The following is a 54,281-nucleotide window of genomic DNA, read 5'->3' on the forward strand; positions in this document are numbered from 1 at the left end:
GCCGGTCCGCGCCCACCCGGACCCCCTCCACCCGGTCCGCGCCCACCCGGCTCCCGTCCGCCCAGGCCCCCTCCGCCCGGTCCGCGTCCGTCCGGTCCGTTCGGTTCTCGTCCATCCCGCCCCCCTGCGCGTCTCGTCCCCCACCCGTGTCCGTACCGCTCGCGAACCCGCCGACCTGCCCATACGCTCCGAAATGTGACGTCCTCGCCGATCCGGGGCAGACCCCGGCGCGCCACCGCGCACATACGGGTGCGCCTGACACACGCCATGCTGGGCGTCCTGGCGGGAGCCGGGTGGCTGGTGTTGCCGGTGATGACGGCCGAGGCCCGTGATCCGGTTCCCGCGGCCCCCTTCGGCCCGACGGCGAGCGCGGCCGCCCCGCGGCAGGACGGCACGTCGGCCACCGACCTCGCCCTGCCGCTCGCCGCCGGGGCCGCGGCCCTCGCCCTCGCCGGATACGGCTGTGTGCGGCGCACCCGGCGGACCCACAGCCGGACGACTCCGGGATCCGGCCCGGCCCCGCGGCCCGCGACCGGCCCGGCCGACGCCGAACGGCAGGCGCGGGCGGCACTGCGGCTGGCCGACGACTGCGTACGGACCAGCCGGGAGGAACTCTCCTTCGTGTGGGACCGGTTCGGCGAGCTGCGCACCGAGCCGTTCGGCCGCGCCCTGCGGACCGCCGAGACCGAGCTGGCGGCGGCGTTCGCGCTCTGGCGACGGTACGAGGACGGCGTACCCGGGGAGGCGGACGCCCTGCTCCGGGCGCCCGCCGGGGTGACCGGCCGGTGCGCGGAGGCGGGGCGGCGGCTGGACGCGGAGGCGGCGGCGCTGGACCGGCTGCGGGGGTTCGCCGCGGACGGACCGGAGACGGACGGGGACCGGGGCGGGGACGGGGACGGGGACGGGAGCGCGTCGGCCGAGGGGGGCGTCGGCGCGGCCCTGGAGGTGGCTGAACGGCGGTTCCGGGATCTGACGGCACGGGCCGGGACCGCGCGGTCTACCCTGGCGGCCCTCCGGCGGAGCTATCCGCCCTCGGCCACCGCGTACGTCACCGGGTACGCCGAACAGGCCACGGACCGGCTGGTGTTCGCCACGGCCCGGCTCAACGCGGCCCGCCGGGCCGCCGACACGGGCGACTCACGTGAGGCCGTACGGCAGTTGCGCGCCGGAGAGGGCGCGGTGGCCCAGGCCGGGGTGCTGGTGGCCGGGGTGGAACGGCTCGCCGCGCGGCTGGCGGAGGCGGCCGGGCTGCTGCCGGCCGCGCTGGCCGGCGCGGAGGCGGAACGGGCGGCGGCTGAACGAGACCCCGGGCGGCACACTTCGCCCGGTGCCGAGCGGACGCTGGCGGCGGTGCGCGCGGAGCTGGACGGCGGCGCGTACGACCCGCTGGACGTGCTGCGCCGGATCACCCGGGCCTCCGGGCGGGACGCGGGGACGGGTGCCGGGGTGCTGGACACGGCGGCCCTGCTCGTGGCGCGGGCTTCCGTGGCCGCGGCGGAGGAGTTCGTCGCGGTGCACCGGGGGGCGGTGGGGGCACCGGCCCGGGCCCGGCTGGCACAGGCGGTACGGGAGCTGGACGCGGGGCACGCCGGCCGGGCCGACACCGCGGCCGGGGAGGCGCGGGAGCTGGCCGGGCGGGACGTACGGGCGCACGGCACGGCGTACGCCGACGGGGACCCGGCGGGGACGGCCGGCGCCGTGCTCGCCGGCATCCTGCTGGCCGAGTCCGCCGACGACGGTGTCCCGCCCGCGTACGGCGGCCCGCGCACGAGGTCCCGCCACCACCCCTGAAGGCCGTCAGAACAGGCTCAGCAGGGCCTCCGCCGGGTCCGTGAGGGCACCCTCCCCGCCGGGCAGCGGCAGCTCGAACCAGACCGTCTTGCCGTGGGGCGTCCGCCGGGAGCCCCACGCCGCGCTGAGTAGCCCCACCAGCTGGAGCCCCCGTCCGCCCTCGTCGGTGTCGCGGGCGCGCCGGCGCCGGGGCTGGACCAGGCCGGAGTCCCACACCTCGCAGACCAGCGTGCGGTCCAGCAGCAGCCGCAGCCGGATCTCCCCCTCGCCGTACCGCAGCGCGTTCGTCACCAGCTCGCTGACCAGCAGCTCCGCCGTGTCGACCAACGGCTCCAGGTCCCAGGACAGCAACTGGCCGCGGGCGTACTCACGGGCCCGGCCCACGCTGCGCGGCTCGCGCGGCAGGGTCCAGTCGCCCACCGAGTCGGCGGGCAGCCCCTGCACACGGGCCATCAGCAGCGCGATGTCGTCCTCGCCGTGGTGGGTGTCGAGGGTGTTGAGGACGTGGTCGCAGACGTCCTCCAGGGGGAGGGTGGCGTCCGTCAGCGCGCCCACGAACGCCTTCAGGCCCTCGTCCAGGGGGTGGTCACGGGATTCGACCAGGCCGTCCGTGTAGAGGGCGAGCAGCGCGCCCTCGGGGAGTTCGACCTCGACCTCCTCGAACGGCTCGCCGCCCACGCCGAGCGGCATGCCCGGCGGCACGTCCAGCATCAGCGCCGGCTCACCGGGCTCGACCAGGACCGGCGGCAGATGGCCGGCGTTGGCGAACGTACATCGCCGGGTGACGGAGTCGTAGACGGCGTACACGCACGTCGCCAGGTACACCTCGGAGAGGTCGGCGTCCCGGGGCTGGCGGGCCGTGCGCGTGGCCTGATGCACGCCGCCGGGCGTGCCGAGTCCGCGCGCGATCTCGTCCAGTGCCGACAGCACCTCGGCCGGTTCGAGGTCGAGCAGCGCCAGCGTGCGGACGGCCGTGCGGAGTTCGCCCATGGCGACGGCCGCGCGCAGTCCCCGGCCCATCACGTCACCGACGACCAGCGCCGTGCGGTGGCCGGGGAGTTCTATGACGTCGAACCAGTCGCCGCCCACCTCCGTCGCCGCGTTGCCGGGCAGGTAGCGGCAGGCGATGTCCAGCCCGGACGCCTCGGGGTCGCCGGGCGGCAGCAGGGACCGTTGCAGTATCAGCGCCCGTTCGTGCTCCCGGCGGTACAGGCGGGCGTTGTCGATGGAGACGGCGGCGCGTGCGGCCAGTTCGACCGCGAGGTCGCGGTCCCGGTCGCCGAACGGCTCGCTGCCCTTCGTACGGGCGAACTGCGCGAGTCCCACGACCGTGTCGTGGGCGACCATCGGCACGGCCAGCGTGGACTGCACGAGACCGCCCTCCTCGGCGGGCACGCGCTGGGTGCGGGCGGTGCGCAGGGCCTCCGCGCCGGGCGAGTTGAACGGGAAGTGGTGGACCGCGCCGACCTTGACGGGCTTTCCGGTGCCGCTGAAGGGGGCTCCGGCGACGGCGCTGGCGACGGCGACGCGGCGCAGTTCGGCGCTGCCGTCGGCGAGGCCGGGCGGGGTCTCGTCGCCGGTCAGCAGGCCCTGGTAGAGGTCGACGGTGGCGAGGTCGCAGAAGCCGGGGACGACCACGTCGAGCAGTTCGCGGGCGGTGGTCTCCAGCTCCAGCGAGTTGCCTATGCGGGCGCCGGCCTCGTTGAGCAGCGCCAGGTTGCGGCGGGCGGCGGCGGCCTCGCGGGCGGCGGCCCGGCGGGCGGTGATGTCGGTGCCGAGCCAGGCGACGCCGATGGGCCGGCCGCTGCCGCTGTGCACGCGGTAGAGGTTGACGGACCAGTGCCGGCGCACCTCGGAGCCCGGGACGAATCCGGTGACATGCATGTCGGTGACGGACTCGCCGGTCTTCAGCACCCGCCGCAGGGTGGCCGAGAGCCGCTCGGCCTCGGGGCGCGGCAGATAGTCGTGGACCTGCTTGCCCCGGTGGTCGTCCGGGGTGCCGCCGAAGATGGAGGCGAACCGCGAGTTGGCCCGGCGGACCCGCAAGTCGGTGTCGAGCAGCAGAAATCCAAAGGGAGATTGTCCGAAAATCGCCTGCGACGCGGCGAGATCGGTCTCGATGCTGCGCAGGGTGCGCACGTCCACGACGATGCAGACGGCGGCCCTCTCGCCCTCGGCGGTGCGCGTCGGCATGACGTACACCTCGGCCAGGCCCTCCGCGCCGCGCGTGCCGTCCGGCCGGTCCGGCATCCGGAACGGCACCACTCCGGTCCACTCGCGCCCGTCGAGTATTTCGGCCATCTTCCGCTGGCCGCGCTCGCGCAGGTCGGGATCGACGAAAGCCTCTATGGGGTCCGTGCCGACGGCGCGGGCGGCGGGTATGCCGAAGAGCTGTTCGGCGCGCAGGCTCCACTGGTCGACGAGCCCGCCGGGGCCGATGGAGAAGGATGCGACCCGGATGTAGTCGTAGATCGAACCGGGCGGACTGCTCTGCCACATGGCGTCACCAGGCACCGCGGCAGCCTCCGCGGTCCGACTCCTCGCGCCGTCCGACGGGTCCTCGGACTCCGTGGCCTTCGCTGGTATCTCGCTCACGCGAACCGTCCCCTCCAGCTCACCGCGTCCGGCACCGGTCACCGGGGGCGGCTGCCCGCAGTATCCAGCACTACGGCGCCGCACGACACGGTGTTCACGATCACAGCTCGGTCCAGGTGCTTTTCGGACCGGCCCGTGACAACACTCCCACTCTTCTAACCAGGGAACACACCACCGAACCACCCGCCGCCGAACCGCGTGCGCCCCCGGCGCGCAGGCCGGTGGCACGCTGACGACCGTACCCCCCGTGCACCCGTGGATGCCCCTGCCTCACCCGGGCACCGCCAGCTCGAACCAGACGGTCTTTCCGCTCCTGCCGGGGCGGGTGCCCCAGCGGCGCGAGGAGCCGGCCACCAGTTGGAGGCCGCGCCCGCTCTCGTCCTCGGGGTGCGCGACGCGTTCGCGCGGAGGGTCGGGGAGCGGGTCGGAGACCTCGACCCGCAGGGTGTCGTCGAGCCCGGCGGGGCGCACCAGCCGGACACCGATGGGACCGGTGGCGTGCCGCAGCGAGTTGGTGACCAGCTCGCTGACCAGCAGCGCGGCGAGATCGGCGAGGCAGTCGAGGCCCCAGCCGCGCAACTGGCCGCGGACCGCCGCACGGGCGGTGCGCACGGCCCCCGGCTCCGCGGGGAACGTCCACTCGGCGCAGTCGCCATCGGTGTCGATCACGCCGATCACTTCCCAGGCCAGGGACCCCACCCATGTCTGATTTCATGGGGTTAATGGGCACATACCCGATATCGGGCGCGCAGTACCGCACGAGAGGGCGCACTGTGGCACGAACGGCGTACGCGGTACTCCCGAGACGGGAGTCATGAACGCCGGGACCCGCCCACGGCGCTCGCGGCGCCCATGTCCCCTACGGTGCCCACCGCGGCGCGAGCGGCGGCAGCGCGGTCAGTTCCCGCACCGCCGGGACGTCCTGGTCGAGCCACGGCACGTCCCAGAGATCGGCGGGGGCGAGCCAGCGCAGCGCGTCATGGTCCTGGAGCGGCCGGGGTGCGGGGGAGCCGGGGCGCAGCCGGGCGGTCCACACCTTCAGCACGTACGGCGCACGCAGCGGCCACTCCCCCGGCACGCGCAGCACCGGCTCGGCGTCGACGCCCAGTTCCTCGCGCAGTTCGCGCACCAGGGCGTCCTCGGGCCGCTCGCCCGGCTCGACCTTGCCGCCGGGCAGCTCCCAGCGCCCGGCCAGATCGGTGGGTGCGCTACGGCGTGCCGCGAGCAGCCGGCCGCCGTCGAACAGGGCGGCTCCCACCACCACGACCGGTTCCGCCCGGGGCGTCGTGCGCGTCATGGAGGGGAGCCTACGGGAGCCCGCGGCAGGTCAGTTCCGCGCGCCGTCCCCGTGCTGGCCGATCTGCTCGACCCAGTAGAGCTGCTTGTGCCCCCGGTCGTCGAGGCTGTCGGCGATCTTCTGCGCCTCCGCGCGGGTCGCGTACCGGCCGACGCGGTAGCGATTGCCGTTGTCGTCCTGCCGTATCACGATCCAGGGCAGGGAGACCGTGCCCTCACTCATGGGCCTCACCGCCCGTGTCCCTTCTCGCACCGCCCCACCCGCTTCCCCCACCTAAGGAAACCGCACTCCGCATATGCCCGAGCGTACGCCCAACCTTTACGCTGCGAATACGGCTTTTCACAAAGAGGTACGCAACGAGCCAGAACGCCGGGGGCGCACGGGACCGAACGCGCCGTCCGCGAGCCCATCACCCCGGGTCGGAGGCGTGCCGGGAGCACCCCGGGCCACCTGGGGAAACGACCGGATCGCTACGGGCCGCGCGGAAGCGGCGGGGACCTGGGGGCGGCGCGGGACGCCCCGTCGGCGCACCAGGGTGTGCGCTAGCTCACGCGAAGAGGAGCACACCACTCCGCTACCCGGCACGCCCGCCGGCCGGACGGGGTCATTTCACGGGCAGGTGGTAGGAGACCCGGTAGCGGTCGGCCGGGATGACCACGTCGGCGGTCTCGACCGGACGCCCGGAGGCGAAGTACGTGCGCTGGACGACCAGCACCACATGGCCGGGGACCCCGCCGAGCAGGTGCAGTTCCTCCGCGAGGCCGGGGCGGGCGCCGACCTCCTCGGTGACGTTGTCCACGATGACGTCGATGGCCCGCATGCGCTCGACCACGCCCATACCGCCGAGCGGTCCCTCCTCGGGCAGCATCACCGGGGTGCGGCCGGTGACCGTGAGGGGCTCCCAGGAGGTGGAGAGCATCATCGGCTCGCCGCCCTCGCGGTAGAGGTACTTGGTGCGCATGACCCGGTCGCCGGCCTGGATCGCGAGCCGGTCGGCGATGACCGAGCCCGCCGCGGCCTGCTCGCTGCTGGACTCCCAGGTGCCGCGCACCGAGGCGTCGGCCTGCTCCTGCCTGAAGGGGGTGGCGCCACCGGCCGGGCGGTACCCGGAACGGGCCACCCGCCGGGGCACCGGCCGCTCGCGCACGTACGTCCCGGAGCCGGAGCGGCCCTCGACCAGCCCCTCGGCCATCAGCACCTTGCGGGCCTCCAGCGCGACCGTGTCCGAGACGCCGTACTCCTCGCGGATGCGGGCCTGCGAGGGAAGCCGGGTGTGGGGCGGCAGTGAACCGTCGACGATCTTCTTGCGGAGATCACCCGCGACACGCAAGTACGCCGGCTGCTCACCGAAAGTCACTGGCCACTCCCATCAGGTTGTACAGACAGCAACAGCCTGGCAACCGTGGGTTCTGCCGTGCAAGCAAAGGCCAGAGAATCACTCGATGTGATGACATACGGCCGGGGAGGGCTTTACGCAGGCACTTTCCCTCCCGTATAGGTGCCCTCGCCGCTCACGGGCTCACACCTGCATGCCGGTGTCGCTTCCCTCCTCGCTCCGCGCGGCGGGCGGAGTGGTGGCCAGTCCCAGGGCCTTGCGCACGGTGACCGCCCGGCTCGGGTCGATCAGGTCGAAGGCCGCCTCGTAGGACGCGTAGAAGGCGTCCGCGTCCCCGGCCCGGGCCGCCTTCGCCCACTGCGCGCGGGCCTCGTCCAGGTCGGCGGCGAGCGCGCCGGCCGGTCCCCGGGAAGCGGCCGGCCAGTCGTGCGCGCGCAGCATCCGGGCCTGCTCGCCCAGCGCGGCCGCCACCCGGCCCGCCCACGCCTTGTGCCCCGCGAGGTCGTCCTCCACGTACTCCTCCTCGGGGGCGGTGTCCAGCGCCGCGTTCAGCACGTGAGCGGCCTTCAGATAGGCGACCTGGTCGGCGTCGAGGACGGTCTCGTCGTTGCGCAGCGACCCGGTCAGCTCCCCGTCCTCGTCGGCGGCGCCGAACGCGCAGACGACCTCGCGGTCCCCGGAGGCCCAGCCGTCCCCGGTGGGCGTCAGGTAGTACACGTCGACGTCCGGCGGCAGCGCCCAGCCGTCCATCGCGTAGCCGTCCCCGAGGCCCCGGCAGCGCTCGTCGGCGGTGCCGGAGACCGAGTCGTCCCCGGGGTAGGCGCCGCCCGGCAGCCGGAAGGAGGCGAACACCTCGCCGTCGTGCGCACCGGCGCAGGGCACCTCGTCCACGTCGTAGGCATCGCCCCCGAGCACACCGCCCGGCGCGTCGAAGCACTCGCCCTTCGCGAGCGAGCGGGCCGTACCGTGACGCGCGCCCTCCTTGACGTCGTGCCACACCTGTCCGGCGGCACCCGTGGCGAGCAGCAGCACCCACAGCGCGAGCCCGGCACCGGACAGCACGGAGCCGCCGACGGCCAGCCCCGTGCCGCGCTCGCCGCGCCGCCGGATCTGCCGGATCGCGACCAGGCCGAGCACCAGCCCCACACCGGGCAGGCAGCAGAGCACACCGAGCACCAGGGAGGCGATGGCGAGTCCGTTCACCGGCGCCGGCCGGTTGTAGGGCCGGTAGCCCTGCGTCCACGGCTGGTACGACGGCAACTGCCGCGCTCCGCCCGGCTGTTGCGGGTACGGCGGCGGTCCGTACGGTCCCGGCGGGGACGACGGGGGTGACGGGAACGGCCCTTGTGGCTGGTGGGGGCCGGGAGGCGGAGGTATGGACACCGGTACCGTGCTCCTGGGTCGGGCACCGACGGCCTGGCCGACGGCCGGACTGACGTACGACTGGCCGCATGGTAAGCGGGGTGGCGAACGGGGACGGAACCCGGGTGGGATCCGGGGGGACACCGGAGCCGGCGGCGGAAACGACGACAGGGAATGAACGGGGACCGGCCGGGCGCGCGCGGGGCCGGCCGGGAGGGGGACGAGTGAGCAAGGTGACCGAGGAGACGGTCCGGCAGGTGAACGGGCTGACGGCCCGCTGGGCGCAGACGCTGCCGGAGGGCACGGTGTTCTCGGCGGCGGGCGTCTGGCCCCTGCTGGCCTTCCTGGCCGACGGCGCGGCGGGCCCGGCCCGCGCGGAGCTGGCCGGCGCGCTGGGTGTCCCGGCCGACCGGGCGGCCGGTGCCGCACGGGAGTTGCTGGCGGCACTGGCGTCGGTGTCCGGGCTGGACGCGGCGCTCGGGCTGTGGACGCACCACGGGCTGGCGCTGCGCGAGGAGTGGCGGGCCGGGCTGCCCGCCGGCACCCACGGGAGCTTCGGGGACGACCTCGTCACCGCGCGGGAACGGCTGGACGCCTGGGCCGTCGAGCGGACCGGCGGGCTGGTCGAGCGCATGCCGGTGACGCTGAGCCGGGAGGCCCGGATGGTGCTGGCCTGCGCCCTCGCGCTGCGCACCGGGTGGCGCCAGCCCTTCACGGAGCTGCCGCTGCGACCGGACGCCGGTCCCTGGCAGGGCCGTACCCTGCGCGGTCTGTACCGGCGCAGCGTGCGCCCGGACCGGGTGGGCGTGACCGGCACCCCGGACGGCTTCGTCACCGCGCTGACGGTCCCCGGGGACAACGGCGTCGATGTCCACCTGGTGCTCGGCGAGGAGCGGATGGCGCCGGGCCGGGTGCTGGCGGCCGGGGTGGGGATCGTGGAGCGCGGCCTGCCGCTGACCGCGGGCGGCGCGCTGCCCCACGGGCACGTCGGCCCCGGGCTGCACGTGGAGCAGCAGCCGGCCGCCACGCCGGAGCCGAGGACGCTGGACGTGCGGACGGTGGCCTACGAGGTGCGGGCCGACCACGATCTGCTCGCGTCGGCCGGGCTCTTCGGGCTCACCGCGGCGACCGACACCCGGGCCGGTCACTTCCCGGGGCTGAGCGCCTACCCGCTGGCCGTCGGCCAGGCCCGGCAGTCGGCGGTGGCCCAGTTCGGCGCGCTCGGCTTCCGGGCGGCCGCGGTGAGCGCGGTCATGCCGGTCGCGGCCGGCGCGCCGCCGCAGCACCGCTACGAGACCACGGTCGTCCGTGTCGCCTTCGACCGCCCCTTCGGCTTCCTCGCCACCGACCGCGACTCGCGCCTGGTCCTGGCGGCGGGCTGGGTGACGGAACCGGCACCGTACCCGGTCACGGGCCTGGGCCCGGCGGTCGCACCACTGCGCTGAGGGTCCGGGGCGGGGTACGGAACGGCGGACCGCCGGCCGTCCGACCCCGCCGGCCGCAAGGGCGATGTCGCCGGTTCCGCGGCCCGCGCGCCGAACGCGGCGTCCCAGTTCACCGGCCTGGCGGCGGCCACAAGCCGCGCCATCGCCAGCGTCGGCGCATGGGCGTCCGGGCTGGCTGTGCTGCCGACGACCCTCGAAGTCAACAGAAGAGGCAACGGGCAACCCCGCCGAACCCCGATTGCCGAGGCGCACCTCGTGCCAGACTCACTAGCGGATGCGAAGCGAAACGGTTCCGTCACGAAGGGTCACCATCGATCCGGGTGACGGCCGGTGAACGTCGACCGAAAGCTCTGCGTGAGGGCGCACGGCTCTCACGGTCGCTCTTCAAAGGTGAGGACAACGATGAGCACGACTTTATGTTTCGGCCCTGAACTACGCCGTTTACGGCAGGAAGCCGGGCTGAGTCTGACCGAGTTCTCCGTGGCGCTCAACTATGACAAAGGGCACCTCAGCAAGGTCGAGCGCGGGGAGCGGTCCGCGTCCCCCGAACTGGCCCGGCGGTGCGACGCCTTCCTCGGTGCGAACGGCGAGCTGCAACGCTTGGTCGTCCGCACCGAGACCGATCCGGGCACCACCGAAACCTCCGCCACCCCGGGCCTCTGGCTCGCCGGGCGCAGGACGGTCCTCACGGCGGGAACGGGGGCGCTGATCGACCTCGGCCTGAAACTCGGCGGACAGGCTTCCTCTGTCGCCGGCCCCCTCCTCCCCTTCTTCCGCGCGCAGTTCGACCAGCTGCGAAAGCTTGGCCAGTCCGCCGCGCCGAAGGCCCTGCTTCCCCTGCTGGAGACACAGACACGCACAGTCGCCGGGCTGGCCGCCGGCACCCCGTCCGCAACTCGGGCCTCCGCCCTCCTGCTCGCGTCGCGGTTCGCGGAGTTCACCGGCTGGATGGCCCAGGAGGCCGGTGACAGTGGCGCGGCGCTCGGTTGGACCGGTGAGGCCGCCGAACTGGCACGTGCCGGGGGTGATCCGTACCTCGGCTCCTACGCACTCGTGCGTCGTGCCCTGGTCACGCTCTACGGCGGGGACGCCGCGGGCACCGTCGCCCTGGCCCGCCGGGCACAGAGCAGTGAACTCCCGCCGCGCATCCGCGGACTCGCAGCCCAGCGGGAGGCCCAGGGGCACGCGCTGGTCGGCGACGAACGCGACTGCTTTCGCAGCCTCGACAGGGCGCGGAAGCTGCTCGACAGCGACGATGCCCGCAGCGGTGCCGAGCCCGTGATCGGCACCACGCACGTGAGCGATCCGGCGGCGATGACGACCGGCTGGTGCCTGCACGACCTCGGTCGTCCGAAGGCCGCCGCCGAGGTTCTCGACCGGGAGTGCCGCCGCCTCCCTCCGTACGCGCTGCGCACCCGCGCCCGTTACGGCTTCCGCAGGGCCTTGGCCCACGCCGCCTCCGGAGAGGTCGAGCACGCGTGCACGATCGCCGGTGAGTTCCTGGGCGTGATGCCGGCCGTGCCCTCGGCGACTGTGGACAGCGATATCCGGAGGCTCGCGCGGGAACTCTCCCGGTTCCGGAGCAGCCGGGCCGTACGCGATCTGCAACCGGCGCTCGCTCGGGTACTCGCCCCCACGCAGGGCTGAGACCGCCTCCACGACCGGCATCAGAACCTCGAGCCGCCCGGCTCGCCGGTCTGCCCGGTCTGCCCGCTGGATCCACGATCCCGACGGACCCGCCGACCCCCACCCGACGTGTCGCGCCGAGCCCCCGGCTTCTTCGGGCTGCCCCCGCGATCAATGACGCGCCGGGCGACGCGCCTCCATCCGTAGCCCTCCCGGGGACGCGCCGTGCCGTCACGCGGTCGGGGCTTCCCGGCCCGGGCCGACCGGGGCCTCGAAGCCCCGGCTCCCAGAGGTGCCCCGCCCTTACCCGTTCACCCGTCTTCCCCTCACGAAAGGACCTTTCATGCCCGAGGTCTTCGTCAACTACCGCACAGGCGACGAGGAATCCGCCGCGACCATGATCGCGCGTGAGCTGTCCCGCCGGTTCGGATCCGAGCGGATCTTCTTCGCCAGCGACTCGATCGAAGCCGGACGCCGTTTCCCGGTCGAACTGGTCAGGGCGGTGGAGGGGTGCGAGGCGCTCCTCGCCGTGATCGGACCGCGCTGGGCGGAGGTACGGGGGGCCGACGGCCGCCCCGCCCTCGAAACCGAGCAGGACTGGACCCGTCGTGAGATCCAGACCGCGCTCGACCGCGGGATCCTGGTGATCCCCGTGCTCGTCGGAAAGGCCACGCGGATCGATCGTGCCGTCCTCCCGGACGACCTGCGGGAACTGGCGGACTGCCAGTACAGGAGGTTCGACCACCGCAACGCCGAGTCGGACCTGACGGCGCTCGGCGACACCCTCGCCCGGCTACTGCCCGGGCTGGGCGACAAAGACCACGACGCCCGTGCGGCACGGGAGCGGACGAAGGCGGATTACCGCAAGAAGTCAACCCGGGACGCCGGGCACACCAGGATGCGGACGCGGGACGTCAAGCAGCGCGTGCGCGGCGGCATCGGGAACCTCAACGGAGACCTGGGAACCTTCGTCAACGAGCCCCAGGGACCCGTGAACACCGGTCGCGGCCACCAGTACAACGCGCCTCATTTCGAGGGTGACAACACCGGGGTCCAGTTCACGGCGGGCGACAACAGCGGTACGGTCCACCAGCGCTTCGAGCGTGAGCGCCGGCACTCGGACGACGGGCGATGACCGAGCGGGACCGCGTCACCGTCAACGGTCCGCGTGGCCCGGTGAACAACGGCGAGGGGCATCAGTACGTCTTCTACGGCGTCGGCGCGGACTGGATGATCCGCAAAGGGGTCGAGTCCCTCCGCATCACCTTCGAGGACCGGATGCGCCTGGCCGACCGGTTCGTACCGCCGGTGGGCTACCGCCTCGCCGCCGACCGTCTGGAAGAGCCCGGGTCGGTCGTCCTGCTGGAGGCTCTGCCCGGTAGCGGCCGACGCGCCGCGGCGATCATGCTGTTGCACGGGGTCGGTGAGGACGGGAAAGCCGACGACGAGGGAATCCGGTTCGAGGAACTTCCCGGCACGGTGGACACGGACGACATCCCTCTCGCTCCCGGCAAGGGGGACCGCTTCCTCCTCGACCTCTCCGGGATCACCGACGAGGAAAAGTACGCCAAGGCCCAGCGCCGCCTGGCCGTGCACCGATCACAGGTCCAGGAGGCGGGGGCCCACATGGTCGCCGTCCTGCCGTCGGACATGGAACACGCCCTCGCGCCTGACCTCGAACCGCACACGGTCGCGCTGGAACGCCCCCGAGGTCTCGCCGTCGTCACCCGGTACCTCCGCATGGACCGGATGCCCTTCCGCTCCACCGATCTGGGGAGCGCCGACCTTCAGCATCTGTGCGACCGCGCTCCCATGTGGGAACTGGCGCGGCTCGCGGTGCTGGTGAGGGCTGCTCGCGACAGCGGCCGGTTCGGCGCCGACTTCGCGGGCTGGCTCGACCAGGCGATACACGCGTTGACCGACCGCGCCGGTGAGGTGGGCCGGCAAGTGGGCGAGGTCCGCACCGCGCCCGATCGGGCTCTGCTGCTCGCGGCGGCGGTGTTCGAGGAGAGCCGCGCCGACACCGTCTACGAGGCGTGGCACGGCCTGATGAGGACGGTGGGGCACGAGGAGGAGGCGACTACCGAGCTCGCGCGGACGGATTTCGGGTCGCGGTTGGCGACGCTCGGCATCGAACGGGACCCGGACGGAAGGCTGCGCTTCGGGCGGCTGGCCTACGCCGACGCGGTACGGACGTACTTCTGGGCGAACTTCCCCGGAGTACGCGACGATCTCAAGGACTGGATCGGTCATGCCGCCGGTCTGCGCGGCCTGACCATCGACGACCAAGTGAACGTCGTCGTCCGCTTCGGCGAGCGGGCTCTGGCCGTCGAGCGTCCCGACCACCTCTTCGACCTCGTGATGCACTGGGCGGACCGCGCGACCGGGGCGTCCTGCGACCCACGAGCCGTGGCGGCCCTCGAACTCGGACTCAGCCACGAGCGGTTCGGGGGATGGTTCCGCAAGCGGATCTACGACTGCGCGACATCAGGCACCTTGTCAAACGGTCTCGCGCGCGTCCTGACCGCCGCCTGCGTCCAGAACCTCGGCGCGACGCACCCGGATCAGGCGGTGGTACGGCTCCACTACCTCGCCGTACGGAAGGGAGAGGCGGCACGCGAGGCCGGAGAGGCACTTCTGGACCTCGCCGGCCGCGACCGTCGGCTCTACCGACTGCTGATCGACCGCCTGCGGCACTGGACCCGTCGGGATCCGCGGGGGGCGGAGCCGCATCTACGGCTGCTCACCGAGCTGCTGAGGAGCGATCGGGCACCGGAACCGCCGCCGTGGCCGGACCTGTTCCTGGGCTGGGAGACGGTGTTCTCACAGCCGCCGGCGGAGTCCTGGAGCCCGCTGGTGAGCAGTTGGCTGAACGCCGTGGCAGGCGACAGTACCCGGCAGATGGCACTGGACGTGCTGGCCGGGGCGACGCGCGGCCGCACGGCCGCTCTACACCGTCTCTACATCATCGCCTACGACTGGGCGCGGCCCGCGCGCCATCCGTCCCGGGCGGCCGTCGCCGCCCTCTTCTGGCAGCACATCGACCACGCGCAGTACGCCCGCACGGAGAGTACGGAGCGTGCGGGCGCCGGACCACGGACCACGGATGAGGCACGATGAAGCACCGTTTTCCCAGCCTGCTGTTCGTCGCTCTCTGCGGCCTCGCACCGGCTGCGCTCGGAAACCTCGCGCACTGGTCGGCGTGGCTGTGGGGCTTCATGTCCATGGTCACGGCCTCGGGGTCGCTGCTGCTCGTGATGACGGTCCTCAGCGGTGGCCGCGCATTGGCCGACCCGTACGAGCCCGGGGATCCGGAGCCGCCCGCGGCACCGGCGAAGCCGCCGTACCAGGAGACGCGGGTCGTCGACGCGGTGCTGCCCAGCGCGGCGGACGGCTACGACTTCCTCTTCTCCGCCACTGTGTGGTGGTGGCCGGTCCCCGACCACGCCGGCCCGTCCGACACTGCCTCCCCGGCCCTCGCCGTGTCCTCGGTCGTCAGCCGGGCCCTGGAAGTCGTCCGCCACGAGGAGCCCGGCCGGGCGAGCTTCGCGCGGTACCTCTTGGAGGGGGAACTGGGCGTCCCGCTTCCGGACCGAAGCGGACGGGTGAAGGCCCTGGCGGCCGATGTGACGCTGTCCCTCGCGCCCGCCGACCGTGAGCGCCTGCGGAAGCTGAACGACCTTCGCAAGGACGAGGAGATCTGGGAGTACGAGCGTCAGCACGAGCGCAACAAGCGGCGCTACCTCGGTGACGACGTGCTCAAGAGCGCGGGCAGCGCGGTGGTGTGGTGGCTGACCCGCCACGAGAACGAGATCGAGAAGGCGGTCGACATGATCGGCCCGCTCGCCCAGATCTCGGCGGCGGCCAACGACGAGGAGGTGCCCGAGCTCTTCCGCCACCTGCTCGTCCCACCCGTGGACGGGCGGAGTGAAGCGACCGTCGGGGATCCGCTGTGGGGCGGCGGCCAGGGAGGAGGGGTGTTCGACCGTGAGGAGGAAGTAGGGGTCTCGGATCGGCTGGCCCTGTTGCTGGCGGCGGTGGGGCTGAAGCCGGACATGGACGGCTACACGGTGCTCGTGCACCGCGTGGTAAGGAGCCTGGAAGAGGAAGGGCTGAGCGAGGCCGCCGAGGAGGTCAGGCGGACCTTCCTCTCGGAGCCCGAGGGCGGAACCGAGGGGCCGGAGGGTGAGCCTTCGGATGAAGGGGACCCCACAGGGCCCTGGTCGCCGCGCTTCTCAGGCCCCGCGGGCTCCCCGTTCACCGATACGGCCGCGGACCCGGATACCGACGCGGACACGTCCACGCCTGGGGCGGCGGAGAGCGACGCGAACGAACGGAACCGGGGCCGGTGGGAGACGAGCGAGGACGACATGGCGTCTCCGCACTTCTGGGACACCTCTCACAGCCAGCACCGGCCTGCCACACCACGCGCAGAAAACGAGGACGACGAGGACGAAAGCTGATCCGGTAGGCGACCGCTCTCCGGGGTTCCCCTTGATCGCGCTTCGCGGCAGGGGAGCCCTTCCTTTCCGATGCATTGGTGTACACATGGCACACTCGGTACACTTGAGTACATGACGCAGCCGCTGCCCATAGAGTCCATCCGCGACGTACGTGCGCACCTGGCCGAGGTCGTGGAGCGCGCCGATCGTGACGATGTGCCCACCGTCATCACCCGACGAGGCAAGCAGGTGGCCGCCGTCGTCTCCATCGAGGTGCTGCGCAAGTACCAGGAGTGGGAAGAACGCGAGATCAACCGGATCATCGACGAGCGCATGGCCAACCCTGCCCCCGGTATCCCGATCGAGGACATCATGAGGGAGACGCTGGCGCGCGGTGAGTGAGTACCGAACCGTCTTCCGCCCCGAGGCGCAGGCCGAGCTGCGGAAGATCCCGCGCGACATGGCGCTGCGCATCCTGGCCAAGCTGACCGAGCTGGAGAGCGACCCTCTCGGCTTCAACACCACCGCGCTCGTGTCCCAGCCAGAACGCCGTCGGCTCCGCGTCGGCGACTACCGGGTCGTCTACACGATCGACAACGGAGAACTCGTGGTGTGGGTCGTTCACGTCGGACATCGCTCCGTTGTTTACGACACCTGATCCGGACAGTCGGGCAGTACGGGACTGAAAGACGATGACTGAGCGTCAGGACATCCGGCGCCGGTCGAGTACGGAACACCGAAGGGGCCGGACTCCGGCGGAGTCGGCCCCTTCCGGCTGGTGGGTTCGCCACGTCAGCGACGTGGTGTCGTTCCATCCGCTCAGACGTTGAAGCGGAACTCCACCACGTCCCCGTCCTGCATCACATAGTCCTTGCCCTCCATGCGGGCCTTGCCCTTGGCGCGGGCGTCGGTGACCGAGCCGGCCTCGAGCAGGTCGGCGAAGGAGATGACCTCGGCCTTGATGAAGCCCTTCTGGAAGTCGGTGTGGATGACACCGGCCGCCTCGGGGGCCGTGGCGCCCTTCTTGATCGTCCAGGCGCGGGACTCCTTGGGGCCTGCCGTCAGGTAGGTCTGGAGGCCGAGGGTGTCGAAGCCGACGCGGGCGAGGGTGGCGAGGCCGGGCTCGTTCTGGCCGACGGACTGGAGCAGTTCCAGGGCCTCCTCCTCGTCCAGCTCGGCGAGGTCCGCCTCCAGCTTGGCGTTGAGGAAGATCGCCTCGGCGGGGGCGACCAGGGCGCGCTGCTCGTTCTTGAACTCGTCGTCGGTCAGCTCGTCCTCGTCGACGTTGAAGACGTAGAGGAACGGCTTGGTGGTGAGCAGGTGCAGGTCGTGCAGGAGTTCGGCGCGCTCGCTGCCCTGGACGATGCCGTGGGCGAAGAGGGTGTCGCCCTTCTCCAGGATCTCCTTGGCCTCCTCGACGGCCTTGACCTTGGGCGCGACGTCCTTCTTGATCCGCGACTCCTTCTGGAGGCGCGGCAGGACCTTCTCGATGGTCTGGAGGTCGGCGAGGATCAGCTCGGTGTTGATCGTCTCGATGTCGTCCTTCGGCGAGACCTTGCCGTCGACGTGGACGACGTTCTCGTCCTTGAAGGCGCGGATGACCTGGCAGATCGCGTCGGACTCGCGGATGTTCGCGAGGAACTTGTTGCCCAGGCCCTCGCCCTCGGAGGCGCCCCGGACGATGCCGGCGATGTCCACGAAGTCGACCGTGGCCGGGAGGATGCGCTCCGACTTGAAGATCGCGGCCAGCTGGGCGAGACGGCCGTCGGGCACGCCGACGACGCCCACGTTGGGCTCGATCGTGGCGAACGGGTAGTTGGCCGCCAGCACGTCGTTCTTGGTCAGGGCGTTGAACAGGGTCGACTTGCCGACATTGGGCAGGCCGACGATTCCGATCGTGAGCGACACGTTGCGACTTCCCGTTGATGAGTGGGCCAGGGGCTGCCAGGGGCCAGAGACCGACACTGGCCGATCCACCAGTTTACGGCGTCCCGCGCACCCGCCTCGCGGGAGCGCCGTCCGTCCGGTCCGCCACCCTCCCCCGGCGTGTCTGACGGCCGATTCGGCACATAAACAGACCTAGGTTGGTCCCTGTGGAGCAACGCAGGGAGCGACCCCCGAACGACGGACGGCGACGCGGCAGGCCGCGGCAGGCCCCGCTGCCGCCGCAGGCCCGGCGCCGGGCGGGCGGGGACGGACGTGGGTACGGGTACGGGGGCGGGCGGCTCGCCGGGCAGTCGGCGGGCGCCGCACAGGCCGGGGAGGCGCGGCCCGGCACGGCGGGCGGGCGGCTGCCGAACCCCCGGCTGACCGGGCTCGGCAGCGGTCTGTTCTGCGCCGTGGCGATGTTCCTGCTCGGCTGTCTGGACCAGGTGCTGTTCGGGGCGTCCCCGGCCGTCTACGGCGTGCTGTTCCTGCCGGTGTGCGCGCTGACCGCGCTCTGGGTGCGCGACGGGGACGTGCTGAGCGCGCCGGTGGTCCTGCCGATCGCCTTCGCGGTGGGGCTGCTGCCGGTCGCCGAGGGCGGCGGACTGCTCGGCCGTCTGATGGGACTGGTCACCGGGCTCGCCACCCAGGCCGGGTGGCTGTACGGGGGGACGCTCGCCGCCGGGGTGATCGTGCTCGCCCGCCGGGTGCGGTGGGTACGGCGGCGCCGGCGGCGCGGCTGACGGCCGCCGGCCCGCGTACCTCGGTCCATGAGGGGCGTCGGACGGCTCAGCCCTGCTGGGCCGCCCTCATCGCCGCCCCCACGATCCCCGCGTTGTTCTGGAGCTGCGCCGGGACGATCCCGGCCTTGATGCCCTCTATGTGGGGCAGGAACTTGTCCGCCTTGCGGCTGACCCCGCCGCCGATGATGAACAGCTCCGGCGAGAACAGCATCTCCACGTGCGCCAGGTACCGCTGGACACGCTCCGCCCACCGCTCCCAGCTGAGGTCGTGGTCCTCCTTGACCTTGCTGGAGGCGCGCTTCTCGGCGTCGTGGCCGTTCAGCTCCAGGTGGCCCAGTTCCGTGTTGGGGACCAGGACGCCGTCCACGAAGACGGCACTGCCGATGCCCGTGCCGAAGGTGAGCAGGATGACCGTGCCCCGGCGGCCCCGCCCGGCACCGAACTCCATCTCGGCGACGCCGGCCGCGTCCGCGTCGTTGACGACCGTCACCGGCAGGCCGCCGAGCCTGCCGCTGAACAACGCGCGCGCGTCCGTGTCGATCCAGCTCTTGTCCACGTTCGCGGCGGTACGGACCGTGGCGCCGCCGGTGACCACCCCGGGGAAGGTCAGGCCGACCGGCCCGGTCCAGCCGAAGTGGTCCACCACCTGCTTGACCCCGTCGGCGACGCCCTCGGGCGTCGCCGGGTGCGGGGTGAGCACCTTGCAGCGCTCCTGGGCCAGGTCGCCCCGCTCTAGATCGACAGGGGCGCCCTTGATACCGGAACCGCCGATGTCCACACCGAAGATCTGCATGGCTCCACGTTACGACGGACCACCGACGGTCACGTCTCGGAGGTGCCGCTACCGCCGCGCTGGGCCACCAGGGCCGCCGCCTCCTCGCGCAGATCGCGGCGGAGCTCCTTCGGCAGCGAGAAGGTGATGGACTCCTCGGCCGTCCTGACCAGCTCCACGTCGGCGTAGCCGCGCTCGGCGAGCCACTGAAGGACCTGCTCGACCAGGACTTCGGGTACGGAGGCGCCGGAGGTCACGCCGACGGTGGTCACGCCCTCCAGCCAGGTCTCGTCGATCTCGCTGGCGAAGTCCACCAGGTAGGCCTCGCGGGCGCCGGCGAGCTTGGCGACCTCGACCAGCCGCTTGGAGTTGGAGGAGTTGCGCGAGCCGACGACGATGACCAGGTCCGCCGCGGCGCCCATCTGCTTCACGGCGAGCTGGCGGTTCTGGGTGGCGTAGCAGATGTCGTCGCTGGGCGGGGAGACGAGCCCGGGGAACTTCGTCTTCAGGGCGTCGACGGTCTCCATGGTCTCGTCCACGGAGAGGGTGGTCTGGGAGAGCCAGACGACCTTCGACGGGTCGCGGACCTCGACCTTGTCGACGTCACCGGGGCCGTCGACCAGCTGGATGTGCTCGGGGGCCTCGCCGGAGGTGCCGATGACCTCCTCGTGGCCCTCGTGGCCGATCAGGAGGATGTCGTAGTCCTCGCCCGCGTAGCGGACGGCTTCCTTGTGGACCTTGGTGACCAGGGGGCAGGTGGCGTCGATGGTGGCGAGCCGGCCCTGCCGGGCCTCCTCGTGCACGACGGGGGCGACGCCGTGCGCCGAGAACATGACGATGTTGCCCGGCGGCACCTCCTCCGTACGCTCGACGAAGACGGCGCCCTTCTTCTCCAGGGTCTGCACGACGTACTTGTTGTGGACGATTTCGTGCCGGACGTAGATCGGGGCCCCGTACTGCTCCAGGGCTTTCTCGACGGCGATCACGGCGCGGTCCACGCCGGCGCAGTAGCCCCGGGGGGCGGCGAGCAGGACACGGCGGCCAGACGAAGCGGTCATGCGTCCCATCGTAAGGGTGCGTGCGGGGGCCGGAGATCGCCTGCCGCCGGGCCCGCGAGGAGAAGTCGTGTGCGTCCCGGGGACCGGAACGATGGCTTCCGCGGAGGCCACGGCCGGTCCCGGCCGCGGGCACGTCGGTGAGCGGACGCGAGAGCCTCGATGGGCGGACGCGAGAGCCTCGGTGGGCGGGCGCGGGCGCGTCGCCGGGTGGTCGTCGGCGCGTCCGTAGGCGGGCGCGGGCGCGTCGCCGGGTGGTCGTCGGCGCGTCCGCAGGCGGGCGCGGGCGCGTCGGCGGGGGCCGCGTTGTCGGTACCGGCCGTTAGGCTCGCCGCATGGCTGCGAACACGTCCCCCGAGACCCCCCTGCCCGTGGGCGAGGTGTCACGGCTCATCGGGGGCTGGATCGACCGGCTCGGTGCCGTGTGGGTGGAGGGGCAGATCACCCAGCTGTCGCGCCGCCCCGGCGCCGGCGTCGTGTTCCTCACGCTGCGCGACCCGTCGTACGACATCTCCGTCAGCGTGACCTGCTACCGCCAGGTGTTCGACGCGGTCGCGGACGTCGTCGGCGAGGGCGCCCGGATCGTCGTACTGGCGAAGCCCGAGTGGTACGCGCCCCGGGGCCAGCTGTCCCTGCGGGCCGCCGAGATAAGGCCGGTCGGCGTCGGTGAGCTGCTGGCGCGGCTGGAGCGGCTGAAGAAGACGCTCGCGGCCGAGGGGCTGTTCGCACCGGAGCGGAAGAAGCCGCTGCCGTTCCTGCCGCAGCTGATCGGGCTGGTGTGCGGCCGGGCCTCCGCCGCGGAGCGGGACGTGCTGGAGAACGCCCGGCACCGCTGGCCCGCCGTCCGCTTCGAGGTGCGCAACGTCCCCGTGCAGGGCGTGCACGCCGTCGTGCAGGTCGTGCAGGCGGTCAAGGAGCTGGACGCGCTCGACGAGGTGGACGTCATCGTCGTCGCGCGCGGTGGCGGCAGCGTCGAGGACCTGCTGCCGTTCTCCGACGAGCAACTGGTCCGGGCGGTGGCCGAGTGCCGTACGCCCGTGGTGTCCGCGATCGGGCACGAGCCGGACCATCCGCTCCTGGACTACGTAGCCGACCTGCGCGCCTCCACGCCCACGGACGCGGCCAAGAAGGTCGTGCCGGACGTCGGCGAGGAGCTGGAGCGGGTGCGGCTGCTGCGGGACCGGGCACGGCGCTGCGCGGCCGCGTTCGTCGAGCGGGAGGAGCGCGGGCTGGCGCACGCCCTGGCCCGGCCGTCGATGGAGGATCCGCACCGGATGGTCGACGAGCGCGCGGACCATGTGGCCGCGCTGCTCGACCGCGGCCGGCGGACCCTGGGGCACCTGCTGGACCGCGCGGACTCCGAGCTGACGCACACGCACGCGCGCGTGGTGGCCCTGTCCCCCGCGGCGACGCTCCGGCGCGGTTACGCGGTGCTGCAACGTGCGGACGGGCACGTGGTGCGCGATCCGGCCGAGGTGACGGCTGGCGAGGCGCTGCGGGCGCGCGTCGCCGAGGGTGAATTCACGGTGAAGGTGGAGGAATGACGAGCAAGGTGGACGAGGCGCTCTCGTACGAGCAGGCGCGGGACGAGCTGATCGAGGTCGTCCGGCGGCTGGAGGCGGGCGGCACCTCGCTGGAGGAGTCCCTGGCGCTGTGGGAGCGCGGCGAGGAGCTGGCGAAGGTGTGCCGGCGCTGGCTGGAGGGGGCGCGGGCCCGGCTGGACGCGGCGCTGGCCGAGGAGGACGGGGCGGGCGGGGCAAACGGGACGGGCGGCGAGTAGGCGGGAGCGCCGGCCCCTGGGCTGTGAGGCGGGTCACCGCACCCTCGATTTAGTTGAAGCTTAAACCTTGCTGACGTAGGGTCGGTGTCGTCAGCCGGTGCGGCATCGCGCCGGACCGGACGCGCACACTAGGAAGTCACGCATGTCTCTCGTTCTTGACCCCGCCGCCCAGGACCTGCTGTTCCGCGAGGCCCGCACCGCGAACACCTTCACCGACGAGCCGGTGACCGACGAGCAGGTGCAGGCGATCTACGACCTGGTCAAGTACGGGCCCACCTCCTTCAACCAGAGCCCGCTGCGCATCACCCTGGTCCGCTCCCCCGAGGCCCGCGAGCGGCTGGTCCGCCACATGACCGAGGGCAACCAGGCCAAGACGGCCGCCGCCCCGCTGGTCGCGATCCTCTCCGCGGACAACGAGTTCCACGAGGAGCTTCCGGACCTGCTCCCGCACTTCCCGCAGGCCAAGGACGTGTTCTTCAGCGAGCGCCAGGGCCGCGAGGGTTCCGCCGCGCTGAACGCCACCCTCCAGGCCGCGTACTTCATCATCGGCGTCCGCGCCGCGGGCCTTGCCGCCGGCCCGATGACCGGTCTGGACTTCGAGGGCGTCCGCAAGGAGTTCCTGGACGACGACCACACCCCGCTGATGGTCGTCAACATCGGCAAGCCGGGCCCGGACGCCTGGTTCCCGCGCTCGCCGCGCCTGGCCTACGAGGACGTCGTCACCACCGTCTGACGGCCCGCGCGCCCGCCGCGTACAGGAGGAGACCCCCGGCAGTACCGGGGGTCTCCTCCTTTTGCCGTTTGCGCGCGGTGCGCGGCTCACTCCGTCTTCAGGGCCGCCGCCATCGTCCTCAGCTCCTCGAAGGAGCCGGTGCCGGCCACCACCGTCGTGGAGCCGGAGGTGTCCGCGAGGACCAGGGCGTCGTACCGGCCGCCGGCGCAACGCGTCCAGGTGCGGCCGGCGATCCGCTCGGTCCGCTTCGTCTCCGACCCGCCCTGGCTGGCCTGGTCGACGGCGTCACGCCGCTTCTGCGTGGACTGCTCGACCTGCACGTACTGGCCGTCCGGGCTCTGGTAGCCGAGGTGCCAGCGGTCGGACTTCTCGCCCTGGAAGCGTACGGAGGTCGCCTTCCAGGTACTCGGCAGACCTTCGGGCGCGGCCACCGGGTAGCTCGCCGCCCGGCGTGCCGTGAGCAGCTCGACCCGGTAGTCGACCCGCTTGATGTCGGGAGCGTGATCGTCGTGCGGAATGGCGATGAGGTAGACGGCCACCGCCGCGATGCCGATCAGGGCCAGGGAGAGGATCATGTCCCGGGCCGTCTTCTGCTTGCCGTTCGAACCTGCCACGCCCCCTATCGTCGCAGGTCCCCCGAGCGCTCATCCGTGGGGTCCCCTGCTCATTTTGTATGCCTGACGATAGAGTCGGCGTCCAAGACCCTCATCCGGCCGTCGTCGTATCAGAAAGGTGCGCTCCGATGACCGAACATCATCACCTGCCGTCCGAACTGGACGTTCCCTCCGAGGCTCCCGACCGCAACCTCGCCCTCGAACTCGTCCGGGTGACCGAAGCCGCCGCGATGGCCGCGGGCCGCTGGGTGGGGCGTGGCGACAAGAACGGCGCCGACGGTGCCGCGGTGCGCGCCATGCGGACCCTCGTCTCCACCGTGTCGATGAACGGCGTGGTCGTCATCGGCGAGGGCGAGAAGGACGAGGCCCCGATGCTCTTCAACGGGGAGCACGTGGGCGACGGCACCGGTCCCGAGGTCGACATCGCCGTCGACCCGATCGACGGGACCACGCTGACCGCCAAGGGCATGCCGAACGCGATCGCCGTCCTCGCCGCCGCCGAGCGCGGCGGGATGTTCGACCCGTCCGCCGTGTTCTACATGGACAAGCTGGTCACCGGCCCCGAGGCGGCGGACTTCGTCGACATCGACGCGCCGGTGGCCGTCAACATCCGGCGGATCGCCAAGGCCAAGAAGGCCACGCCGGAGGACGTCACCGTCGTCATCCTGGACCGGCCGCGGCACGAGGGCCTGATCCGGGAGGTCCGGGAGGCCGGCGCCCGCATCAAGCTGATCTCCGACGGCGATGTCGCCGGGTCGGTGTACGCGCTGCGCGAGGGCACCGGCGTCGACCTGCTGCTCGGCATCGGCGGCACCCCCGAGGGCATCATCTCGGCCTGCGCCGTGAAGTGCCTGGGCGGCACCATCCAGGGCAAGCTGTGGCCGAAGGACGACGAGGAGCGGCAGCGGGCGATCGACGCCGGGCACGACCTGGACCGGGTGCTCACCACCGACGACCTGGTCTCCGGCGAGAACGTGTTCTTCGTCGCGACCGGGATCACCGACGGCGAGCTGCTGCGCGGCGTCCGGTACCGGTCGGAGACGGCGCTGACCGAGTCGATCGTGATGCGGTCGAAGTCGGGCACGGTACGGCGGATCTACTCCGAGCACCGGCTGAGCAAGCTGCGCGCCTACAGCGCCGTCGACTTCGACCGGGCCAAGTGACCGGGTGACACCGGGGCCGGCCGGCCCCATGACGAAGGGGCGCCCTCGGTGCGGAGAGGGCGCCCCTTCCCCTGCTTCGGGCAGGTCTCAGCCCGCCATCCGGTTCGCCGTCGCCCTCGCCGCCTTCTTCAGGTCCATCTCGCGCCTGCGGCGCCGCGCCAGGACCACCCGGCGCTCGGCCGCGGTGAGACCGCCCCAGACGCCGTACGGCTCGGGCTGGAGCAGCGCGTGCTCGCGGCACTCGACCATGACCGGGCAGCGGGAACAGACCCGCTTCGCCGCCTCCTCGCGGGACAGCCGGGCGGCGGTCGGCTCCTTGGACGGGGCGAAGAACAGACCGGCCTCGTCGCGCCGGCACACCGCCTCGGTGTGCCAGGGCACGTCTTGGTCCCTGTCCCGTTGGTCCCTGTCTCGCGCTGGCACCCGCTGCGCCGGAACGGCAGCTACCGGTAGGGACGAATGCGGCGGTTGCAGCACGGTCTACTCCTGACGACGGCTTCGCGAGCGAGAGACGATGCAGCAAGGCCTACCCGCTGTGCGCGTGCCTATGCACAGCGTTCCCGTCCGTCGGCGCGCGGCGGCTCGTTCACGCCCCCGTCGCGGCACCGGGACAGGAGCGGACCCTTCCGGTTACCGGCGGATTCGCGACCGTCAACGGCCCAGGTGTTTGCGCAGCTTCCGGTCGACCTTGTCCTGGACGCGCTCCAGGATGTCCGCCACGACCTTGCCGCGCCGGGGCCGCGCCTCGACGCTGCCGAGGACGGCCCAGCCGTCGACGTAGACGACCGGGGCGCCGGGGTCCACCGAGTCCAGCGGGCTCACCTCGAAGCTGCCGAGCACACCGCCCCCGGTGCCGCGCAGCGAGATGTTCTCCGGGACCCGGATCCGCACGTCGCCGAAGACGGAGACCGCCTTGACCACCACCTGCTGGTACTCGAAGATCGCCTCGCTGAGGTCGATCTCGACGCTGCCGAAGACCGCGTACGCGTGCAGCCGGCGCCCGGCGCGCCAGCGGCCCCGGCGCACGGCGCTGCTGAACACCGCCACCACGTTGGCGTCGGCCTCCGCCGGGATCGTGCCCGGGGCGGGGCGCGGCGGGACGGGCGTGTAGGCGGCGGCGCCGGATCCCCGGTGCGCGCCGGGCAGGTCCCGGATGAAGACCTCCAGCTCGCCCACCGTCTTGGCGTGCAGCACCCCGTCCACCCGCTCGGCGTGCTCGTCGGCGGCCAGCCGGCCCTCGGCGAGGGCCTCGCGGAGGAGGTCGGCGACCCGGTCGCGGTCGGCGTCCGAGGCGCGCAGCTCGGCGGCGGGCGCGGGGGCGGTGTGCTGAGGAAGGTCCACGGCGGCAGCGTACCGAAACACGATAGATCGCGACACCCCCGACTGAGCCTTACCTCACAGATCCGCCGCCGGCGACAGGTCCTAGGCTGGTCCGGGTCCGCCAGCGTCGGCGGGCCGCCGTCCGTCACAGTGAGGAATGGGCTGAGATGCCTGAGTTCGCGTACACCGATCTGCTGCCCCAGGGAGAGGACACCACCCCGTACCGGCTGGTGACGTCCGAGGGCGTCTCCACCGTGGAGGGCCCGGACGGGCGGACGTTCCTCAAGGTGGAGCCGGAGGCGCTGCGCAAGCTGGCCGAGGAGGCCATCCACGACATCCAGCACTACCTGCGCCCGGCCCACCTCGCGCAGCTGCGCCGGATCATCGACGACCCGGAGGCGTCGGGCAACGACAAGTTCGTCGCGCTCGACCTGCTGAAGAACGCGAACATCGCGGCGGCCGGCGTGCTGCCGATGTGCCAGGACACCGGCACCGCGATCGTGATGGGCAAGCGCGGGCAGAACGTGCTGACGGCGGGCGAGGACGAGAAGCACCTCTCGCACGGCATCTACGACGCCTACACCCGGCTCAACCTGCGCTATTCGCAGATGGCTCCGCTCACCATGTGGGAGGAGAAGAACACCGGCTCCAACCTGCCGGCCCAGATCGAGCTGTACGCCACCGACGGCGGCGCCTACAAGTTCCTGTTCATGGCCAAGGGCGGCGGCTCGGCCAACAAGTCCTTCCTGTACCAGGAGACGAAGGCCGTCCTGAACGAGTCCTCCATGATGAAGTTCCTGGAGGAGAAGATCCGCTCCCTCGGTACGGCCGCCTGCCCGCCGTACCACCTGGCGATCGTGGTCGGCGGCACCAGCGCCGAGTTCGCGCTGAAGACCGCCAAGTACGCCTCCGCGCACTACCTGGACGACATGCCGGCCGAGGGCTCGCCGCTCGGCCACGGCTTCCGGGACAAGGAGCTGGAGGAGAAGGTCTTCGAGCTGACCCAGAGGATCGGTATCGGCGCGCAGTTCGGCGGCAAGTACTTCTGCCACGACGTCCGCGTGGTCCGCCTGCCCCGGCACGGCGCCTCCTGCCCGGTCGCCATCGCCGTCTCCTGCTCGGCGGACCGCCAGGCCGTCGCGAAGATCACCGCCGAGGGCGTCTTCCTGGAGCAGCTGGAGACCGACCCGGCGCGCTTCCTGCCGGACACCACGGACGAGCACCTCGACGACTCCTCCGACGTGGTGCGGATCGACCTCAACCAGCCGATGGACACGATCCTCGCCGAGCTGACGAAGTACCCGGTCAAGACCCGCCTGTCGCTCACCGGCCCGCTGGTCGTGGCCCGTGACATCGCGCACGCGAAGATCAAGGAGCGGCTGGACGCGGGCGAGGAGATGCCGCAGTACCTGAAGGACCACCCGGTCTACTACGCCGGCCCGGCGAAGACCCCCGAGGGCTACGCCTCCGGTTCCTTCGGCCCGACCACGGCCGGCCGGATGGACTCCTACGTGGAGCAGTTCCAGGCGGCGGGCGGCTCCAAGGTGATGCTCGCCAAGGGCAACCGCAGCAAGCAGGTCACCGACGCGTGCGACGCGCACGGCGGCTTCTACCTCGGCTCCATCGGCGGCCCGGCCGCCCGCCTCGCGCAGGACTGCATCAAGAAGGTGGAGGTCCTGGAGTACGAGGAGCTGGGCATGGAGGCGGTCTGGAAGATCGAGGTCGAGGACTTCCCGGCGTTCATCGTGGTGGACGACAAGGGCAACGACTTCTTCACTTCGCGGGAACCCGAGCAGCCGACGTTCACCAGCATCCCGGTGCGGGGTCCTGGCCTGGCCTGAGCCATCCCGTAAGCGCCTCACAGACCCCTCGGCGTCGCCCGGGGGGTCTGCTGCTGTCCGTGGGTGGCGCTATGAGCCCCCCGCTCCCGTGGCTTGAAACGCACCCTTGACGCCAGCACGGCAGCATCGGGAGGGTCCCGTGCGTAGAAGTCCGTGCAATCCGCGTAGCCCGGGAGGCTGCTGTGTCGCTACGGTTCATCGCCAAGGACCCGAACACGGACGGGGCGAACTGCCCCACGGTCTGGGTCGACGAGGAGAAGCAAGAGATCGTGTTGCAGGGTTGGACGGTGGACGATGCGACGCGCGCCGAGTGCCTGAAGACCGGCCCCATCCCCGACAGTGAGACCGTCGTCCGGCTGCCCATGCGTATGGTCGCCGCCATCAGGGAGGCTTGTGATGCCGCAGACGGCCCCACCGTTCAGTGAGCTGCTGGCGAACTGCCGGCGGTCCGCCGTGCATCTGGAGATGCGCGACTTCTACGACGACCCGGACGAGGCTCCGCGCGTGGCCGCGTGGAAGGCCGGGCATCGGCCGGACCCTGACGACCGAGCGTCCTGGTGGCGGCCGTGGCTCGACATGGTGTCCGAGGCGGTTGCCCGTGGTGTCGTGATCCGCCGCGCCCGGATCGTCTCCGAGCCGGTGAGCGAGTACACCCGGTACCTCTACGACGGCACATTCACCAACATCGCCGCTGGTGAGCAGATCCGTTGGCTTCCCCGGCGGAACGCGTCGGATCTGGCACTCCCCGGCAATGACTTCTGGTGCTTCGATGACCGGCTGGTGAGGTTCGGCTACTTCTCCGGTGAGGGCGTGTACCTCGGCGACGAAGTGGATGACCGCGCCGAGGTGGTCAAGCTGTGCGCCTCGGCGTTCGAAGCCGTCTGGGACCAGGCCGTTCCGCACGATCGCTACAGGATCTGAGAACGCACAGCACCAATGGCCCGTTCCCCTTCGTCCAGCGTCCAGGCGGCCCGTGAGGCGCTTGCAGCGCGCCTTCGGGATCTTCGCCTAGACGCTGGTCTGAAGGCCCGCGAGGTGGCCGTAGAGGCTGGCTGGCATCCCTCCAAGGCGAGTCGACTGGAGAACGCCGTAACGCCCCCCTCGGACGCCGACATTCGCGATTGGTGCCGCGTCTGTGGAGCCGACGATCAAGCAGCCGACTTGATCGCCGCGTCTCGCTCGGCAGAGTCGATGTACGTCGAGTGGCGACGGCTCCAGCGCACCGGGCTACGCCGACTCCAGGAGTCGTACGTACCTCTCTTCGAGCGCACCCGCGCTTTCCGGATCTATTGCTCCAACGTGGTGCCTGGCCTGCTCCAGACTCCCGCATACGCAACCGCACTGCTGACTGAGATCACCGACTTCCGGCAGACACCCAATGACGTCACGGAGGCCGTAGCCGCCCGCATGGACCGGGCGCGGGTCCTGCGTGAAGGAGACCACCGATTCGCCATCCTCGTTGAGGAAGCCGTCTTGCGGTACCGCATTGGCGACGCCGGAGTCATGGCCGGACAACTGGGCCACCTGCTGTCGATCATGTCCCTACCGGCGGTTTCACTCGGAGTGGTGCCGTTCACTGCTGCGCGGCACATGTGGCCGCTGGAGACGTTCTCGATCTATGACAGCGCCCATGCCCAGGTAGAGCTACTGACTGCCGCTGTGAATGTCACAGCGCCCTCGGAGATCGAGCAGTACGCGAGAGCGTTCGAACGGCTGTCAGAAGCAGCGGTCTACGGGGCGACGGCACGAACCTTGATCACGAAGGCAATCGAGGCACTCGACTAACCCGCGTGCAATTTCGTAGAACTTCGTAGAGCCCGGAAGTGGCTCGTTCCTAGCGTGGTCTGCACGACCAGAGGAGGGGCGAGTGATCATGGCGAGCGACGCAAGAGCCCGACTGTCCGAGGCGTTCGATGTGTTCGGCAGCGATGGCATGTTGCTGGTGTTCCACGACCCGGACGATCCGTTGGGAACGACAGCCGAAGGGGCGGACGCTCCGCCTCATTCGGGAGTGGAACGTTCGAGCCTGCGGGAACGGGTCGCCGAAGCCAATGCCCGGAGCCGTGGCGAAATCCTCTGATGGCGCGCACCGACCCGCGCCGCCCCATAACGATCATGCAGGCACCGTGGTCGTTCGGCCAATACTGCGGGACGTGCACCGGGCACCGCGAGATCTGGTGCCCCATGTGCTTCGGCTTCGAGGGCTGCTCGGGCTGCAACATGCGGCGGAAGGTCCCTTGCCCTACGTGTGCCGGCGGGCAGCTCCTGCCCCTTGTCTGGTGATTCTTCACCGCTGATCTCCGCCCCTGTCGGACGTGACCCATCCCCCTTTCCCCCATGGCTGGGGATCCCGGCAGGGGCGGGCAACACCCCGTTTCGCAGACAGCGAGACGGCCAACAAGCACCATGGAACTCAGGAGGGAATCAAGTGCGTAGCTGGTGGCTCACTGCGCTGCAAGCAGAAGGCCAGGGCATGAAGAGACCCCCGAAGCGTTTACACGCAACGGGGGTCGGTGTCATGGCGTCGGGTGGCTCTGCTACTTCCGCTTGTAAGCCTGCTGCTTCGGCAGGATGTATTCCGCCTCCGGCTCGGTCAACCAGTACTCCTCGGGAACACGAAGCCCCGTTTCCTTCGCGATCTCGGCAAGCTCGGGCATCGTACAGACGACTCGTCGGCTCCCGTCTTCCGTGGCCCCCACGGTCACAGTTATACCGTGCCGTTGCAGGAACACACGCTTTTGCTCGTCATCCTTGGCCGCCCACTCTTCGGAGTAAGTTTGCCCAGTCTCCTTCCAGGCCGGGGCGTCCTCAGCAGCCTTGATTTCCTCCCTCAGACGTTCAACCTTGGCAGACTGGAATTCGTGCTGCCCCCAGTACCGTTCAATCTGCACATCGGTCTTGAGCCGTCCAGCTAGGTAATCTGCTTCCAGCCGGTCTAGCGTCGCCTCGGCCTCGGCAAGCTCAGTCTTGGCCTGACTGATGGAATTACCAGCACGCTCCATAACCGGGAGGGGACCCAGCGTGAACTTCACGAAAGTCCCGACAGCCGTGTCTAGGTCATCGCGCCGAATGCGGCCGGGGTTGGGACACGTTCCGGTGTTGACGTTGTTGCAGGCGTAATAGTGATGTACGCGGCCGTTCGGCTTCGTCTTCTTGTTAGACGACATCCGGGCGCCGCAGCCTTGGCACGTAGCCACACCGCCAAGCATCGACCGCGAAGGAGTGGCCCGCCTGACCGGCCTGTCACTCTTCAGCACAGAAACGAATTCGGACCACTCGGCAAACTCCATCAAAGGTTCATCAGTAATCCGAACGCTCTCGCCGTTCTCGTCTACAACATTTTCACCCTTATATGTGTAGATGCCGGCCACCGTCGGATTCATGACTATGGCGCGAATAGCGTTAGCCGTCCAGGCAACACCCCTCGGCTCTTCTCCCTTCACGATTCGAAGATGATCCCGCCACGTAGGCACACCGCGCTTATTCAGGTCAATCGCGATCTTGTATGAAGACCAGTCGCCCTTTAGGCGCTCCACAATTTCGCGAAACAGTTCCGCATAGGTGGGGTCCGGAACAAGTTTCTTCCCCCCGCCTTCCTGTCGCTCAAAGCGGTATCCGTACGGCTCCACACCGCCAATCCACACACCCTTGGCCTTACGAGCAGCCGAGCCAGAAAGCGCGCGAGCCCGGATGGTGTCCAACTCGCCTTCGGCGAAGGCCGCGATGATCTGAGCGAACATCTTGCCCATGGGTGTGGACATGTCGATGCCCTCGGTCACGGACACGATGGACTTCCCGTGCTTCTGGCACCACTCGAAGACCTCGGCGAAATGGCCGGCCTTCCTGCTGAGGCGGTCGAGCTTCCAGACAGCCAACACATCCCATTCGTCGGCCCGCTCGTTGAACCAAGGACCGAGGCCCGGTCGCTTGAAGGGATGCATCGCTCCGGACACGTCCAGGTCTTCCGCCCAGCCCGCTATGCGGCCGTCCACGGCGGGGCCAGCAGTCCAGTGCTCCACGGCCTGCCGCTGCTTCTCGGGACTGGTGGTGTCGTCCTTCAGGATGGACAGGCGTACGGCCCCCAGGACCCTCGGGTTAGAGATCACGGCGCAGATCGTACGGGGGTGCATGCGAGATGAACAAACCAAACGACTTCTTCCAGGACCCCGCGCCCCAGCCGACGTTCACGTCGATCCCGGTGCGCGGCCCCGGCCTGGCGTAACCCGCTCCCGCCCGTCGCCCCCGCCCCGGGAACCGTCTCGGCGCGGGGGCGACGGGCCGTCGCGCCGTGACGGCGCGGCCCGCGACCGCCGGCCCGCGCTCCCCGGCACCCGTCCGGCCCAGTCCCCGGAACATTCCGGCCCCCGTGATCGCTGTACGGGACATGAGCGAATACCGCATCGAGCACGACTCCATGGGCGAGGTCCGGGTCCCGGCGCACGCGAAGTGGCGGGCGCAGACACAGCGCGCCGTCGAGAACTTCCCGGTCTCCGGACAGCGGATCGAGCGGGCGCACATCGAGGCGCTGGCCCGTATCAAGGCGGCGGCGGCGAAGGTCAACGCCGAGCTGGGCGTGCTGGACGAGGAGGTCGCGCAGGCGATCCAGGAGGCGGCCGGGGAGGTCGCCGCGGGCACCTGGGACGAGCACTTCCCGGTGGACGTGTTCCAGACGGGTTCCGGGACGTCGTCCAACATGAACACCAACGAGGTCATCGCGACGCTGGCGACCGAGCGGCTCGGCCGGGACGTGCACCCCAACGACCACGTCAACGCCTCGCAGTCGTCCAACGACGTCTTCCCGTCCTCGATCCACATCGCGGCCACCGCGGCCGTCACCCACGACCTGATCCCGGCCTTGGAGCACCTCGCCGCCTCCCTGGAGCGCAAGTCCGAGGAGTTCGCGGAGGTGGTGAAGTCCGGGCGCACCCACCTGATGGACGCGACGCCGGTGACGCTGGGCCAGGAGTTCGGCGGCTACGCGGCCCAGGTGCGGTACGGCGTCGAGCGGCTCCGGGCCTCCCTGCCCCGGCTGGCCGAACTGCCGCTCGGCGGCACGGCGGTCGGCACCGGCATCAACACCCCGCCCGGCTTCTCCGCCGCCGTCATCGCGGAGGTCGCCCGCGCCACCGGGCTGCCGCTCACCGAGGCCCGCGACCACTTCGAGGCGCAGGGCGCCCGGGACGGCGTCGTGGAGACCAGCGGGCAGCTGCGGACCATCGCGGTCGGCCTGACGAAGATCGCCAACGACCTGCGCTGGATGTCGTCCGGGCCGCGCACCGGTCTCGCCGAGATCCGGCTGCCCGACCTCCAGCCCGGCTCCTCGATCATGCCGGGCAAGGTCAACCCGGTCGTCCCGGAGGCGGTGTTGATGGTCGCCGCGCAGGTCATCGGCAACGACGCGACCATCACCACGGCCGGCGCGGCCGGCAACTTCGAGCTGAACGTGATGCTCCCGGTCATCGCCAAGAACGTGCTGGAGTCCGTCCGGCTGCTCGCCAACGTCTCCCGGCTGCTGGCCGACCGGACCGTCGACGGCATCACCGCCGACCGCGAACGCGCCCGCGAGTACGCCGAGTCGTCGCCCTCCGTGGTGACCCCGCTGAACAAGTACATCGGTTACGAGGAGGCGGCCAAGGTCGCCAAGAAGTCCCTCGCCGAACGGAAGACGATCCGCGAAGTCGTCCTGGAGGGCGGGTACGTGGAGCGCGGCGACCTCACGGCGGAACAGCTCGACGAGGCGCTGGACGTCCTGCGGATGACCCGTCCTTGACCGGCAGGTGGGCCGCCGGGTCCGTCCGCACGCCGTGACGTGGACCGCAGCGTCGTATGTCGCGGGCACCTAATATCTGCCCATGACGGACGACGGAGCGATGGCACGAGTGGCAGCGGGACCCGCGACGTACTGGGCCCCCGGGGCGCACATCCTGTGGCGCTACCGGGAGAACGGGGGCGAGCACTTCCACATCGCCCGGCCCGTCACCGTCGTACGCGACGACGCGGAGCTGCTGGCGGTGTGGCTGGCGCCCGGCACCGAGTGCGTGAGACCGGTCCTCGCCGACGGCACGCCCGTGCACCGGGAACCGCTGGAGTCCCGCTACACCAAGCCGCGCACGGTCCAGCGGGACCGCTGGTTCGGCACGGGCGTACTGAAGCTGGCCCGGCCCGGCCGGCCCTGGTCGGTGTGGCTGTTCTGGGAGCCGGGCTGGCGGTTCAAGAACTGGTACGTCAACCTGGAGGAGCCGCTGTCCCGTTGGGCGGGCGGGGTGGACTCCGAGGACCACTTCCTGGACATCACCGTGCAGCCGGACCGGAGTTGGCAGTGGCGGGACGAGGACGAGTTCGCCCAGGCCCAGCGGGACGGGCTGATGGACGCGGCGACCGCCGGGCGGGTGCGGGCGGCCGGCCGGGAGGCGGTGGAGGCGATCGACGCGTGGGGGCCGCCGTACTCGGACGGCTGGGAGCACTGGCGCCCGGACCCCTCCTGGACGGTACCTTCTCTACCCGAGGACTGGGACCGCACTCCCGCGCACATGTCCTCATGAGACCCTTGCCGCGCCCCCGGGCAAGAAACGTAGGATCGTCCTCCGCAAGGGCGCGTAAGTGCAACTACCGGAGCATGAATCGGGCTTGACCGATCGTCACCGAGGGACGGCAAGGCGTGAGCGAGGGGTACCAGGGCACCACCACGAAAGCCGGCCCCGCGGGAATTCCGTTCCCTGGGCACGTATTGCGGGTATCGGGACTTCGGCGGGACCAACCGCGCGCCCGGCGCACCCGGCGCGCAGCCCCGGACGGATGGATGCGACACGCGTGACGGAGCAGCCCACCTCCTTCGAACGCCCGCAGCCGGGCGTCGACCCCGCGGAGACCCGCGGGGCGCTCCTGCGTACCCCGGAGCAGCCCTCGCGGCCGCTCGGCGACCCGGCCTTACCCGCGCAGGCCCGGGCCGACGGAACACCCGCCGGCCCGGACACGGCCACGCCCCGCGGCAAGGGAGAGGACGGCATGGGGAAGGAACACGCGGTGAGCGGCCCCGAGCACTCCCAGCCCGCCACCACCGAACCCGGCGCGCACCGGCCGAGGCCCGCACCGGAGACCATCCCGGCGCAGCCCGGCGCCGAGCAGGACCGGACGTCGGGCGGCTCGGAGCGCCGTACCGGGCGGGGACTGCCGCCGGGCCGGCCGATGCCGATGCGGCGGGACGGCGACCGGCTGAGGTTCGTGGGCGCGGCCACCCGGCGGATCGCCCGCGGGCTGGACCTGGACGAGATCGTGATGGGTCTGTGCCGGGCCACCGTGCCGACGTTCTCCGACGCGATCCTGGTCTACCTGCGCGAACCGCTGCCGGTCGGCGACGAGCGGCCCACCGGTCCGGTGGTGCTGCGGCTGCGCCGCACGGACCGGATACCGGCGGAGCGGGACACCGACGGGATGCTGCTGTCGGGTTTCGAGCCGGAGCCGGAGCCCGCGGTGCTGGCGGACCTGTCGTCGCTCACCACCGAGCTGTGCGAGGTACGGCCGGGCGGCGCGCTGAACGAGGTGCTGCGCGGGGTGCGGCCGGTGTTCGCCGACGCGCCCGCCGCCCGCGCCGCGCTGCCGGAACTGCTCGGCGAGGGCGGCGAGGTGATCGTTCCGTCGGGGCAGCACGCGATCCTCGCGCCGCTGCGCGGCCGGCGCCGGGTGATCGGCGCGGCGGTGTTCCTGCGCCGCCCGGAGCGCCCGGCGTTCGAGGCGGACGACCTGCTGGTGGCGGCCCAGCTGGCGACGCACAGCGCGCTCGGCATCGACAAGGCGGTGCTGTACGGCCGGGAGGCGTACATCGCCGACGAGTTGCAGCGCACCATGCTGCCGGAGACGCTGCCCCGGCCGACGGGGGTGCGGCTGGCGTCCCGCTATCTGCCGGCCGCCGAGACGGCACGGGTCGGCGGTGACTGGTACGACGCGATCCCGCTGCCGGGCAGCCGGGTCGCCCTCGTCGTCGGCGATGTGATGGGCCACTCGATGACCTCGGCGGCGATCATGGGCCAGCTGCGCACCACCGCGCAGACCCTGGCCGGGCTGGACCTGCCGCCGCAGGAGGTGCTGCACCACCTGGACGAGCAGGCGCAGCGCCTGGGCACCGACCGGATGGCGACCTGTCTCTACGCGGTCTACGACCCGGTCACGCACCGCATCACGATCGCCAACGCCGGTCATCCCCCGCCGGTGCTGCTGCACCTGGGCGGGCGGGCCGAGGTGCTGCGGGTGCCGCCGGGCGCGCCGATCGGTGTGGGCGGGGTGGACTTCGAGGCGGTGGAGCTGGACGCGCCCGCCGGGGCGACCCTGCTGCTGTACACCGACGGGCTGGTGGAGTCCCGGCTGCGGGACGTGTGGACCGGCATAGAGCAGTTGCGGGAGAAGCTGGCCGCGACCGCCCAGCTGACCGGTCCGGATCATCCGCCGCCGCTGGAGGCGCTCTGCGACGAGGTGCTGGACATGCTCGGCCCGGGCGACCGGGACGACGACATCGCGCTGCTCGCGGCCCGGTTCGACGGGATCGCGCCGAGCGATGTGGCGTACTGGACGCTGGAGCCGGAGGAGACGGCACCCGGCCAGGCCCGCCGGCTGGCCCGGCGGGCGCTGGCCCGCTGGGACCTGGAGGATCTGTCGGACTCGGTGGAGCTGCTGGTCAGCGAGGTCGTGACGAACGCCGTGCGGTACGCGTCGCGGCCGGTGACGCTGCGGCTGCTGCGTACGGACGTGCTGCGCTGCGAGGTCGGTGACGACGTGCCGCAGCTGCCGCGGCTGCGGCAGGCCCGCGCCACCGACGAGGGCGGGCGCGGCCTGTACCTGGTCAACCGGATGGCCCGGCGCTGGGGCGCGACCCGGCTGAGCACCGGCAAGGTGGTCTGGTTCGAGCTGCACCGGGGCTGAGCCGGCCCGGTGCGAGGACGGCGCGGGGGCGCCCGGAGAATTCCGGGCGCCCCCGCTCGTGTGCCTGCTCCCGTCGCGTGCGCCTACTGCGGACCCGGCTCGCCCAGGCCGCTCTCGGGATCGAGCGGGCCCTCGGTCGCCGGGGTCGTCGGCGGCTCGCTGCTGGGCGTCTGCGACGGCGTCTCGGAGGGCGTCTGGGACGGCGGCGTCTGCGAGGGCGTCCGGGACGGCGTCCGCGACGGGGTCTCGGAGGTCGGCGGCGCGCTGGTCGGCGTCTGCGACGGCGTCTCGGTCTCGGTGGGCGTCCACGTCGGCGTCTCGGTCGGCTCGACGGCCGCGCCCTGCGTGGTGTTGAGGTCGAAGGCGGCCTTGTCGGTCACGCCGAAGGTGTACGCGGCCCAGATCTTCGCGGGCGGGCCGCCGCCGTTCACACGGCCGCCGCCCATCGCGCCCTTCAGCGAGACATGGGCGCCCTTCTTGATCGGCTCGCCCTCGCAGCCGGTGCCGCCGGCCTTGTCCGCCTCGCCGAACAGGCCGACCGAGGTGACCAGGTCGGGCGTGTAGCCGGTGAACCAGGCCGAGCGGTTGCAGTCGGAGGTGCCCGTCTTGCCGGCCACCTGCTGGCCGTCGCGCAGCGGGTTGCCGGCCACCGACTCCTGGGCGGTGCCGTCGTCGACCACGCCGGTGAGCACCGAGGTCACCGTGTCGGCGGCGGTGCGGCTGATCACCGAGCCGCCGACCGCCTTCGGGACGTCGACCGAGCGGCCCTTGTTCTCCGCCGACTTCAGGATCGTCGGCGTCACCTTGTAGCCGTGGTTGTCGAAGGTGGCGTAGATCCCGGCCATCTCCAGCGGGCTGGCGCCCATGGAGCCGAGCGTCTGCGCGGGCACGGCCTGCATGCCCTTGGTGTCCATGCCGAGCCTGCCGGCGGTGCCCATGACCTCGCGCATGCCGACGTCGACGCCCATCTGCGCGAAGACGGAGTTGACGGACGCGTTCATGGCGTTCTGCACGGTGATCTTGCCGTAGTCGCGGTCGTCCTCGTTGGGCGGCGCGAACCCGACCCTGGAGCCGTGGTCCAGGACCTGGCGGCGGCTGGTGCCGTCGTAGACCGTGTCGGCGGTGATCGGCTTGCCGTCCTGCGTGGTGGCGTTCCGCTCCAGCGCGGCGGCGAGGATGACCGGCTTGAAGGTCGAGGCCGGCTGGTAGTCGGTGCGGGTGGCGTTGCTGTAGTAGTGCTTGTAGTAGTCCTCGCCGCCGTACAGCGCGACGATCCTGCCGGTGGCGGGGTCGACGGAGACGGCACCGGCCTGGACGTCGGCGTCGACCTTGCGCCGCTTCTCGTCGAGCCGGCCGGTCAGCTCGGTCTTGACGGCCTTCTCCAGCGCGGCCTGCTTCTTGCGGTCGATGTTGAGGGTGATGGTCCAGCCGTTCTCGATGACCGCGCTCTCGGCCTGCGACTGGGTCAGGCCCTGCTGTGCCATGAGGTGCTGTTCGAGCTGCCGGTTGGCGAGTTCGACCAGGTAGCCCTTCTGCCCTTCGAGACCCGGTGCGCCCTTGGGCTCCTTGATCTCGGGGAAGTGCAGGCCGGCGCGCTGGGCCTTGGGCAGCCAGCCCTCCTCGACCATGTTGTCGAGGACGTAGTTCCAGCGCTCCGTGACCAGCCTCTTGCCGGTGGGGGTCGCGACCGCCCAGTCGTACTGGCTCGGCGCCTGGAGCAGGGCGGCGAGGTAGGCGCCCTGCTCCACCGTGAGGTCCTGGGCGTCTACGCGGAAGTAAGCCTGGGCCGCGGCCTGGATGCCGTAGGCGTTGCGGCCGTAGTAGCTGGTGTTGATGTAGCCGGCGAGGATGTCGTCCTTGGATGTCTCGCGGTCCACCTTCAGCGCGATGACCAGTTCCTTCAGCTTGCGCGTGACGGTCTGGTCCTGGTTGAGGTAGAAGTTCTTGACGTACTGCTGGGTGATGGTGGAGCCGCCCTGCTTACCCTTGCCGGAGACCGTGTTGAGCAGGGCGCGGGCGGTGCCCCGGAAGTCGACGCCGGCGTCGTGGTAGAAGCTCTTGTTCTCCGCTGCGACGAAGGTCAGCTGGACCTTGCGCGGCACCTTGGACAGGTCGACGATCTCGCGGTTGACCTCGCCGTCGCGGGCCAGGATCGTGCCGTCGCTGAACTTGTAGATGTTGCTCTGCCGTTGCGCGGCGGCGTTGCCCTCGGGGATGTCGACGTACAGGTACAGGCCGACGAAGCCCAGGATGCCGAGCAGGCACACCGTGAAGACGGTGCCGAGGATCTTCTTCCAGGTGAACATCCGGCGTATGAGGCCCTTGGCGGGTCTGCCGGCCGCCGCGGGTTCGGAGCGGCGGCGCTGGGGCGCCGCGCGGTGACCGCCGCGCTGTCGCGCTCGTCTCTCTTCCGCTCGTCCCATGGGTCCCTACGCTCGCTTCCGTCTCGGGGTCAGCTGTGAAAGCTAACACCCCTCTATATGACAAAGGGCATCTGATCCGGTCTTTTACGGACGTGACAATCAGCACCCACCTCTAAGGAACCGACGAACGGGAGTGCCACCGGGTTGCCTGATCGCAAAAGAGTGCTATCACTTTGCTAGACTCCGGGCGAGGCCCGGGTCGTCCAGCTCTTCGGGCGCTACCGGGGCACGATCCGGCAGGACGGCCTGCGCTGGGTCAACCCCTTCACCTCCCGGACCCGGATCTCCACCCGGGTGCGCAACCACGAGACCGCCGTCCTCAAGGTCAACGACGCCTACGGCAACCCGATCGAGCTGGCCGCCGTCGTGGTGTGGAAGGTGCAGGACACCGCGCAGGCCACCTTCGAGGTGGACGACTTCACCGAGTTCGTCGCCACGCAGACCGAGACGGCCGTGCGGCACATCGCCATCGAGTACCCCTACGACGCCCACGACGAGGACGGCCTGTCGCTGCGCGGCAACGCCGAGGAGATCACCGAGAAGCTGGCCGTCAAGCTCCAGGCGCGGGTGGAGGCGGCCGGTGTGCGGATCGTCGAGTCCCGTTTCACGCATCTCGCGTACGCTCCGGAGATCGCCTCGGCGATGCTCCAGCGGCAGCAGGCGGGGGCGGTCGTCGCGGCCCGGCGGCAGATCGTGGACGGCGCCGTGGGCATGGTCGAGGCGGCGCTGGAGCGGATCGCGGCGGCGGACATCGTGGAGCTGGACGAGGAACGGAAGGCGGCGATGGTGTCGAACCTGATGGTGGTGCTCTGCGGCGACCGGGCCCCGCAGCCCGTCCTCAACACCGGGACGCTCTACCAGTGACGGACTCCGCCGAGACCCCGCAGCGCCGGCCGCGGCAGCGCAAGCAGGTGCTGCTGCGGCTGGACCCGTCGGTGTACGACGCGCTGGCCCGGTGGGCCGGGGACGAACTGCGGTCGGCGAACGCGCAGATCGAGTTCCTGCTGCGGCGCGCCCTCGCGGAGGCCGGACGGCTGCCCGGGGACACGGGCCCGCTGCCGCGCCGCGGCCGGCCGCCGGGCGGCTCCACGCCCGGACCCCCCTCGGCCTGACCGGCCCCCGTCCCCCGCGCGGGACAGGGGCCGGCCGTCGTCACGGAACCCTGACAAACGCCCGCCGCCTGCGGCGCGGTACCCCCCGCCGCGATCTGTGCACGCCGTGTATACACCGGGCGTATACACCGTGTGTAGAGTGCTGCCATGTCCATCGGTCACACCCTCCTGGGGCTCCTTGAGGCCGGCCCGCGCCACGGTTACGACCTCAAGCGGGCCTTCGACGAGAAGTTCGGTCACGACCGGCCGCTGCACTACGGCCAGGTCTACTCCACGATGTCCCGGCTGCTGAAGAACGGTCTCGTGGAAGTCGACGGGATCGAAGCGGGCGGCGGCCCCGAACGCAAGCGGTACGCCATCACCGACGCCGGCGTCACCGACGTGGAGCGCTGGCTCGCCACCCCGGAGAAGCCGGAGGAGTACCTCCAGTCGACCCTCTACACCAAGGTCGTCCTCGCGCTCCTCACCCGGCGCGACGCGGCCGACATCCTCGACACCCAGCGCGCCGAGCACCTGCGCAGCATGCGCGTCCTGACCGACCGCAAGCGCAAGGGCGACCTCGCGGACCAGCTGATCTGCGACCACGCCCTGTTCCACCTGGAGGCCGACCTGCGCTGGCTGGAACTGACCGCGGCACGCCTGGACAAGCTCCGCGCGGCGGTGACCCGATGACCCCTCCCCCCGGCTCCCTGCTCGCCGCCGAGAACCTGCGCAAGTCCTACGGCCACACAGTCGCGCTCGACGGCGCCGAGTTCTCCATCCACCCCGGCGAGGTCGTCGCCGTGATGGGCCCCTCCGGCTCCGGCAAGTCGACTCTGCTGCACTGTCTCGCCGGCATCGTGCCGCCCGACTCGGGCTCCATCACCTACGACGGCCGCGAGCTGTCCGGCATGGACGACGCCGCCCGCAGCGCGCTGCGCCGCAGCGAGTTCGGGTTCGTCTTCCAGTTCGGCCAGCTGGTCCCGGAGCTGACCTGCGTGGAGAACGTGGCCCTCCCGCTCCGGCTGAACGGCCGCCCGCGCAAGGAGGCCGAGCGGGCCGCGCTCGGCTGGATGGAGCGCCTGGAGGTGGACGACCTCGCCGGCAAGCGGCCCGGCGAGGTCTCCGGCGGCCAGGGCCAGCGGGTCGCGGTGGCGCGGGCGCTGGTCACCGGGCCCCGGGTGCTGTTCGCCGACGAGCCGACCGGCGCGCTCGACTCCCTCAACGGCGAGCGCGTGATGGAGCTGCTGACCGACGCCGCCCGTTCCACCAACGCGGCCGTCGTGCTCGTCACGCACGAGGCCCGGGTCGCCGCCTACTCCGACCGGGAGATCGTCGTACGCGACGGCAGGTCACGGGACATGGAGCGGGCCATATGAGGGTGCGGCAGTGGTCCAGGGACCTGGGCCTGGGGATGCGGTTCGCCTTCACCGGCGGGCGCGAGGGCTGGATCCGGACGCTGCTGACGGCGGTCGGCGTCGGACTCGGCGTGGCCCTGCTGCTGCTGACGGCGGCGCTGCCCCATCTGCTGTCGGCCCGGCACCAGCGCGAGGAGGCCCGGCAGGACCTCACCTACGGCACGGCCGTGCCGCCCAGGGCCGACGACACGGTGCTGGTCGGGCTGAGCGACACCAAGTGGCACGGCAGGGACATCCGCGGCCGGTTCCTGGAGGCCGAGGGCGCGCGGGCGCCGCTGCCGCCCGGCGTGGACCACTTCCCCGCCAAGGGCGAGATGGTCGTCTCCCCCGCGCTGCGGGACCTGCTCTCCTCTGAAGGGGGCGGGCTGCTCCGCGAGCGGCTGCCGGACCGGATCACCGGCACGATCGGCGAGACCGGGCTGATCGGCTCGCACGAACTGGCCTACTACGCGGGCGCCGAGGGCATGACGGCGACCCGGGACGGCACGCACGTGGTGCGGCTGACCGCGTTCGGGGACCAGCGTCCCGAGCCGGAGCGCATGGACCCGGTGCTGATCCTGATGACGCTGGTCGTCTTCGTCGCCCTGCTGACGCCGGTCGCCGTGTTCATCGCCGCGGCCGTGCGGTTCGGCGGCGAGCGGCGCGACCGGCGGCTGGCCGCCCTCCGGCTGGTCGGCTCCGACAGCCGGATGACCCGCCGGATCGCGGCCGGCGAGGCGCTGGCCGGAGCCCTGCTCGGACTGGTCGTCGGCACGGGGTTCTTCCTCGTCGGGCGGCAGGCGGCCGGCGAGGTGGAGGTGATGGACAAGAGCTTCTTCCCCAGTTACGTGGACCCCTCTCCCGCGCTCGCCGCGCTGGTCGCCGTGGCGGTGCCGGCCGCCGCGGTGCTGGTGACGCTGCTCGCGATGCGCGGGGTGGTCGTGGAGCCGCTCGGCGTGGTGCGCACGGCCCGGCCGGCCCGGCGGCGCCTGTGGTGGCGGCTGCTGCTGCCGCTGGCCGGCCTCGCGCTGCTGTACCCGATGATCGGCAACGGCCGCTCCCACGGCGACTTCAACCGGTACCAGGTCGTCGGCGGCGTGCTGCTGCTCCTGGTCGGCGTCACCGCGCTGCTGCCCTGGCTCGTGGAGGCGGCCGTGGCCCGGCTCGGCGCCGGTTCGCTCTCCTGGCAACTAGCCGTCCGACGGCTCCAGTTGAGCAGCGGTACGGCGGCCCGCATGGTCAACGGCATCGCCGTGGCGGTGGCCGGCGCGATCGCCCTCCAGATGCTGTTCGCCGGCGTGGAGAGCCAGTACACGAAGGACACCGGCGAGGACCCGAACCGGGCCTCGATGGAGGTCGTCCTCTCGGACGGGGCGCGGCTGTCGGCGGCGGCCGGCGGCCTCGCCCACACCAAGGGTGTACGGCAGTCGGTGGCGCTCTCCAGTGGCGGGCTCGGCGACAAGCGCCGCGACCCCGTCGCCTCGGCGTCCGTCACCGTCGGCGACTGCACCGCCCTGCGCGAGGTGGCCCACCTCCCGTCCTGCCGGGACGGCGACGTGTTCAGGGTGCCCGGCACGGACGAGGACGCCGCCCTGCGGGCCCTGCTGCGGCCCGGCCGGCGCGGCTTCCTGGACGCCACCTACTCGGGCACCGACCCCGGGCGCGAGATCCCCTGGACCGTGCCGGCCGGACTGCGCGAGGCCACGGCCCGCGAGGACTCGCTCGAGGCCGGCGTGGAGGGCCTGCTCCTCACCCCGTCCGCCCTGCCCGCCGAGGCCCGGTCGACGATGTACCACCACGTCTACGTCCGGCTCGACGAGTCGGTTCCGGACGCCGAGGAGTACGTACGCAACACGGCCGCCCGGGTGGACCCCCTGGCCAACGCCTGGCGCTGGACCGGGACCGAGCAGTCCGCGCGCTACTCCTCCCTGCGCACCGGCCTGTTCGTCGGCGCGCTCTGCGTACTGGTGCTGATCGGGGCGAGCCTGCTGGTCTCCCAGCTGGAGCAGTTGCGCGAGCGGCGCAAGCTGCTGTCGTCGCTGCTCGCCTTCGGCACCCGGCGCCGCACGCTGGGCCTGTCGGTGCTGTGGCAGACGGCGGTGCCGATCGCGCTCGGGCTGCTGCTGGCCTCGGTGGTGGGCCTGGCCCTCGGCACGGTGCTGCTGAAGATGACGGCCACGCCGGTCACCGTGGACTGGCGAAGCGTCCTGGCGCTGACCGGCGCCGGCGCGGCGGTGGTCCTCACGGTCGCCCTGGTGAGCCTGCCACCGCTGCTGCGCATGATGCGCCCGGAGGGCCTGCGGACGGAGTAGCGGCCGTGCCGCCCCGCGCCCCGCACGGGGGGCGGGGCGGGCTTCACTCCCCGGCGGTGTCCAGCACCCGCACCGGCAGGGCGCGGAGCGCCCCGCGCAGGGCCGCCGCCAATTCCTCGTACTCCCCGGCACGCGCCGCGCCGGCCCGCATCGCGAAGGCGACCCGGCGGCTCGGCGCGGGCTCGGCGAAGTAGCCGGTCAGCAACTGGCTGCTGCGGGTGGTCTCCAGCTTCAGCGCGGTGCGCGGCAGCAGCGTGCAGCCGAGGCCGCCCGCCACCAGCTGGACCAGGGTGGACAGTCCGGCGGCCGTGGTGGTGACCGGGGCGTCCGCGCGGCCCGCCTCCCGGCAGATGTCCAGGGCCTGGTCGCGCAGGCAGTGCCCCTCGTCCAGAAGCAGCAGGTTCAGCTCCTTCAGCGCCTCGCGCGGGATGCCCTCCCGGCCGCCGAGCCAGTGGTCGAGCGGGGTGACGAGCACGAAGTCCTCGTCGAACAGGGGCAGTTCCACCACGCCGGGGACGCCGAGCGGCACGGCCAGCAACAGCAGGTCGAGGCGGCCGGAGTTCAGGCCGTCGAGCAGGCTGGCGGTCTGCTCCTCGTGCACCTGGAGGTCGAGGTGCGGGTAGCGCTCGTGGACGAGCCGGAGCACGGCCGGCAGCAGGTACGGCGCGACCGTCGGGATCACCCCCAGCCGCAGCGCGCCCGTGAACGGCGCCCGGACCGCCTCCGCCTCCTCCAGCAGCGCGCCGACCTCGTCCAGCACTGCCTTGGCCCGCACGGAGAGCCGCTCCCCCGCGGGTGAGAGCAGCACCTTGCGGGTCGTACGCTCAAGGAGGGTCACGCCCAGGGTCTCCTCCAGCGCGGAGACCGCGCCGGACAGGGCGGGCTGGCTCATCCCGATGGCCGCCGCCGCGTCCCGGAAGTGCAGGTGCTCGGCCACGGCGGCGAACGCCCGCAGTTGCGCCAGGCTGGGCTGTCGCCGCTTTCCGTTACCCACGGTCACTGATAGCTACCTCCGATCAACACGACCAAGTGTAGCTATTTCCCTAATCAATACTCGCCGTGCCAACATCGACAGCGACCAACCCCCCGGGAAACCCCCCAAAAGGGGAGTTTCTTCGCTGCAAGGAGAGCGTGTGCTCACTGTCGGTGACAAGTTCCCCGAGTTCGAACTGACCGCCTGCGTCTCGCTGGAGAAGGGCCAGGAGTTCGAGCAGATCCACCACAAGTCCTACGAGGGCAAGTGGCTCGTGGTCTTCGCGTGGCCCAAGGACTTCACGTTCGTGTGCCCGACCGAGATCGCCGCGTTCGGGAAGCTGAACGACGAGTTCGCCGACCGCGACGCCCAGATCCTGGGCTTCTCCGGTGACTCCGAGTTCGTCCACCACGCCTGGCGCAAGGACCACCCGGACCTGACCGACCTGCCGTTCCCGATGATGGCCGACTCCAAGCACGAGCTGATGCGCGACCTCGGCATCGAGGGCGAGGACGGCTTCGCGCAGCGCGCCGTCTTCATCGTCGACCCCAACCGCGAGATCCAGTTCACGATGGTCACCGCCGGTTCCGTGGGCCGCAACCCCAAGGAGGTCCTGCGGGTCCTGGACGCCCTCCAGACCGACGAGCTGTGCCCCTGCAACTGGACCAAGGGCGAGAACACCCTCGACCCGGTCGCGCTGCTGGCCGGTGAGTGACCCGTGTCGCTCGACTCGCTGAAGTCCCGTATCCCGGACTACGCCAAGGACCTGAAGCTCAACCTGGGCTCGGTCATCGGCAACTCGGACCTGCCGGCGCAGCAGCTGTGGGGCACGGTGCTGGCGACCGCGATCGCCTCCCGCTCCCCGATCGTGCTGCGTGAGCTGGAGCCCGAGGCGAAGGCGAACCTCTCGCCGGAGGCGTACCAGGCCGCCAAGGCCGCCGCCGCCGTCATGGCGATGAACAACGTCTTCTACCGGACCCGGCACCTGCTGTCGGACCACGAGTACGGCACTCTGCGCGCGGGCCTGCGGATGAACGTCATCGGCAACCCGGGCGTGGAGAAGGTCGACTTCGAGCTGTGGTCGTTCGCGGTCTCCGCGATCAACGGCTGTGGCATGTGCCTGGACTCGCACGAGCAGGTGCTGCGCAAGGCCGGCGTGGAGCGCGAGACCGTCCAGGAGGCGTTCAAGATCGCTTCCGTGGTGCAGGCGGTCGGCGTCACGCTGGACGCCGAGGCCGTCCTGGCCGAGTAAGGCCCTTCCCGAGGACCCCGCTCACCCCTGGTGAGCGGGGTCTTCCGCGTCCGCCCCGCCCGGCACGGCCGCCGCGTCCGGCGCGGGCTTCGCGCCGGACGCCTCATCGGTGCCCGCCGTGTCCCGGGTGGCCGCCGCCTCCCCGGTGGCCGCCGCGCCGGAGTCCCCGGCGGGCCCGTCGGCGGTCTGCTCGTGGAGTTCGTGCGAGTACTGCCGCAGATATCCCACCACGGTGTTCGTCACCGCCACCAGCGGTACGGCCACCACCGCGCCGCCGATGCCGGCCACCATGCCGCCGGCGGCCACGGTCAGGACGACCGCCAGCGGGTGCACCCGGACCGCGCGGCCCAGGATGAACGGCTGGAGGACGTGCCCCTCGATCTGCTGGACCGCGAGCACCACCACCAGGGTCATCAGGGCCGTGAACACACCCTGGGTGACCAGCGCCACGATCACCGCCAGCGCGCCGGAGGCGACCGCGCCGACCAGCGGGATGAAGGAGAACAGGAAGATGAACACGGCCAGTGGGACGGCCATCGGCACGTCCAGGAAGTAGATGCCGATGCCGATGAAGATGGCGTCTATGAGGGCGACCAGCACCGTGCCGCGGACGTAGGCGGTCAGGGTGCGCCAGGCGCGCGGGCCGGCACCGGCCACGCCCTCGCGGGCCGCGGCGGGCACCAGCTTCAGGAACCACTGCCAGATGCGCCTGCCGTCGTAGAGCAGGAACAGCGTCGAGAAGAACACCAGCAGGATGCCGGTCAGGGCCTCGACGATGACCTGGACGCCCTCCAGGCCCGCGGACGTTATCTGGTCGGCGTTGGCGCCGATCGCCTCGCGGAGGTTCTTGGCGATCTGGTTGATCTGCTTGTCGGTGACGTGGAAGGGGCTCTTCAGCAGCCAGTTGCGCAGGTCGTCGATGCCGGACTGGATCTGGGTGGAGAGCGTGTCGATGTTCTCCACGACCTGCCAGGTCACGAACCAGCCCATGAGGCCGATGACGACGAAGCCGCTGATGGCGGTGAGCGCGGTGGCCGGACCGCGCGGCACCCCGCGCCGGGTGAGCCGGGCGACCGTCGGCTGGAGCAGGGCGGTGACCAGCAGGGCGATGACGAAGGTGAAGACGACCAGTTGGATCGCGCTGATCACCCGCATCAGCACCCAGACGGTGCCGGCCAGCACCAGCAGCCGCCAGCCCGCCTCGGCGGCGACCCGCACGCCCCAGGGCACGGCCTCGGCGGGGTCGGGACGGCGGCCGGACGGCGGCGCGGACCGGCGTACCGGCGGGGCGGCTGCGGCGGCGGGGCGGCCGGCCGGCTCGGGTACGGCGGCGGGCGCGTCGCGGTCCTTCTCCACCTCGGCGCGGCGCTCGTCCAGACGCTCGCTCATCTCGGTGAGACCGGCCCCGATCCGGCCGAGCCACCCTGGCACTCGCGACATATCCGTCCTCTTCCCCCGCGTCCCCGGGCGCTCGCCACCACTCCCCTGGAGTCGTTCCGATACGACCGTACAGTGCGAAAGCCCCTCACCCGGGGACGGGGAGGGGCTGCGCGGGGCCTAGGTGAGCGGGTGGCCTAGTACCAGTGGTTGGCCTGCCAGAACGACCATGCCTGGCAGGGGCTGCCGTAGCGCTCGTTCATGTAGTTGAGGCCCCACTTGATCTGGGTCGCCGGGTTGGTCCGCCAGTCGGCGCCGGCGGAGGCGTACTTGCCGGCGGGCAGGGCCTGGAAGAGACCGTAGGCACCGGAGGAGGCGTTGACCGCCTGGTAGTTCCAGCTGGACTCGTGGTCCACGATGTTGCTGAAGCACTGGAACTGGCCGCCGGCCACCATCTGACGCGCCATCGCCTGGATCTGCGCCGCGGAGTAGCTGCCCTGGACCGGGAAGCTGGCGGTGTCGCGGACGTCGTCGCGGCTGGCGGCCTTCGCGGCCTTCGCCTCGGCGCGCTCCTTGGCCTCCGCGGCGGCCTTGGCCGCCGCCGCCTTCTCGGCGGCGTCCTTCTTCGCGATCGCGGTCTCGGCGGCAGCCTTGCGGGCCGCTTCCTCGGCGTCCTTCTTGGCGCTCGCGTCCGCGGCGATGGCCTGGGCGTCGGCCTGCTGCGTCAGGGACGCGGTCTGCACCTGCGCCTGCTGACCCGCGGGTATGTCCGCGAGGAGCGTGGTGTCGGCTGCCATCGCCTCGGCGTCGTTGTTGTTCTGCGCGACGCTGCCCGAGGCAACTCCGACGACGCTTCCGACGGCGGTGACCGCGGTGGCCGAGGCCACTGCGAATCCCCGGACCGAAATCCGGCTCACACGGTTTCCTTCCAGCATCGCCCGCTTCGGTGACCCTGGCGGACGCGATCGTGCCCCTTGCCACTGGCCTCCCAACTGCACGGTCACGGGAGGCACGGGCCCGGTGGGCAACTCCCGCTCGGGGAGCGCCGCGTAGTGCGCGGGCGGCATACGACGGACTCTATGGAGTTGGTGTGACGCCTGTGGTGCGATACCGCTGGGGGTACAGCTGTGTCGTATGCGGGGCCTGACAGGAACGAGACTCTGCCGTAACCGGACGCCGCGTGGCAATTCTGTGTTGCGTGTGAAAGCTCACATCTCGTTTGGCCCAAAGGATTTCAGGAAAATCCCGCGCGTGACGGCGCCGCCCGGCTAGGCTCTTCGCCTTTGCCGGACGGCGCCAACGGCTGGGCCGGACGGGTCGGATCAGATGTGTCCGTCCTCCAGCATTTCGGTCACGAGCGCCGCGATCTGGGACCTCTCGGAACGAGTCAGCGTGACGTGGGCGAAAAGGGGATGTCCCTTCAGCTTCTCCACCACGGCGACGACACCGTCGTAGCGGCCCACGCGCAGATTGTCCCGCTGTGCCACGTCATGGGTGAGGACCACCCGCGAGTTGGCGCCGATCCGGGACAGGACGGTGAGCAGCACGTTCCGTTCCAGCGACTGCGCCTCGTCCACGATGACGAACGCGTCGTGCAGCGACCTGCCGCGGATGTGGGTCAGCGGGAGGACCTCCAGCATCCCGCGCGCGGTGACCTCCTCGATGACCTCGCGGCTGGTGACCGCCGAGAGCGTGTCGAAGACGGCCTGCGCCCACGGGCTCATCTTCTCCGCCTCGCTGCCCGGCAGGTAGCCCAGTTCCTGGCCGCCCACGGCGTACAGCGGCCGGAAGACCATCACCTTCTGGTGCTGCCGGCGCTCCAGGACCGCCTCCAGGCCCGCGCAGAGCGCCAGCGCCGACTTGCCGGTGCCGGCCCGGCCGCCCATCGAGACGATGCCGACGTCCGGGTCGAGCAGCAGATCGAGCGCGATGCGCTGCTCGGCGCTGCGGCCCTTGATGCCGAACGCCTCCCGGTCGCCGCGCACCAGGCGGACGGTGCCCTCCGCGGTGACGCGGCCGAGCGCCTTGCCGCGCTCGGACTGGATGGTCAGGCCGGTGTGCACGGGGAGGTCGGCCGCCTCCGGGACGTACACGTGTCCTTCCTCGAAGAGCACGTCGACCTGTTCACCCGGCAGGGTGAGTTCGCTCATCCCGGTCCAGCCGGAGTTCTCCGTGATGGCCAGCTCGGCCCGGTACTCCTCGGCGAGGAGGCCGACCGAGGACGCCTTGATCCTGAGCGGCAGATCCTTCGACACGACGGTGACGTCGAATCCCTCGGCCTGGAGGTTGCGGGCCACCGCGAGGATGCGGGAGTCGTTGTCGCCCAACCGGTAGCCGGTGGGCAGCACGCTGGGGTCCGAGTGGTTGAGCTCGACCCGGACGGTCCCGCCCAGTTCCCCGATCGGGATGGGGGCGTCGAGGCGGCCGTTCTTCACCCGGTAGTCGTCCAGCAGGCGCAGCGCCTGGCGGGCGAAGTAGCCGAGCTCGGGATGGTGCCGCTTGGCCTCCAGCTCCGTGACCACCACGATGGGGAGCACGACCTCGTGCTCGTCGAAGCGGGTCAGGGCGTTCGGGTCGGCCAGCAGGACGCTGGTGTCGAGAACATACGTGCGCCGGTCGGGCTTGTGGCGCTTTGTACTGGTCACCACGGAAGGACGTACCCCCTCGGATGAGGTCGGGGAGCGACGAAGTGATCCTGGACCGGTCTCAGGCCCCCGCGCGCGGCGGGCCGTGGACCGGCCCTCCGCGGCTGCTTCCGTGCCGAGACCGCACGGTCGGGCTGGTGCAAAGGGCCTCCCGGGCGGACGGCCCCGAGCCGCCCGCTGAGATCCGACACCCGTGGTTCGGGTGTCGACCTGCTTGATTCATGCCCTCGAACACTCGCCGCCATGCAAATGCGGCCAACAGCGGACCGGTGAACTCCTTGTTACGTCCGCACGAATCACGGGGCATGACAACGCCCCGTCACCGGGCGGTGACGGGGCGGGACCGGACGGGTCAGCCGCCGAAGCGGCGGTGACGTGCGGCGTAGTCACGCAGGGCGCGCAGGAAGTCCACCTTGCGGAAGGCGGGCCAGAAGACCTCGCAGAAGTAGTACTCGGAGTGAGCGGTCTGCCAGAGCATGAATCCGGACAGCCGCTGTTCACCGCTGGTGCGGATCACCAGGTCCGGGTCGGGCTGGGCGCCGGTGTAGAGGTGGCGGCCGATCATGTCGATGTCGACGGACTCGGCGAGGTCCTCCAGCGAGACGCCCCTGTCCTGGGCGTCGTGCAGCATGGAGCGCACCGCGTCGGCGATCTCCTGCCGGCCCCCGTAGCCGATGGCCACGTTGACGAGTATGCCGTCGATGTGGGCGGTGGCCTCCTCGGCCTCCTTCAGGGTGCGCTGCATGCCGGCGGGCAGCAGGTCCATCGTGCCGACGTGGTGGACGCGCCAGCGGCCGTCGGCGGCGAGGGTGCGGACGACGTCCTCGATGATCCCGAGCAGGGGCACCAGCTCTTCCTGCGGGCGGTCGAAGTTGTCGGTGGAGAGCAGCCACAGGGTGACCACCTCGACGTCGGTCTCGGTGCACCAGCCGAGGAACTCCTCGATCTTGTCGGCACCGGCCCGGTGGCCGTGCACGGCGCTGGAGCCGGAGGCCTTCGCCCAGCGGCGGTTGCCGTCCATGATGACGCCGATGTGCTTGGGCACCTGAGCGTGGTCCAGGTGGCCTTCCACCCGGCGTGCGTAGAGCCTGACGAGCAGACCGCGCAGCTTGTCGCGCAGGTTCACGTGACCCTCCGGGGGGTTGGGCGCGGGGCAGGGGGAGTCGGAGCCGTTGAGCCTACCGCTGCCGGCGGCCTGCTTCGGCCCGGGGATTGACCACGCGGCGCAGCCGTATGCCGCATGCGGGCCGCGTCCCCGCAGACGGGAGACGCGGGGCCGGGGCGGAGCGGTTCCGGAAGTCCGCGAAAGAAAAACGGGCCGGTCCGTGGGGGGGAGACGGACCGGCCCGAGGGGGGGTTTCCACCATAACCCTTCGTAAGGGATGGTGGGTGCATCGGCGTGCCACAACTACTCTCCGGAATCACCCGACGACGCCCCGGTGGACGCGGAATGCGCGATTCAGGGGAGTTTCACGGCCGGTCCACAGCCGATTCCCAGGTAATTCGATCGGTTACGAAAGGATTCGCAAGGATTACGCCATCTTGGGGGTACATCGGCATGTCACCCCCGGGTCCCCCCGATGGGCTACCCGACCGGCGAACGGCGACTTGACCGTTCCGGTTCGGCGACAGAGCGCCGAACCGGCCGCTCCACGGCACCGCACCGGCCGCCCATCACACGACACCACGCGCATTGTTTTGCTCGCGCGAATTTCGTTGGTCTGAACTTACGCGCCCGATGCGCCATGGGGAGCACAGCGCTCGATAACGATGTGGAAACCCCCGGGAAACTGCCGGGAAAACACCCCGTCGAATCCGGGCGGTCCGGGCGCTTTCCCCCGGTCCGCCGGTTTCGTCAGCGGTCCGGTTTGCGCACGTCGAAAAGGTGCCGGGCGCTGTGCGCGACGAACGGCCCCTCCCGCCGGATCCGCTCGTGCAGCGCCCGCAGCCGGGGCTCGTACGCCTCGACGGTGAAACCCGGGACCATCCACACCACCTTGCGCAGGAAATGCACGACGGCGGCGATGTCGTGGAACTCCATCCGCAGCCGCTCCGCCCGGAGCCCGGCCACCACCAGCCCCGCCGCCTCGGCACCGGCCCGCTCCTCCTCCGGGTCGCGGGCCCGGCGCACTTCCGGCGGCTGCGGCCCGAGGAAGTACTCGACCAGCTCGAAGACGCTGCCGGGTCCCACGTGCTGGGCGAAGTACGTCCCGCCGGGGCGCAGCACCCGGGCGATCCCGTCCCAGTGCGGGCGCACCGGATGCCGGCTGAGCACCAGGTCGAACGCCTCGTCCGCGAACGGCAGCGGGGCGTCGTCCGGGGCCGCCACCACGACGACACCGCGGGGCCGCAGCAGGGCCGTGGCCTTCGCCACGTTCGGCGGCCAGCCCTCGGTGGCCGCCACCAGCGCCGGCCGCCGCGGCTCCGCCCGCCCGAGCGCGAAGTCCAGCACCTCCCCGCCGCCGGTCTGGATGTCGAGCACGGCCTCGGCCCCGGCCAGCCGCTCCCCCGCCGACCGGGCGTACCCCCACGACGGCCGGGCCTCGCTGGCCCGCCCCTCGAACCAGGAGAAGTCCCACCCCTCGGTGGGCACGGCGACACCCTCGGCCACGAGGTCCTCGAAGGAGCGGTTCCCGGTCATACGGTCATGATCGCAGCGCGGAGCCGCCCCTTCCCTTCCGTCCCTCACGTCCCTCACGTCTCTGTGGGGACGAGGGGGCGGACCTCCGTGGCGGTGAAGCGCACGAAGCCCTCCGGGTCGGGTTCGTCCGCCGTCGGTTGCAGGACGACCGTGTCCGCTCCGGCCCCGGCCAGCCGCCGTACCGCCTCGGCCACCGCGCCCGCGTCCCCGGCCACCCCCACGTCCGGCACCGACTCCAGTCCCTGGGCGGTGAGTTCGGCGCGCAACCGGGCGTCGGCGCCGGCGCCGGTGGCGGTCAGCAGGTAGACGACGATCCGGTGCCGGCCGTCGCGTCCGGCCGCCCGCCGGCCCTCCTCGACGAGCCGCCGGGCCCGCCGTACGCCGTCCACCGGGGTGGCGGCGGTGAGCAGGGTCCCGTCGGCCTTCTCGCCGGAGAGCCGGAGCGTACGGGGCCCGGTGGCGCCCGCGAGGACCTCGACCGGGTGCTCCGGCGGCCAGTCGAGGGCGACCTCGTCCAGCCGGACGTACCGCCCGCGCACGCTGAGCCGCTCCCCGCGCAACAGGGCGCGCAGGGCGTCGAGGTGCTCGCCGAGGAGGCCGAGCGGTGAGGCGGCCCGGGCACCGACCTGCCCCATCCAGTCCTGCACTCCGTGGCCCACGGTCAGCACGGCCCGGCCGGGGAACATCCGCTCCAGCGAGGCGGCCTCCATGGCGGTGACGGCCACGTTCCTGAGCGGCACGGGGAGCAGCCCGATGCCGACCCGCAGCCGCTCGGTCCAGGCGAGCGCGGCGGCGGCCGTGGACACCCCGCCCTCCAGGAAGCAGTCCTCCCACAGCCACAGCTCGTCGAGCCCCACGTCGTCGGCGAGGCGGGCGACGGCGCGCAGCCGCTCGGGAGGGAGCTGGGGGCGGAACACGGCGCCGAGGGCTGTCATGGCGTCCTTCCTGGTGGGGAGAACGGGAAAGGGCAACGCGATTACCATCCCGGCGAGTTGGCCGGCCGGGGAAGGGGAGGACGGAACATGGGGCGCTGGCGGGACGGGCGGGGACGGCTGACCGTGCGGACGGCCTCCGGCGAGGTGCTCGGCCGCGCCGTCCCGCTGGAGATCTCGGCCTCCTACCGGGCACGGACGAGGGGACTGCTGGGCCGGGACTCGGTCGACGGGGCGATGCTGCTGTCACCGGCGAGCGGGGTGCACACGTTCGGGATGCGCATCCCGATCGACGTGGCCTATCTGGACCGCCGGCTGCGGGTCGTCGCCGTCCGCACGATGGCCCCGGGGCGCCTGGGCCTGCCGCGCCTGCGGGCGCGGCACGTACTGGAGGCGGCGGCCGGGGCGATGGCGGGGTGGGGGGTGCGGGCGGGGGCACGGGTGGAGGTGGAGGTCGAGGCCGGGGCGGACGGGGCGGACGGGG

At 71.6% G+C, this 54,281-nt stretch carries 49 protein-coding genes and 1 pseudogene; 29 read left to right on the forward strand and 21 right to left on the reverse strand.

The genetic code is table 11. The features are described 5' to 3' along the window. Nucleotides 1-195: 195 nt before the first annotated feature. On the forward strand, nucleotides 196-1,791 hold the full coding sequence (locus tag IF37_RS0119910) for a hypothetical protein (protein WP_030744217.1): 1,596 nt from the start codon (nucleotides 196-198) through the stop codon (nucleotides 1,789-1,791). 6 nt (nucleotides 1,792-1,797) lie between these two features. Here the strand turns inward: IF37_RS0119910 and IF37_RS0119915 are convergent, their stop codons facing one another. From IF37_RS0119915 to IF37_RS0119940, 6 genes are all read right to left on the reverse strand, one after another. After that, nucleotides 1,798-4,386 (reverse strand): SpoIIE family protein phosphatase, encoded by a 2,589-nt coding sequence (locus tag IF37_RS0119915; RefSeq protein WP_030744219.1) that lies wholly within the window; start codon nucleotides 4,384-4,386, stop codon nucleotides 1,798-1,800. A gap of 270 nt (nucleotides 4,387-4,656) precedes the next feature. Further along, nucleotides 4,657-5,085, reverse strand: coding sequence for an ATP-binding protein (locus tag IF37_RS0119920; protein WP_030744222.1), 429 nt, complete (start codon nucleotides 5,083-5,085; stop codon nucleotides 4,657-4,659). 160 nt (nucleotides 5,086-5,245) lie between these two features. Next, a complete protein-coding gene (locus IF37_RS0119925; RefSeq protein WP_030744225.1) occupies nucleotides 5,246-5,683 on the reverse strand; it encodes a (deoxy)nucleoside triphosphate pyrophosphohydrolase in 438 nt (145 codons plus the stop codon). Nucleotides 5,684-5,713: 30 nt separating this feature from the next. Further along, the gene (locus IF37_RS0119930) at nucleotides 5,714-5,905 is read right to left on the reverse strand and encodes an SPOR domain-containing protein (RefSeq protein ID WP_030744228.1); all 192 of its coding nucleotides are present in this window, start codon (nucleotides 5,903-5,905) and stop codon (nucleotides 5,714-5,716) included. Between the two features lie 382 nt (nucleotides 5,906-6,287). Next, the gene (locus tag IF37_RS0119935) at nucleotides 6,288-7,040 is read right to left on the reverse strand and encodes a GntR family transcriptional regulator (RefSeq protein ID WP_030744231.1); all 753 of its coding nucleotides are present in this window, start codon (nucleotides 7,038-7,040) and stop codon (nucleotides 6,288-6,290) included. 162 nt (nucleotides 7,041-7,202) lie between these two features. After that, on the reverse strand, nucleotides 7,203-8,279 hold the full coding sequence (locus IF37_RS0119940; protein WP_030744233.1) for a DUF4190 domain-containing protein: 1,077 nt from the start codon (nucleotides 8,277-8,279) through the stop codon (nucleotides 7,203-7,205). 335 nt (nucleotides 8,280-8,614) lie between these two features. On the opposite strand from IF37_RS0119940, the gene IF37_RS0119945 reads away from it, so the two are divergent. The 7 genes from IF37_RS0119945 to IF37_RS0119975 all read left to right on the forward strand — a co-directional run bounded on the left by IF37_RS0119945 (nucleotide 8,615) and on the right by IF37_RS0119975 (nucleotide 16,552). Continuing rightward, nucleotides 8,615-9,826: a serpin family protein gene (locus IF37_RS0119945; RefSeq protein WP_253915809.1), complete on the forward strand. Its 1,212-nt coding sequence runs from the start codon at nucleotides 8,615-8,617 to the stop codon at nucleotides 9,824-9,826. A 402-nt stretch (nucleotides 9,827-10,228) separates the two neighbouring features. Then, nucleotides 10,229-11,473 (forward strand): helix-turn-helix domain-containing protein, encoded by a 1,245-nt coding sequence (locus IF37_RS0119950; protein WP_030744239.1) that lies wholly within the window; start codon nucleotides 10,229-10,231, stop codon nucleotides 11,471-11,473. 322 nt (nucleotides 11,474-11,795) lie between these two features. Further along, nucleotides 11,796-12,587, forward strand: a complete 792-nt coding sequence (locus IF37_RS0119955) for a toll/interleukin-1 receptor domain-containing protein (protein ID WP_030744241.1) — start codon at nucleotides 11,796-11,798, stop codon at nucleotides 12,585-12,587. Next, entirely contained in the window at nucleotides 12,584-14,572 is a 1,989-nt protein-coding gene (locus IF37_RS0119960) for a hypothetical protein (RefSeq protein WP_030744243.1), read from the forward strand. Before IF37_RS0119955 ends, IF37_RS0119960 begins: the two co-directional genes overlap by 4 nt. Beyond that, complete coding sequence (locus IF37_RS0119965; RefSeq protein WP_030744245.1) at nucleotides 14,569-15,915, forward strand: hypothetical protein; 1,347 nt, start codon at nucleotides 14,569-14,571, stop codon at nucleotides 15,913-15,915. The genes IF37_RS0119960 and IF37_RS0119965 overlap by 4 nt, the downstream gene beginning before the upstream one ends. A 111-nt stretch (nucleotides 15,916-16,026) precedes the next feature. Beyond that, on the forward strand, nucleotides 16,027-16,296 hold the full coding sequence (locus tag IF37_RS0119970) for a type II toxin-antitoxin system Phd/YefM family antitoxin (RefSeq protein ID WP_030744248.1): 270 nt from the start codon (nucleotides 16,027-16,029) through the stop codon (nucleotides 16,294-16,296). Then, the gene (locus IF37_RS0119975; protein ID WP_030744250.1) at nucleotides 16,289-16,552 is read left to right on the forward strand and encodes a type II toxin-antitoxin system RelE/ParE family toxin; all 264 of its coding nucleotides are present in this window, start codon (nucleotides 16,289-16,291) and stop codon (nucleotides 16,550-16,552) included. Before IF37_RS0119970 ends, IF37_RS0119975 begins: the two co-directional genes overlap by 8 nt. A gap of 161 nt (nucleotides 16,553-16,713) precedes the next feature. Here the strand turns inward: IF37_RS0119975 and ychF are convergent, their stop codons facing one another. Next, nucleotides 16,714-17,802, reverse strand: a complete 1,089-nt coding sequence (ychF, locus tag IF37_RS0119980; protein ID WP_030744252.1) for a redox-regulated ATPase YchF — start codon at nucleotides 17,800-17,802, stop codon at nucleotides 16,714-16,716. Between the two features lie 185 nt (nucleotides 17,803-17,987). On the opposite strand from ychF, the gene IF37_RS0119985 reads away from it, so the two are divergent. Next, nucleotides 17,988-18,563: a DUF6542 domain-containing protein gene (locus IF37_RS0119985; protein ID WP_030744254.1), complete on the forward strand. Its 576-nt coding sequence runs from the start codon at nucleotides 17,988-17,990 to the stop codon at nucleotides 18,561-18,563. Nucleotides 18,564-18,609: 46 nt separating this feature from the next. Here the strand turns inward: IF37_RS0119985 and ppgK are convergent, their stop codons facing one another. Together ppgK and IF37_RS0119995 are read right to left on the reverse strand one after the other, a co-directional pair. After that, nucleotides 18,610-19,356, reverse strand: coding sequence for a polyphosphate--glucose phosphotransferase (gene ppgK / locus IF37_RS0119990; protein ID WP_030744256.1), 747 nt, complete (start codon nucleotides 19,354-19,356; stop codon nucleotides 18,610-18,612). Nucleotides 19,357-19,385: 29 nt separating this feature from the next. Beyond that, on the reverse strand, nucleotides 19,386-20,393 hold the full coding sequence (locus IF37_RS0119995; RefSeq protein ID WP_030744258.1) for a 4-hydroxy-3-methylbut-2-enyl diphosphate reductase: 1,008 nt from the start codon (nucleotides 20,391-20,393) through the stop codon (nucleotides 19,386-19,388). Nucleotides 20,394-20,725: 332 nt separating this feature from the next. On the opposite strand from IF37_RS0119995, the gene xseA reads away from it, so the two are divergent. The 3 genes from xseA to IF37_RS0120010 all read left to right on the forward strand — a co-directional run bounded on the left by xseA (nucleotide 20,726) and on the right by IF37_RS0120010 (nucleotide 22,903). Further along, nucleotides 20,726-21,934 carry an exodeoxyribonuclease VII large subunit gene (gene xseA, locus IF37_RS0120000; protein WP_030744260.1) on the forward strand — a complete coding sequence of 403 codons (1,209 nt, stop codon included), beginning with the start codon at nucleotides 20,726-20,728 and terminating at the stop codon, nucleotides 21,932-21,934. Next, nucleotides 21,931-22,170, forward strand: coding sequence for an exodeoxyribonuclease VII small subunit (locus tag IF37_RS0120005; RefSeq protein WP_030744262.1), 240 nt, complete (start codon nucleotides 21,931-21,933; stop codon nucleotides 22,168-22,170). Before xseA ends, IF37_RS0120005 begins: the two co-directional genes overlap by 4 nt. A 142-nt stretch (nucleotides 22,171-22,312) precedes the next feature. Then, nucleotides 22,313-22,903 (forward strand): malonic semialdehyde reductase, encoded by a 591-nt coding sequence (locus IF37_RS0120010; protein ID WP_030744264.1) that lies wholly within the window; start codon nucleotides 22,313-22,315, stop codon nucleotides 22,901-22,903. 86 nt (nucleotides 22,904-22,989) lie between these two features. Here the strand turns inward: IF37_RS0120010 and IF37_RS0120015 are convergent, their stop codons facing one another. Beyond that, complete coding sequence (locus IF37_RS0120015; protein ID WP_030744266.1) at nucleotides 22,990-23,517, reverse strand: DUF4245 domain-containing protein; 528 nt, start codon at nucleotides 23,515-23,517, stop codon at nucleotides 22,990-22,992. A 128-nt stretch (nucleotides 23,518-23,645) separates the two neighbouring features. On the opposite strand from IF37_RS0120015, the gene glpX reads away from it, so the two are divergent. Continuing rightward, nucleotides 23,646-24,680 (forward strand): class II fructose-bisphosphatase, encoded by a 1,035-nt coding sequence (glpX, locus tag IF37_RS0120020; protein ID WP_030744268.1) that lies wholly within the window; start codon nucleotides 23,646-23,648, stop codon nucleotides 24,678-24,680. Between the two features lie 87 nt (nucleotides 24,681-24,767). Here glpX and IF37_RS0120025 read toward each other — a convergent pair whose 3' ends face one another. Beyond that, nucleotides 24,768-25,157 carry a WhiB family transcriptional regulator gene (locus tag IF37_RS0120025; RefSeq protein ID WP_030744269.1) on the reverse strand — a complete coding sequence of 130 codons (390 nt, stop codon included), beginning with the start codon at nucleotides 25,155-25,157 and terminating at the stop codon, nucleotides 24,768-24,770. Between the two features lie 174 nt (nucleotides 25,158-25,331). After that, on the reverse strand, nucleotides 25,332-26,021 hold the full coding sequence (locus tag IF37_RS0120030) for a DUF1707 domain-containing protein (RefSeq protein WP_030744271.1): 690 nt from the start codon (nucleotides 26,019-26,021) through the stop codon (nucleotides 25,332-25,334). Nucleotides 26,022-26,167: 146 nt separating this feature from the next. Here IF37_RS0120030 and IF37_RS0120035 point away from each other — a divergent pair, with 146 nt between their 5' ends. The 5 genes from IF37_RS0120035 (at nucleotide 26,168) to IF37_RS0120055 (ending at nucleotide 29,921) form a co-directional block, all read left to right on the forward strand. Beyond that, nucleotides 26,168-27,841 (forward strand): fumarate hydratase, encoded by a 1,674-nt coding sequence (locus IF37_RS0120035; RefSeq protein WP_030744273.1) that lies wholly within the window; start codon nucleotides 26,168-26,170, stop codon nucleotides 27,839-27,841. 182 nt (nucleotides 27,842-28,023) lie between these two features. After that, nucleotides 28,024-28,266 (forward strand): hypothetical protein, encoded by a 243-nt coding sequence (locus IF37_RS0120040; protein ID WP_030744275.1) that lies wholly within the window; start codon nucleotides 28,024-28,026, stop codon nucleotides 28,264-28,266. Then, entirely contained in the window at nucleotides 28,238-28,762 is a 525-nt protein-coding gene (locus tag IF37_RS0120045) for a DUF6879 family protein (protein ID WP_030744277.1), read from the forward strand. The genes IF37_RS0120040 and IF37_RS0120045 overlap by 29 nt, the downstream gene beginning before the upstream one ends. 15 nt (nucleotides 28,763-28,777) lie before the next feature. Further along, entirely contained in the window at nucleotides 28,778-29,626 is an 849-nt protein-coding gene (locus tag IF37_RS0120050; protein ID WP_030744279.1) for a helix-turn-helix transcriptional regulator, read from the forward strand. A gap of 82 nt (nucleotides 29,627-29,708) precedes the next feature. Further along, entirely contained in the window at nucleotides 29,709-29,921 is a 213-nt protein-coding gene (locus IF37_RS0120055; protein WP_216725849.1) for a hypothetical protein, read from the forward strand. A gap of 457 nt (nucleotides 29,922-30,378) precedes the next feature. Here IF37_RS0120055 and IF37_RS0120065 read toward each other — a convergent pair whose 3' ends face one another. Further along, a complete protein-coding gene (locus tag IF37_RS0120065; RefSeq protein WP_158727363.1) occupies nucleotides 30,379-31,947 on the reverse strand; it encodes a recombinase family protein in 1,569 nt (522 codons plus the stop codon). Nucleotides 31,948-32,225: 278 nt separating this feature from the next. Here IF37_RS0120065 and IF37_RS0120070 point away from each other — a divergent pair, with 278 nt between their 5' ends. The 3 genes from IF37_RS0120070 (at nucleotide 32,226) to IF37_RS0120080 (ending at nucleotide 36,754) form a co-directional block, all read left to right on the forward strand. Continuing rightward, nucleotides 32,226-33,611 carry an aspartate ammonia-lyase gene (locus IF37_RS0120070; RefSeq protein ID WP_030744289.1) on the forward strand — a complete coding sequence of 462 codons (1,386 nt, stop codon included), beginning with the start codon at nucleotides 32,226-32,228 and terminating at the stop codon, nucleotides 33,609-33,611. Nucleotides 33,612-33,693: 82 nt separating this feature from the next. Then, entirely contained in the window at nucleotides 33,694-34,383 is a 690-nt protein-coding gene (locus IF37_RS0120075) for a DUF402 domain-containing protein (RefSeq protein ID WP_030744292.1), read from the forward strand. A gap of 268 nt (nucleotides 34,384-34,651) precedes the next feature. Then, nucleotides 34,652-36,754, forward strand: coding sequence for an ATP-binding SpoIIE family protein phosphatase (locus tag IF37_RS0120080; RefSeq protein ID WP_030744295.1), 2,103 nt, complete (start codon nucleotides 34,652-34,654; stop codon nucleotides 36,752-36,754). Nucleotides 36,755-36,837: 83 nt separating this feature from the next. Here IF37_RS0120080 and IF37_RS0120085 read toward each other — a convergent pair whose 3' ends face one another. Then, the gene (locus IF37_RS0120085) at nucleotides 36,838-39,177 is read right to left on the reverse strand and encodes a transglycosylase domain-containing protein (protein ID WP_030744298.1); all 2,340 of its coding nucleotides are present in this window, start codon (nucleotides 39,175-39,177) and stop codon (nucleotides 36,838-36,840) included. Nucleotides 39,178-39,360: 183 nt separating this feature from the next. On the opposite strand from IF37_RS0120085, the pseudogene IF37_RS0120090 reads away from it, so the two are divergent. From IF37_RS0120090 to IF37_RS0120110, 5 genes and pseudogenes are all read left to right on the forward strand, one after another. Continuing rightward, a pseudogene (locus tag IF37_RS0120090) lies at nucleotides 39,361-40,041 on the forward strand (SPFH domain-containing protein); the annotation flags it as partial. Then, a complete protein-coding gene (locus IF37_RS0120095) occupies nucleotides 40,038-40,289 on the forward strand; it encodes a hypothetical protein (RefSeq protein ID WP_030744310.1) in 252 nt (83 codons plus the stop codon). The pseudogene IF37_RS0120090 and the gene IF37_RS0120095, both read left to right, overlap by 4 nt. Nucleotides 40,290-40,436: 147 nt before the next feature. Continuing rightward, nucleotides 40,437-40,961 carry a PadR family transcriptional regulator gene (locus tag IF37_RS0120100; RefSeq protein WP_030744313.1) on the forward strand — a complete coding sequence of 175 codons (525 nt, stop codon included), beginning with the start codon at nucleotides 40,437-40,439 and terminating at the stop codon, nucleotides 40,959-40,961. Continuing rightward, nucleotides 40,958-41,647: an ABC transporter ATP-binding protein gene (locus tag IF37_RS0120105; protein WP_030744317.1), complete on the forward strand. Its 690-nt coding sequence runs from the start codon at nucleotides 40,958-40,960 to the stop codon at nucleotides 41,645-41,647. Before IF37_RS0120100 ends, IF37_RS0120105 begins: the two co-directional genes overlap by 4 nt. Then, nucleotides 41,644-43,977, forward strand: coding sequence for an ABC transporter permease (locus IF37_RS0120110; protein WP_030744320.1), 2,334 nt, complete (start codon nucleotides 41,644-41,646; stop codon nucleotides 43,975-43,977). The genes IF37_RS0120105 and IF37_RS0120110 overlap by 4 nt, the downstream gene beginning before the upstream one ends. A gap of 43 nt (nucleotides 43,978-44,020) precedes the next feature. Here the strand turns inward: IF37_RS0120110 and IF37_RS0120115 are convergent, their stop codons facing one another. After that, complete coding sequence (locus tag IF37_RS0120115) at nucleotides 44,021-44,971, reverse strand: LysR substrate-binding domain-containing protein (protein WP_030744322.1); 951 nt, start codon at nucleotides 44,969-44,971, stop codon at nucleotides 44,021-44,023. 139 nt (nucleotides 44,972-45,110) lie between these two features. Between IF37_RS0120115 and IF37_RS0120120 the strand changes: the two genes are divergently transcribed. Both IF37_RS0120120 and IF37_RS0120125 read left to right on the forward strand, forming a co-directional pair. Further along, nucleotides 45,111-45,665 carry a peroxiredoxin gene (locus IF37_RS0120120; RefSeq protein ID WP_030744324.1) on the forward strand — a complete coding sequence of 185 codons (555 nt, stop codon included), beginning with the start codon at nucleotides 45,111-45,113 and terminating at the stop codon, nucleotides 45,663-45,665. 3 nt (nucleotides 45,666-45,668) lie between these two features. Further along, nucleotides 45,669-46,202, forward strand: a complete 534-nt coding sequence (locus IF37_RS0120125; RefSeq protein ID WP_030744327.1) for an alkyl hydroperoxide reductase — start codon at nucleotides 45,669-45,671, stop codon at nucleotides 46,200-46,202. Between the two features lie 21 nt (nucleotides 46,203-46,223). Here the strand turns inward: IF37_RS0120125 and IF37_RS0120130 are convergent, their stop codons facing one another. From IF37_RS0120130 to IF37_RS0120155, 6 genes are all read right to left on the reverse strand, one after another. Beyond that, on the reverse strand, nucleotides 46,224-47,642 hold the full coding sequence (locus IF37_RS0120130) for an AI-2E family transporter (protein WP_052845277.1): 1,419 nt from the start codon (nucleotides 47,640-47,642) through the stop codon (nucleotides 46,224-46,226). 134 nt (nucleotides 47,643-47,776) lie between these two features. Next, complete coding sequence (locus IF37_RS0120135; protein WP_030744334.1) at nucleotides 47,777-48,496, reverse strand: transglycosylase SLT domain-containing protein; 720 nt, start codon at nucleotides 48,494-48,496, stop codon at nucleotides 47,777-47,779. Nucleotides 48,497-48,901: 405 nt separating this feature from the next. Further along, nucleotides 48,902-50,227, reverse strand: a complete 1,326-nt coding sequence (locus IF37_RS0120140) for a PhoH family protein (protein ID WP_030744337.1) — start codon at nucleotides 50,225-50,227, stop codon at nucleotides 48,902-48,904. Nucleotides 50,228-50,576: 349 nt separating this feature from the next. Next, on the reverse strand, nucleotides 50,577-51,350 hold the full coding sequence (locus IF37_RS0120145) for an isoprenyl transferase (protein WP_030744340.1): 774 nt from the start codon (nucleotides 51,348-51,350) through the stop codon (nucleotides 50,577-50,579). 729 nt (nucleotides 51,351-52,079) lie between these two features. Continuing rightward, nucleotides 52,080-52,865, reverse strand: a complete 786-nt coding sequence (locus tag IF37_RS0120150) for a methyltransferase domain-containing protein (protein ID WP_030744343.1) — start codon at nucleotides 52,863-52,865, stop codon at nucleotides 52,080-52,082. Between the two features lie 53 nt (nucleotides 52,866-52,918). Further along, nucleotides 52,919-53,848, reverse strand: a complete 930-nt coding sequence (locus IF37_RS0120155) for an LLM class flavin-dependent oxidoreductase (protein ID WP_079165811.1) — start codon at nucleotides 53,846-53,848, stop codon at nucleotides 52,919-52,921. Between the two features lie 39 nt (nucleotides 53,849-53,887). Here IF37_RS0120155 and IF37_RS0120160 point away from each other — a divergent pair. After that, the coding region (locus tag IF37_RS0120160) for a DUF192 domain-containing protein (RefSeq protein WP_063886400.1) at nucleotides 53,888-54,281 on the forward strand (394 nt) is incomplete at its 3' end.

It is taken from the genome of Streptomyces sp. NRRL S-31 (genome assembly GCF_000718775.1).
GTDB lineage: Bacteria > Actinomycetota > Actinomycetes > Streptomycetales > Streptomycetaceae > Streptomyces.

Bases quoted from the DNA above. Each gene is read 5' to 3' on its own strand.
- IF37_RS0119925 (WP_030744225.1), bottom strand. From the start codon at position 5,683: ATGACGCGCACGACGCCCCGGGCGGAACCGGTCGTGGTGGTGGGAGCC.
- IF37_RS0119930 (WP_030744228.1), bottom strand. From the start codon at position 5,905: ATGAGTGAGGGCACGGTCTCCCTGCCCTGGATCGTGATACGGCAGGAC.
- IF37_RS0119950 (WP_030744239.1), top strand. From the start codon at position 10,229: ATGAGCACGACTTTATGTTTCGGCCCTGAACTACGCCGTTTACGGCAG.
- IF37_RS0119955 (WP_030744241.1), top strand. From the start codon at position 11,796: ATGCCCGAGGTCTTCGTCAACTACCGCACAGGCGACGAGGAATCCGCC.
- IF37_RS0119960 (WP_030744243.1), top strand. From the start codon at position 12,584: ATGACCGAGCGGGACCGCGTCACCGTCAACGGTCCGCGTGGCCCGGTG.
- IF37_RS0119965 (WP_030744245.1), top strand. From the start codon at position 14,569: ATGAAGCACCGTTTTCCCAGCCTGCTGTTCGTCGCTCTCTGCGGCCTC.
- IF37_RS0119970 (WP_030744248.1), top strand. From the start codon at position 16,027: ATGACGCAGCCGCTGCCCATAGAGTCCATCCGCGACGTACGTGCGCAC.
- ppgK (WP_030744256.1), bottom strand. From the start codon at position 19,356: ATGCAGATCTTCGGTGTGGACATCGGCGGTTCCGGTATCAAGGGCGCC.
- IF37_RS0119995 (WP_030744258.1), bottom strand. From the start codon at position 20,393: ATGACCGCTTCGTCTGGCCGCCGTGTCCTGCTCGCCGCCCCCCGGGGC.
- xseA (WP_030744260.1), top strand. From the start codon at position 20,726: ATGGCTGCGAACACGTCCCCCGAGACCCCCCTGCCCGTGGGCGAGGTG.
- IF37_RS0120005 (WP_030744262.1), top strand. From the start codon at position 21,931: ATGACGAGCAAGGTGGACGAGGCGCTCTCGTACGAGCAGGCGCGGGAC.
- IF37_RS0120010 (WP_030744264.1), top strand. From the start codon at position 22,313: ATGTCTCTCGTTCTTGACCCCGCCGCCCAGGACCTGCTGTTCCGCGAG.
- glpX (WP_030744268.1), top strand. From the start codon at position 23,646: ATGACCGAACATCATCACCTGCCGTCCGAACTGGACGTTCCCTCCGAG.
- IF37_RS0120035 (WP_030744273.1), top strand. From the start codon at position 26,168: ATGCCTGAGTTCGCGTACACCGATCTGCTGCCCCAGGGAGAGGACACC.
- IF37_RS0120045 (WP_030744277.1), top strand. From the start codon at position 28,238: ATGCCGCAGACGGCCCCACCGTTCAGTGAGCTGCTGGCGAACTGCCGG.
- IF37_RS0120050 (WP_030744279.1), top strand. From the start codon at position 28,778: ATGGCCCGTTCCCCTTCGTCCAGCGTCCAGGCGGCCCGTGAGGCGCTT.
- IF37_RS0120070 (WP_030744289.1), top strand. From the start codon at position 32,226: ATGAGCGAATACCGCATCGAGCACGACTCCATGGGCGAGGTCCGGGTC.
- IF37_RS0120075 (WP_030744292.1), top strand. From the start codon at position 33,694: ATGACGGACGACGGAGCGATGGCACGAGTGGCAGCGGGACCCGCGACG.
- IF37_RS0120085 (WP_030744298.1), bottom strand. From the start codon at position 39,177: ATGGGACGAGCGGAAGAGAGACGAGCGCGACAGCGCGGCGGTCACCGC.
- IF37_RS0120100 (WP_030744313.1), top strand. From the start codon at position 40,437: ATGTCCATCGGTCACACCCTCCTGGGGCTCCTTGAGGCCGGCCCGCGC.
- IF37_RS0120105 (WP_030744317.1), top strand. From the start codon at position 40,958: ATGACCCCTCCCCCCGGCTCCCTGCTCGCCGCCGAGAACCTGCGCAAG.
- IF37_RS0120110 (WP_030744320.1), top strand. From the start codon at position 41,644: ATGAGGGTGCGGCAGTGGTCCAGGGACCTGGGCCTGGGGATGCGGTTC.
- IF37_RS0120130 (WP_052845277.1), bottom strand. From the start codon at position 47,642: ATGTCGCGAGTGCCAGGGTGGCTCGGCCGGATCGGGGCCGGTCTCACC.
- IF37_RS0120150 (WP_030744343.1), bottom strand. From the start codon at position 52,865: ATGACCGGGAACCGCTCCTTCGAGGACCTCGTGGCCGAGGGTGTCGCC.
- IF37_RS0120155 (WP_079165811.1), bottom strand. From the start codon at position 53,848: ATGGTAATCGCGTTGCCCTTTCCCGTTCTCCCCACCAGGAAGGACGCC.